Source organism: Deltaproteobacteria bacterium (assembly GCA_026129095.1).
Taxonomy (GTDB): Bacteria; JAGRBM01; JAGRBM01; order JAGRBM01; family JAHCIT01; genus JAHCIT01.
The window spans coordinates 576716-618770 of record JAHCIT010000001.1; the positions used below are offsets into that span (position 1 = coordinate 576716).

Annotated in this window: 41 protein-coding genes (1 of these 41 only partly in view); 11 read left to right on the forward strand and 30 right to left on the reverse strand. The window is 55.7% G+C overall.

Annotated elements, in window-relative coordinates; all coding sequences use genetic code 11:
- Positions 1–450: the 5' portion of a glutathione S-transferase family protein gene (locus tag KIT79_02535; GenBank protein ID MCW5828171.1), read on the reverse strand. 252 nt of this gene lie to the left of the window's left edge; only the first 450 of its 702 coding nucleotides appear in the window; its start codon is at positions 448–450; its stop codon lies off the left edge, out of view.
- A 56-nt stretch (positions 451–506) separates the two neighbouring features.
- A complete protein-coding gene (locus KIT79_02540; protein ID MCW5828172.1) occupies positions 507–758 on the reverse strand; it encodes a hypothetical protein in 252 nt (83 codons plus the stop codon).
- An 86-nt stretch (positions 759–844) separates the two neighbouring features.
- Here KIT79_02540 and KIT79_02545 point away from each other — a divergent pair, with 86 nt between their 5' ends.
- On the forward strand, positions 845–1045 hold the full coding sequence (locus tag KIT79_02545; protein ID MCW5828173.1) for a CPXCG motif-containing cysteine-rich protein: 201 nt from the start codon (positions 845–847) through the stop codon (positions 1043–1045).
- Between the two features lie 137 nt (positions 1046–1182).
- Positions 1183–1653: a TlpA family protein disulfide reductase gene (locus tag KIT79_02550; GenBank protein ID MCW5828174.1), complete on the forward strand. Its 471-nt coding sequence runs from the start codon at positions 1183–1185 to the stop codon at positions 1651–1653.
- On the opposite strand, the gene KIT79_02555 is transcribed toward KIT79_02550, so the two are convergent.
- Positions 1654–2139 carry a GNAT family N-acetyltransferase gene (locus KIT79_02555; protein ID MCW5828175.1) on the reverse strand — a complete coding sequence of 162 codons (486 nt, stop codon included), beginning with the start codon at positions 2137–2139 and terminating at the stop codon, positions 1654–1656. It lies immediately after the preceding gene.
- 139 nt (positions 2140–2278) lie between these two features.
- Here KIT79_02555 and KIT79_02560 point away from each other — a divergent pair, with 139 nt between their 5' ends.
- The 3 genes from KIT79_02560 to KIT79_02570 all read left to right on the forward strand — a co-directional run bounded on the left by KIT79_02560 (position 2279) and on the right by KIT79_02570 (position 4607).
- Positions 2279–2797 (forward strand): hypothetical protein, encoded by a 519-nt coding sequence (locus KIT79_02560; GenBank protein ID MCW5828176.1) that lies wholly within the window; start codon positions 2279–2281, stop codon positions 2795–2797.
- 89 nt (positions 2798–2886) lie between these two features.
- A complete protein-coding gene (locus KIT79_02565; protein ID MCW5828177.1) occupies positions 2887–3879 on the forward strand; it encodes a DUF2804 domain-containing protein in 993 nt (330 codons plus the stop codon).
- A gap of 56 nt (positions 3880–3935) precedes the next feature.
- The gene (locus tag KIT79_02570; protein MCW5828178.1) at positions 3936–4607 is read left to right on the forward strand and encodes a hypothetical protein; all 672 of its coding nucleotides are present in this window, start codon (positions 3936–3938) and stop codon (positions 4605–4607) included.
- A 5-nt stretch (positions 4608–4612) separates the two neighbouring features.
- Here KIT79_02570 and KIT79_02575 read toward each other — a convergent pair whose 3' ends face one another.
- The 18 genes from KIT79_02575 to KIT79_02660 all read right to left on the reverse strand — a co-directional run bounded on the left by KIT79_02575 (position 4613) and on the right by KIT79_02660 (position 24233).
- Positions 4613–5803, reverse strand: coding sequence for an ArsA family ATPase (locus KIT79_02575; protein ID MCW5828179.1), 1191 nt, complete (start codon positions 5801–5803; stop codon positions 4613–4615).
- Entirely contained in the window at positions 5800–6849 is a 1050-nt protein-coding gene (locus KIT79_02580) for an AAA family ATPase (GenBank protein ID MCW5828180.1), read from the reverse strand. Before KIT79_02580 ends, KIT79_02575 begins: the two co-directional genes overlap by 4 nt.
- Before the next feature lie 69 nt (positions 6850–6918).
- Positions 6919–7776: an RNA pseudouridine synthase gene (locus KIT79_02585; protein ID MCW5828181.1), complete on the reverse strand. Its 858-nt coding sequence runs from the start codon at positions 7774–7776 to the stop codon at positions 6919–6921.
- Positions 7777–7778: 2 nt separating this feature from the next.
- On the reverse strand, positions 7779–8393 hold the full coding sequence (locus KIT79_02590; GenBank protein MCW5828182.1) for a DUF799 family lipoprotein: 615 nt from the start codon (positions 8391–8393) through the stop codon (positions 7779–7781).
- Between the two features lie 9 nt (positions 8394–8402).
- Positions 8403–9422, reverse strand: a complete 1020-nt coding sequence (gene sppA, locus KIT79_02595; protein MCW5828183.1) for a signal peptide peptidase SppA — start codon at positions 9420–9422, stop codon at positions 8403–8405.
- Between the two features lie 20 nt (positions 9423–9442).
- A complete protein-coding gene (locus KIT79_02600; protein ID MCW5828184.1) occupies positions 9443–10231 on the reverse strand; it encodes a hypothetical protein in 789 nt (262 codons plus the stop codon).
- A gap of 284 nt (positions 10232–10515) precedes the next feature.
- Positions 10516–10989, reverse strand: coding sequence for a transcription elongation factor GreA (greA, locus tag KIT79_02605; GenBank protein ID MCW5828185.1), 474 nt, complete (start codon positions 10987–10989; stop codon positions 10516–10518).
- 161 nt (positions 10990–11150) lie between these two features.
- Entirely contained in the window at positions 11151–14360 is a 3210-nt protein-coding gene (carB, locus tag KIT79_02610) for a carbamoyl-phosphate synthase large subunit (GenBank protein MCW5828186.1), read from the reverse strand.
- Between the two features lie 37 nt (positions 14361–14397).
- Entirely contained in the window at positions 14398–15072 is a 675-nt protein-coding gene (locus KIT79_02615) for a hypothetical protein (protein ID MCW5828187.1), read from the reverse strand.
- Positions 15069–16190 (reverse strand): glutamine-hydrolyzing carbamoyl-phosphate synthase small subunit, encoded by a 1122-nt coding sequence (gene carA / locus KIT79_02620; GenBank protein ID MCW5828188.1) that lies wholly within the window; start codon positions 16188–16190, stop codon positions 15069–15071. The genes KIT79_02615 and carA overlap by 4 nt, the downstream gene beginning before the upstream one ends.
- Positions 16187–17476, reverse strand: coding sequence for a dihydroorotase (locus KIT79_02625; protein ID MCW5828189.1), 1290 nt, complete (start codon positions 17474–17476; stop codon positions 16187–16189). Before KIT79_02625 ends, carA begins: the two co-directional genes overlap by 4 nt.
- 2 nt (positions 17477–17478) lie before the next feature.
- Positions 17479–18432, reverse strand: a complete 954-nt coding sequence (locus KIT79_02630) for an aspartate carbamoyltransferase catalytic subunit (GenBank protein ID MCW5828190.1) — start codon at positions 18430–18432, stop codon at positions 17479–17481.
- Positions 18429–18992, reverse strand: coding sequence for a bifunctional pyr operon transcriptional regulator/uracil phosphoribosyltransferase PyrR (gene pyrR / locus KIT79_02635; protein MCW5828191.1), 564 nt, complete (start codon positions 18990–18992; stop codon positions 18429–18431). Before pyrR ends, KIT79_02630 begins: the two co-directional genes overlap by 4 nt.
- A gap of 207 nt (positions 18993–19199) precedes the next feature.
- Positions 19200–19520 (reverse strand): divalent-cation tolerance protein CutA, encoded by a 321-nt coding sequence (locus KIT79_02640; GenBank protein MCW5828192.1) that lies wholly within the window; start codon positions 19518–19520, stop codon positions 19200–19202.
- A gap of 27 nt (positions 19521–19547) precedes the next feature.
- Positions 19548–20996 carry a serine/threonine protein kinase gene (locus KIT79_02645; GenBank protein ID MCW5828193.1) on the reverse strand — a complete coding sequence of 483 codons (1449 nt, stop codon included), beginning with the start codon at positions 20994–20996 and terminating at the stop codon, positions 19548–19550.
- A gap of 35 nt (positions 20997–21031) precedes the next feature.
- Complete coding sequence (locus KIT79_02650) at positions 21032–21802, reverse strand: Stp1/IreP family PP2C-type Ser/Thr phosphatase (GenBank protein ID MCW5828194.1); 771 nt, start codon at positions 21800–21802, stop codon at positions 21032–21034.
- 39 nt (positions 21803–21841) lie between these two features.
- The gene (thyX, locus tag KIT79_02655) at positions 21842–22588 is read right to left on the reverse strand and encodes an FAD-dependent thymidylate synthase (protein ID MCW5828195.1); all 747 of its coding nucleotides are present in this window, start codon (positions 22586–22588) and stop codon (positions 21842–21844) included.
- Between the two features lie 151 nt (positions 22589–22739).
- On the reverse strand, positions 22740–24233 hold the full coding sequence (locus KIT79_02660; protein ID MCW5828196.1) for a response regulator: 1494 nt from the start codon (positions 24231–24233) through the stop codon (positions 22740–22742).
- A gap of 325 nt (positions 24234–24558) precedes the next feature.
- On the opposite strand from KIT79_02660, the gene KIT79_02665 reads away from it, so the two are divergent.
- Complete coding sequence (locus KIT79_02665; GenBank protein ID MCW5828197.1) at positions 24559–25515, forward strand: DUF2236 domain-containing protein; 957 nt, start codon at positions 24559–24561, stop codon at positions 25513–25515.
- A gap of 5 nt (positions 25516–25520) precedes the next feature.
- On the opposite strand, the gene KIT79_02670 is transcribed toward KIT79_02665, so the two are convergent.
- Positions 25521–27509 carry a hypothetical protein gene (locus tag KIT79_02670; GenBank protein ID MCW5828198.1) on the reverse strand — a complete coding sequence of 663 codons (1989 nt, stop codon included), beginning with the start codon at positions 27507–27509 and terminating at the stop codon, positions 25521–25523.
- A 100-nt stretch (positions 27510–27609) separates the two neighbouring features.
- Here KIT79_02670 and KIT79_02675 point away from each other — a divergent pair, with 100 nt between their 5' ends.
- A complete protein-coding gene (locus KIT79_02675; protein MCW5828199.1) occupies positions 27610–28683 on the forward strand; it encodes a membrane dipeptidase in 1074 nt (357 codons plus the stop codon).
- Positions 28684–28689: 6 nt separating this feature from the next.
- Here KIT79_02675 and KIT79_02680 read toward each other — a convergent pair whose 3' ends face one another.
- The 3 genes from KIT79_02680 to KIT79_02690 all read right to left on the reverse strand — a co-directional run bounded on the left by KIT79_02680 (position 28690) and on the right by KIT79_02690 (position 31671).
- Positions 28690–30264 (reverse strand): peptidylprolyl isomerase, encoded by a 1575-nt coding sequence (locus KIT79_02680; GenBank protein MCW5828200.1) that lies wholly within the window; start codon positions 30262–30264, stop codon positions 28690–28692.
- A 120-nt stretch (positions 30265–30384) separates the two neighbouring features.
- Complete coding sequence (rfbD, locus tag KIT79_02685; protein MCW5828201.1) at positions 30385–31257, reverse strand: dTDP-4-dehydrorhamnose reductase; 873 nt, start codon at positions 31255–31257, stop codon at positions 30385–30387.
- A 3-nt stretch (positions 31258–31260) separates the two neighbouring features.
- Positions 31261–31671, reverse strand: a complete 411-nt coding sequence (locus KIT79_02690) for a ribonuclease HI family protein (protein MCW5828202.1) — start codon at positions 31669–31671, stop codon at positions 31261–31263.
- A gap of 30 nt (positions 31672–31701) precedes the next feature.
- Here KIT79_02690 and KIT79_02695 point away from each other — a divergent pair, with 30 nt between their 5' ends.
- Genes KIT79_02695 through KIT79_02705 form a run of 3 tightly spaced genes read left to right on the forward strand, consistent with a single transcriptional unit; the run spans position 31702 to position 34279 of the window.
- Positions 31702–32541, forward strand: coding sequence for a hypothetical protein (locus tag KIT79_02695; GenBank protein MCW5828203.1), 840 nt, complete (start codon positions 31702–31704; stop codon positions 32539–32541).
- Between the two features lie 35 nt (positions 32542–32576).
- Positions 32577–33506, forward strand: a complete 930-nt coding sequence (locus KIT79_02700; protein MCW5828204.1) for an ABC transporter ATP-binding protein — start codon at positions 32577–32579, stop codon at positions 33504–33506.
- The gene (locus tag KIT79_02705) at positions 33503–34279 is read left to right on the forward strand and encodes an ABC transporter permease subunit (GenBank protein ID MCW5828205.1); all 777 of its coding nucleotides are present in this window, start codon (positions 33503–33505) and stop codon (positions 34277–34279) included. Before KIT79_02700 ends, KIT79_02705 begins: the two co-directional genes overlap by 4 nt.
- Here KIT79_02705 and KIT79_02710 read toward each other — a convergent pair whose 3' ends face one another.
- Positions 34280–35116 carry an OmpA family protein gene (locus KIT79_02710; GenBank protein MCW5828206.1) on the reverse strand — a complete coding sequence of 279 codons (837 nt, stop codon included), beginning with the start codon at positions 35114–35116 and terminating at the stop codon, positions 34280–34282.
- On the reverse strand, positions 35113–35760 hold the full coding sequence (locus KIT79_02715) for a nitroreductase family protein (protein MCW5828207.1): 648 nt from the start codon (positions 35758–35760) through the stop codon (positions 35113–35115). The genes KIT79_02710 and KIT79_02715 overlap by 4 nt, the downstream gene beginning before the upstream one ends.
- Before the next feature lie 86 nt (positions 35761–35846).
- Here KIT79_02715 and KIT79_02720 point away from each other — a divergent pair, with 86 nt between their 5' ends.
- Positions 35847–38000, forward strand: a complete 2154-nt coding sequence (locus KIT79_02720) for a DUF3488 domain-containing protein (protein ID MCW5828208.1) — start codon at positions 35847–35849, stop codon at positions 37998–38000.
- On the opposite strand, the gene KIT79_02725 is transcribed toward KIT79_02720, so the two are convergent.
- The 3 genes from KIT79_02725 to KIT79_02735 form a co-directional block, all read right to left on the reverse strand.
- Entirely contained in the window at positions 37995–39530 is a 1536-nt protein-coding gene (locus tag KIT79_02725) for a HAMP domain-containing protein (protein ID MCW5828209.1), read from the reverse strand. The two genes, KIT79_02720 and KIT79_02725, sit on opposite strands and share 6 nt — an antisense overlap.
- A 92-nt stretch (positions 39531–39622) precedes the next feature.
- Positions 39623–40249, reverse strand: coding sequence for a hypothetical protein (locus tag KIT79_02730; GenBank protein MCW5828210.1), 627 nt, complete (start codon positions 40247–40249; stop codon positions 39623–39625).
- Positions 40250–40936: 687 nt separating this feature from the next.
- Positions 40937–41998, reverse strand: coding sequence for a hypothetical protein (locus tag KIT79_02735; GenBank protein MCW5828211.1), 1062 nt, complete (start codon positions 41996–41998; stop codon positions 40937–40939).
- Positions 41999–42055: the final 57 nt, after the last annotated feature.

Here is a 42055-nt window from a genome sequence, read left to right on the forward strand (position 1 = left end):
GCGCATCTGGTAGACAAGAACCCGGCCGCCAGCAATTTGAAGGGCCCTGTTCTTGAGGCTCCTCGGATACCGCTCGGCATTTATTTGCATCAACTTCTGTGCATTGTCGCCCTGACACCATTTGAACGGCTGAAGTGTCGAGGAAAACGCCTCGTCAGCCCAGTCCTCCAGAAGGGCATTGAGCGCACCCTCACGCTGGCCTTTGGGATGAATGGGTTTATCCGGAAAACGCTCATCCAGCCATTCGCAAATCGTGGTCGAATCGGAAACCCACTGGTCTCCCACCACGATGACCGGCACTTTGGTCCGGCCTGTCCGCCGCTTGATTTCAGGCCGTGCCTCCATCGGCGCTTCCACGCGGACGTACGGCAGCCCCTTGTAGTCAAGCACCTTTCGGATTTTCTCGCAGTACGGGGATATCTGAAACTGGTGCAGAATGATGGGGTCCACCGGAAATTCCTCCTGAAGGCAGCAGGAGGGTAACACCTTGGCAAAGGCGGGCAAACCTACCGGTATTTCGACCCAATTCGCGCCCGGATGGCCATCTGCGCGCCAAGAATACCGGCCAGATAGCCATCCTCGAAGTTGAACTGTTCACTCCCCCGAAGTTCCTCGTAGTCATGAGGCTGGGCAAGATCATCCTCGGTAAGATGCGGAAGGAGCGAACGGCCCAGTTTCAGGAGTTTCTTGCGCTGGAGCTCGGCATCGGCTTCCAAAAGACGGTCAATTTCTTCCAGCAGGATGGTTGGATCAGTCATGCCAAGGTTGGTAGCTTTTCATCCCGCCGGAGACAAAAATCCACTACCAGGCAGCATGACGACACATGGGACTGTTCGAAGATGAAATGGAAGCGGCACTGGACCGGGCGTCAGCTTCCGGGAGCCCCAAGTGCCCCTGGTGCGGCGAAACAATCTGGCTTCAGGTGGATACCGGGGGCGGTGATAGCCAAACGGTCATCGAAGATTGCCCGGTCTGCTGCCGGCCAATCACAGTCCACTGGACGCGGACCGGCGGGCGCTGGCGCGGTGATACCATCCGGTCATAATATTCAACAAATCCGGAAATATTCCGGGGAGCAGGTAGATTATGAGGTCATATCCGCAATTCTGGCTTTCTTTATTTCTTCTGGCACTTCTGGCTGCATTTCCAGCACGTGCAATAGCGGAAGAAGCGACTCCCAAATTGGCCCCGGCACTCGAAGGGCCAACCGTGGGAGGTGCGCCGTTCAGCCTGAAAAAACTTCTCGCCGAAAAAAAGCCAAAAGAAACCTGGGTACTGTTCTGGGCAACCTGGTGCCCACCGTGTGTTTTTGAGCTGCCCGAACTGGATCGCCTGTGGAGCGAGCTCAAGGGGCAGGGCTTTGAGCTGGTTACGGTCAATGAAGAGAACATGAACCCTGATATGGCATGGGCAAAAGGGCTTCCAGACTATATCCGGATGCGAAATCTCAGCTTTGTTGTGGTTGACGACGCTGACGGCAAGATAGCCCAGAGCTGGCCGGTGGAAGGAAAGCTCCCCACCCTGTTTCGACTGGATGGCGAGGGCCGAATCGTTGCGCAGGAAATAGGTTTTTCCGAGAAAATATTCCGGGAACGCGAGGAGAGCCTTCGCAAGCGGCTGGGCTCCAGTGGCAAAAAGCCGAAGAAGAAGTGATCATTCAGATCCAAATTTTCGCAGCGCACCGCCTTCCAGCCGGTATATACGCCAATCGGGCATGATGTCGGCTCCAATAGACCGGTAAAGCGACTGTGCATTTTTATTCCAGTCGAGCACTGACCACTCAAAACGGGCACACCCGTGCTTGACCGCAATCCGGGCAACAATCTCCAGCAACCGTTTGCCTATCCCCATCCGGCGGCGGGAAGGGGTTACGTACAAATCCTCAAGCCACAGTCCACGCTTCATACGGAAAGTACTGAAAGTTTCAAAGAAAATGGCATAGCCCACGACGCCATGGCCGGTCTCTTCGGCCACAAGACACTGGGCCGCTGGCGGATCACTGAATAGGGCCTCGGCAAGGTCATACGTGGAGCCGGTAAACTGATGTTCCAGCTTTTCAAATGCCGCCAGCTCACCAATCAGGTCGCGTACCCGCTGCGTATCTGCCATTTCTGCGGGGCGATAGATAATTTCAGCCATTCCGGGTCCATAGCACGGAGTTTGGTGGCCTGCACCGGGGTTCTGTTTCTACCTTGCGATGAAATAAGGTGGCGGTAAAATGGGGTTATTAGAATGGCAAAGGGGGTAATGAGCCATGCGCCGAAGCGGAACCGCCTTGATGACAGCAATACTGGTTATATCAACAGCCGGACCGGTTGCGGCCAAACTGTATAAATACCGGGATAACGCCGGCAATCTCCATGTGGTCGATGCCTATGAAAAAGTCCCCCGGGAGTACCAGAACCAGGTTTCTCCAGATGGCGAAAAGACCAGGCGGAATGAATACCGTATCCAGCAAAGTGAGCCCTTGGCAACCGATAGCGGCCTTCAGTCCAGCCCTACTACCCAGGCGCCGCCATCATCCAGAGAACGATGCCAGCAGGATGCTGTCCAGCTCCGGCAGAAAATTGGTGCCCTTGAGAAACAGGCTGACCAGTGGACACGTGACGAGCTGATGCGCAACTGTCCGGCCGAATCACGTACCGATGACAATGACTGTATTGTCGTGGCACCCACTGGAGAAATGAAAGCCATGGTCAACAGCATGCTCGTTGAAACTGAAAAGAAGAACCCCTATCGAAAAACCGTCGAGACCGAACAGTTACGCCTTAAAAAACTGGAGGCATCCTGTCGGTAGGATTTTGCGATATGGTAACAATGACTGCCCCTGTGCAAAAACATTCGCGATCCAGTGCCCCGCAGCATGAGCGGGAGATTGTCCACCCCGTGGATCTCTGCCTCCCTGGAGGCCGCCTGAACCCCGCCGCGACGGGATGGTCCCGGCATCCTCTTCAGCGCTGCAACCTCCAAGGCCCCTGGGGACGGCAAAAGCGGTGGGACTTCTGGAGTGTTACCAGCCAGGAATGCGCCCTGTCTGTGACCTACGCAAGCCTTGACTATCTGGGCTTTGCGGCAGTGTCGTTTAACGATTTTGCCAGCAAGCGGGCCTATGAGCATGCGATGCTGGTCCCCTTCGCCATTGGTTTCCGGCAACCGGAGCAGGTTGGTGGAGCGGTGCTGGCGTTCAATGCACTGGGGTTGCGGGTCCGGATAGACGATCGTGGCAACACGGTGCTGATCGACGCTGGTATCCGCCGACCTGGTATTCCCCCTGTCGAAGCTCATGCAGTCATTACCCGTCCAAAGGGCCATGAAACCCTGAATGTCGTTGTCCCCTGGAGCGAGCGTCGATATCAGTTCACTTCCAAGCAGAATACCCTTCCCGCCACTGGCGAAGTGCGCGCCGGCAAGCAGCAATTCCGGTTTGGCCCGGAAAACCAGTCGTTCGGGTGCATGGACTATGGGCGCGGTGTCTGGCCGTATGCGACGACATGGAACTGGGCGACTGCCTCCGGCGAATGCGGCGGCCATACCGTTGGACTCCAGTTTGGTGGCCAATGGACCGATGGAACCGGTTCTACTGAAAATGGCATCTGCCTTGATGGCCGACTGCACAAAATCAGCGAGGATGTGTGTTTTGATTGTGACCGGCGGAATTTCCTCAAACCCTGGCGAATTCATTCACCCGGTTCGGATCGTGTCGATCTCATATTTGATCCCTTTATCGACCGTCCGCTTCGGGCGCCCCTGATTGTGGCCGGTGTGGATCTGCACCTGTGTTTCGGGAAATTTTCCGGACAAGTCAGGCTTACTGACGGGAAGACGCTCGAAGTCGCAGGACTCATCGGCACATCCGAGGAGATGCGCGCCCGGTGGTAGACCCCGCCACGCCCCCATCCTTATCTGGGAGCGATCCCACATCACGCCTCATCGAGATGAGACGTAATACCATCGATTTTTTTAGTGATCTGGTTTTCGGCTCACTCCGGCGAATCATTTTATGGACCGCTGCCTCCACGGCACTTGCCGGAGTGTTTGCAGTCTGGATCTGCCAGAACATCATTCTGCCGGGCGGATCGCACTGGACCCTGAAGGCGCTTCAATGCATCATTCTTTGCGTGTCTTACGTTATCGGTGGGCTCGCCGTGGGTATTTCTCATGGTATTACGTCCGCCTTGCTCCGGCAGCTTGTTAAAGTTCGCGATCTGATCACCCGACTTATTGAGCCAGTCATTAACTGGATCGCCGAGCAGTCTCCCTTGGCGTCGAAATCCCTCAGTACACAGGAGTTTATAACTACCTGGAGCCAGGCCGTCGCCTCTTTGTCTGCCATTCCACCCGACAGTTCCATTGGACGGAGACTTCTTTACCGGGCTTATGGCTGGGCGCTTCGACAGGCAAGTGATCAGTATTTGAACCGCTTCATCGCCGACGCCAGAAAGCGTGGGCAATCCCAAATAACGCTGGCTACGGTTCAATCGTTTGTCGTGGCCCAGCTAGCAGAAAACCTTGCCGCAGCACTGACCATGAAGCTGCTGCTGATCCGCACGTTGACCTGGGCATTGGCAGTTCTTGCCGCAGTCATCCCGCTGTGGGGAATGCGCTGACACCCCTATGGATGGGGCATGAACAGAAAATCGCTGATACGCCTTAGGCCAGCCAGATCATGGATATCGGACTCGAAATAGGGAACGTGCTCGATGAACTCTTCTCCCCTTACCATATAGGAAAGCCGTTCGAGATTCTTCTCGTCGATTTCACCCAAAAGCTGGTAATTGACGAAGTTCTCCAGCAGCGGCTGGGCAAGATCCCCATAACCAGAAGCGGCAAGATCTGCGGCAAAATGACGCACGACCTCTTCCATCTTCCTGCGACCATGGCAAAGGTCATCCAGCGGTCCTACCTGTCCATTCAGTGCTTTCAGGTAGTTCTGATGAACCTTGTTTACGACCACACCTTCGAACGGCATGCCAAATTCAACAAGCTTGGAGTGGAAATAGGCCGCCTCGTCGAGAGTGAGCTTGTTGGGTGAGGTCACAAGCACAAAACCGAGCTTCTGGTCCCGAAACAGCTTCTGCACACGATGAGCCCGGGACCTGAACCCGTCATAAAGCCCATTCAATGCGGTAAAAAACTCCGATCCCGCAGTCAGAAACTCCGAGGACAATGCCGTATTCAGGACCGGCATGAACCGGTCTGATGCCCAGCTGATCAGTGATGAAGAGAATGAGCCGGCTTGAACAGTGGGACGAATCAGAAGATTCAGAAGCTTGTTATCTGTCAGGAAGTTTACCATCCGGTCCGGCGCGGTAAGAAAATCAAGCGCATGCTTTGCTGGCGGAGTATCCAGCACCACGAGGTCATAATCCCCTGACTCGTACAGTTCATACAGCTTCTCGACTGCCATATATTCGGGCGATCCTATCAGGGAGCTGGCACCTTCCCGGTAAATCACTGAATTAAATACCCGCTCAGCTTCGCGTTCAGACGCGGTATACTTGCGGATAATTGCTTCCAGCGTCTTCCCCCCATCCAGCATCATTGCATGCAGTTCGCCCTTCACTTCAAAGCCGAGTGTTTCCAGCCGTTCTTTTGGAACGAGCTTAGGCTCATTGACCAGTTCCTTGAGACCTAGAGAATCGGCCAGCCGGTGCGCTGGGTCGATCGTGCAGACAACTGCCCGTTTTCCCGACAAGGCAGCGTGAAGCGCAATGACGGCAGATGTCGTCGTCTTCCCGACACCACCCGATCCGACGCAGATGATCACTTCCTTTCGGCGCACCAGTGCCTCCAGAGATCTCATGCCATGACTCCCTTGCGGATCACTTCAGAGATACCGATGATGGTGTTGATGTCGAAATTGCGTGAATAAATGAACGGGAGCTGTATGTACCGCATGTCTTCCCTGAGAAGCTTGTCAACGTAACTCTGGTTAAGACGCGCCCGTTCCCTTTGAAAGGCAGCCGCTTCGGTCGCAAAGCGGACAGCCTGTTCGCCGCCCAGGAAACCAGCAGCCGCCCGCTGAAATCCAGTGTCGGCAGAGGCTTCTCTCAGACGTTCGCCAAGCCCGTTTGCCAGCGGCGAACTGTTAATCATATTTATGAACACGTAACCGAGCGGTACGTCCAGCGACAGTTTGGCATTTCTGATAAGGTCGATCGTTTCGTTGACTGGCATTTCCTCGGCCAGTGTTACGACATTAAAGGATGTGTTGTCACCGCTTACGATTGTATCGTGAGTAAGGGCAGCATCCCTCGTGAAAGCCCCCACTTTCAGCATATCCCGGATCATTTTCGGAGCCTGCAGATAGAAAAGAGAATGACCGGTTGTAGGTCCGTCGAATATCACCAGATCCCAGGCAAGGCGGCCACGGCTGCGCTCATTAACGAACTGGGCAATCCGATGCATGATAAAGAACTCTTTGACACCTGGAAAGAATTCCATCGTGTTTCGTACGAATGGCAGCCGGAATGCAAGATTGTAGATCGATTCAAACCGAACTTTTGAAACTACATAATGCCTGAGCGGCGCATCTCCGCTTAGATTTGCAGCAAATATATTCGGGTAAACCTCGCGGGGATCGGCATCGACATGAGGAGTACCAAAAATTTCCGTGATCCGTGCCTTGGAACCGGAACGTGAATCACATTCAACCAGTAGCACTCGTTTGCCCTGCTTGACGGCGGCAAGAGCAAGTCCCGCGCAGACGGTCGACTTCCCGGTGCCGCCCTTTCCGGTAACGATCAGTAGTCTGCGGTTTAGAATATTGATGGCTACTGTTCCTTCCCGAGCCATGCGGCCCCCAAGAGGGGCTTTGAAATCATTGCCCCGCCGGAACCAGCGGGGCACACAACTTCTGCATATAGCACCGGCAGGTCGGAGGAGAAAACAAATGTCACAGTTCCATCACGCAAGGCGTCAGAGCGATTCCCACCAGTCGAGAAGCTCTGGTGGCACCGGATCCGTGATCTCCTGTGACCCATCCAGTTTCACCTTCCAGGCATGAAGCGCCAGCCGATCCGGCGCTCCCAGCCGATCACCGCCATAAAGCCGGTCACCCGCCACTGGCAGCCCTTCCCCGGACAGATGGGCCCGGATCTGATGCCGGGCGCCGGGGCCCACAAGTTTCACCTCCAGCAAGGCAAATCCATCTTTCCGAGATGTCGTGTGAAACCGGGTAATTCCGGTCCGCTGGGCCCGGCGGCCGAACTTTGAAACGGTTGGTGCATTCCTGGACGATGCACGAAGTTCGAAATCCACGATGCCTTCATCAGGCGGATTTCCGATGACACCTGCCCAGTAGGTTTTTTCAGCGCCAGACAGCCTGTCCCGAAGCATTTGCTGTATTTTCTCGGTCCGGCCGACAAGAACGATCCCTGACGTTTCCAGGTCAAGACGATTTACAAGGCCATGCTCTGCAAGCCTTTCCTGCGACGGCTCATGGATAGCCAGCCAATCCTCCAGAGATGGTCCTCCACGTCCTGTCAACCGGACCGAATGCACACCAGATGGCTTGCTTACGGCAAACCAGTCCGGAGCCTCTTCCAGAACCCGGATGTGCTCATTTGGAGTTCCGGCGGATGGTTTCGGGAGATCCCACTCGAAAGTTACAGGACCGCTAAGCATTGAGGAAGCCTGCACCCGCCGTCCGTTGGCCCGGATACGCCCCTGCTGAAACAGCTGCTTCATCAGCGCACGGGGAAGTTCTGGTGCCACCTGACGCAGAAGGTGATCCGCCCGGCCACTATCAGCTTTGGCGATTGCCTTCGTCACCATGATCAGGACGGATCATCCAGGTAGCCGCGCCTGGGCAGCGTCTGGCTTATATCCCTGAGAAGCTCGTGAATCAGAAGCTCGTAGTCGCCAGAATCCGTGGCAACCGTATCAAACAGCGACCGGCCTGGCAGATGACGCACCACTTCATGCCGCGCACGCCATATCACTGTCAGGCTGGCCGATTCGACAAGCTGAAAACCGGCACCCACTGACACCTGATCACGATCGACAATGCGGGTCCGGTCCCATTCAAACAGCTCGGTAAACAGCAGTGCATCCGCCCTCAGCTCCGAACCGAATGCTGCAGCCAGTTCCGAAGGTTCAATATTTGCGAGCTGGGCGCCATAAGTAATCCCGTACTTTTCCTTCAGCATCTCGTCTATACGATCACCAGAAAGCGTGTCATAGCCGGAATTCTTCAGCATTATTTCTACCCGATGCCGCAAGAGCTCCGGCCCTTCAGGATATAAGGTGCCATTGGCAACAGGGAGAATCGCAATTCTTGCTGGAGTGCGTGTCCCAAAGTCCTCTACAACAAATGACTGAACCGGAGCCGAAAAGAGAGAGCAGGCCGACCCGAGACAAACCAGCGTCACGCATACTGCCGCAATGCGCATGTAGCCCGCCTACCGGGAGAGCACCGGTCCGACCACCCGGCCGAGATTCTCGAACGCCTCTCCAGGCGCCATTGCCCCTTGCCACAAATAAAGTGCCGGAGGCCGAATCTGAAATGCGGACGGGCCTGTCACCGCACTGGCATAGAGGTTGTCATTGAATTTCTGGTAGTTACGGTAGGTGATGACCCGGAGCGGTCGTCCGCCCGTAACCTGCTCCAGTTCAGACACTACCTCGTCGATATGCCGGATACCGTCAATCAGTTTCAGGTCCAAGGCCTGCCGCGCGGTGTAAATACGCCCATCAGCGGCTTTAAGAATTTCATCTCGGCTCATGCCGGGTCGCGCACCCTGGATGCGATCAACAAACTGCTGATAGTAGTCATCAACAATCGACTGGGCGATGACGCGATCACCTTCCGTAGGTTCTCGGAATGGTGAAAGCATGTCTTTGTGCGGACCGCTTTTCACCGTCGTATCCTTGACGCCGAACCGGTTCATCAGGCCCGCAAAATTGATCATCGGAACGACAACGCCAATAGAACCCGTGGCAGTGGTCGGAATCGCGTACACCCTGTCGCCCGCCATCGCCGCGTAGTAGCCGCCACTAGCTGCCAGATCGAGCATCAGGACATACATGGGAATTTTACGCCGAACACGAAATGCCTTCAGCTCGTGGTAAATTATCTCGCTCGCTGAAACCGACCCACCCGGCGAATTGATCCGGACCAGAACGGCACGGATATTATCGTCGTCCTCGGCCTGATCCAAGGCTGCCTTGAGCTTCGTTACAGTGCTTTCGATCTCAATCAGGCCAAGAGCCACCCGGCTGTCATTGTCCAAAAGCACCCCGCTCAGGTCAACCAGCAGGATTTTCTGCCGAGCCGAACGGTTGCCACCCACGGTCGACTCGGAAAGCGGGCGCCGCTGCGGGAACATCGAAACGTCATTTCCAATTACGCAGCTTGCACCTATTAGGACCGTCAATATGAGAAATACCGATGAAAACTTCCGGCCAGATAGCAGCTTCATGGATCATTCTCCTCGCTTTGTTACCGGGGTCTGCCCTCAGGAGTTCCGAATTTTGGGCCTTCCACGTAGCTGGCTGGCGATTGTATTTCAGATATGTTTCCAATGTCCCTTACGTCGAGCTTCATCGACAGGGTTTCCACTGTGGTGCCTTCCGGGTTTGTGGCAAAGCGGGCATTCATCAGAAAATCAAAACCGAGCATCATGCCGGTAGTGTCATCAATCATGATCTGGGCACCCAGCTCAAGCGATGCCGGATTTAATGCGGCCATATGTGGCGGCAGCTCCCCGGGTTTCCGCTCGACCCTATAGCGGGTCACACGACGCTCCAAATACGTGTCCTTTGACTCACGAAACTGGCCCGCCAAACCAAGGCTCACGAGAACCTCCTCCAGTAGTTGCGTGTCCAGATACCGCTCTACTCGAATTCTATCATCGGGTGGGTATCGCCACCAGGGAGCGTCAGCAAGCTTCATGAAGAGCCCCTCCCCTGTCCTGATGAATTTCATGCTTGCACGGGATGGTGTTCCAGTATCCAGCGGCGTCTGGGTGATCACACTATCGAATTCGAAGTCGTCTGCGGCCGCTTTTCTGAGGCGGGACAGTATCTCGACGGCTACCCGGTCCTGGGGATGAATCCGTTCATTACTGATCCGGAAATCGAGCTGAAATGAAATAAGATTATCAAGATAGGCCAAGGCCCTTCGACCATCGAAAGGAAGAAGACCTGGCGGAATTGATTGCCCCGGCCTGCGCTGCTGCTCAATCTCCGGAATCTTGACGGCTGAATCGGCTCCGAGCAGACCCTTCAAAAGATCACTAGCAAAGGCCGGGCCCGGAGATTTAGGAGGCGTCTTCCCTTCTGATTCCAGTTGTTCAATGGCCTTCTCAAGATTCTGTATGGCCTGCCGGTCTTCGGGGCTGAATTCCGGCTGCCCAGATGAACCTGCCAGTTCAGTACCGGACGAACCATCCGGTATACCAGCAACTGGTTTTTCTGGGGCCGCTGGCGGCGATGATTTCCGCTCGCACGCAAATGGAGCCAGTCCCAGCAGCAGGACAGAAACAATACCGGGCAGCTGAGGGATGATCCGTTTCAGGCGAACTTCACCTCTAGTATTTCGTATTCGGTTACACCCTTGGCAGTTTTTATTTCCACCGTATCACCCCGGCTACGGCCAATCAGTGCCCGGGCTACTGGCGTACTCAGGGATATCCGCCCAACAGTATGATCAGACTCCACGTCACCGACGATCGTATAGGTCTTTTTTTCATCCGTATCGACATCAACGAGCTTCACGGTCGCTCCAAACATGACCTTGTTGCCGGACAGTTTTGAGATATCAATAACTTCCACACGCGCAAGCATGTCCTCGAGCTGGGCGATACGCCCCTCGATAAACCCCTGCCGCTCACGGGCTGCATGGTATTCTGCGTTTTCCGATAGATCTCCATGCTCGCGGGCCTCGGCTATCGCCCGGATAACAGTTGGCCGTTCTTCGGTCTTGAGGCGCAGCAACTCCTCGTTCAGTTTTTCGTATCCTGCCGATGTAATCGGTACCCGGTCCATGAAAACCCCCCGCTCCGCCGGTCTTGCCACAGGTATCCCCAAGAATACCCAGCGGCAGAAAACGCCGCCCGGAAGCATTAGTTCGCGTTGATAGCGTTGTTAGCGGTCCATGCTCATTTGGACGATGAAATTACTCCCGAAGCCTTCTTCCAGCACCTTAGTCAGTCCCGAACGTGCGGGTGATACTCCTGGAGCGACATAACCGATACTGGCTCACACTTAAGAGCCCGAATCGCGGTCACCATCGCTGATGCAGCCGCCATGGTCGTGGCGTAGGGGACATTATACACCAAAGCTGTCCGGCGGATAGAGTAGGAATCGGCGATCGATTGAGTACCTGAACTGGTGTTAATGACGAGTGCCACACGGCCTTTTTCGAGCCAGTCGACAATATGGGGACTCCCCTGAGCCACCTTGCTGACAGTTTCACATGAAACGCCATTTCCCTTGAGATATTCAGCAGTTCCATGTGTTGCGATGATGGAAAACCCGTTTTCCACAAGACCCTTCGCCACATCCAGCGCCTCGGCCTTGTCCTCATCCCGAACACTGATGAAAGCCAGTCCCGACGAAGGAATGTGTGTTCCAGCAGCGGCCTCGCCCTTCCAGAATGCACGGCCGAAATCCCGGTCGATTCCCATCACTTCGCCTGTCGATTTCATTTCCGGGCCAAGCATCGTATCAACACCGGGAAACTTGATGAACGGGAAAACGGACTCTTTAACGGCCACATGGCCAAACTCGGTGATTTCTTTCACCCCGAGATCACGAATCGTCCTGCCGGCCATTACCCGAGCGCCCATCTTCGCCCACGGAACACCGGTCGCCTTCGCGACAAAGGGCACCGTGCGGGATGCCCGGGGATTCACTTCGAGTATATAGATATCTTCTCCCTGTACGGCCCATTGGACATTCATAAGCCCCACAACGCCCAGTTCCAATGCCAAGATCCGTGTCAGCCGCTGTATCTCCTCCACGATTTTGGGGTTCAGCCGCATGGGAGGAATTGAACAGGCAGAATCGCCGGAATGCACACCTGCCTCTTCAATATGTTCCATTACACCGCAGATGACCGCTTCCGTGCGATCGGCCAAGCAGTCTACATCCACTTCGGTAGCGTCGTTCAGAAACCGGTCGATCAGTACCGGATGGTCCGGAGAAGCTATCACGGCCCGTTCCATGTAGCTGAGAAGCGCCGCCTGGTCGTGGCATATCTCCATCGCCCGGCCACCCAGTACGTAGGATGGCCGCACCACCACCGGATAGCCAATCCGGCGAGCCGCCTGGAGCGCTTCCTCGGCACTGCGGGCGATGCCGTTCGGGGGCTGACGTATCTTCAGCTTGTCGACAAGTTTGGCGAACCGCTCACGGTCCTCAGCCATATCTATTACATCGGGTGGCGTACCAATGATCGGAACTCCCGCGTTACCAAGGGCTACAGACAGCTTGAGTGGCGTCTGGCCCCCGAACTGGACTATCACGCCCCAGGGCCTTTCCACGTTGACTATTTCAAGCACGTCCTCAAGCGTCAGCGGCTCAAAATACAACCGGTCAGATGTGTCATAATCGGTTGAAACAGTCTCCGGGTTGCAGTTGATCATGATGGTCTCAAATCCGTCTTCACGTAACGCCATTGCCGCATGGACGCAGCAGTAGTCGAATTCAATTCCCTGCCCAATCCGGTTTGGCCCACCGCCCAGAATCATCACCTTCTTCTTTCCTGTCGGCTGGGATTCGCACTCCTGCTCGTAAGTCGAATAGAGATAGGGGGTCTTTGCCTCGAACTCCGCAGCGCAGGTATCTACCCGCTTGTAAACCGGCCGGATGCCGTCGGCATGGCGGGCTTCACGGATTTCGGCTTCGGTATAGCCCGTAAGCTTTCCAAGACGCCGGTCAGAAAACCCCATTTGCTTCAGCCGGCGGAGATCCCGGCCCCTAGGCAGGCTTCCCGACATAAGCTGTTTTTCAGTCTCGACAATCTCCCGGATGTTACGCAGAAACCACGGGTCAATCCTGGTGAGCTGATAAAGCTGATCATCACTGAGACCTTGCCGGATTGCCTCGGCCAAATACCACAGGCGATCGGCTCCCGGAATTCGAAGCTTTTCCTCCAGCAATGCACGATTCAGCGCACCGCTCGGAACCTCAAAACCGTAACGATCGATCTCCAGTGACCGGAGCGCCTTTTGCAGACTTTCCTTGAAGGTCCGGCCAATGGCCATCACCTCCCCCACCGATTTCATTTGGGTTGTAAGCGTGGCATCGGCAGCCGGGAATTTCTCGAACGTAAACCGTGGGACCTTGGTGACCACATAGTCGATCGTTGGCTCGAATGAGGCAGGTGTCACCTTCGTAATGTCATTGGGAATCTCGTCCAGCGAGTAACCCACAGCCAGCTTGGCCGCGATCTTTGCTATAGGGAACCCCGTCGCCTTTGAAGCAAGCGCCGAGGAGCGCGACACGCGGGGGTTCATCTCTACTACCACCAGGCGGCCCGTGCGGGGGTCAACAGCAAACTGGACATTTGATCCACCAGTGTCGACGCCTACCTCGCGAATAATGGCGAGCGCGGCATCACGCATGATCTGGTATTCCTTGTCGGTCAGCGTTTGTGCCGGAGCAATGGTAATCGAATCCCCAGTATGAACGCCCATCGGATCCAGATTTTCAATCGAACAGATGATGACGACGTTATCCTTCGTGTCACGCATTACCTCCAGTTCGTATTCCTTCCAGCCGAGTACACTTTCCTCGACCAGCGTTTCCGATACTGGCGACATGCGAAGGGCCGTTTCGAGCTTCTCCTGATACTCCTGTGCCGAATAGACGATACCGCCTCCCGATCCGCCCATTGTAAAGGCAGGCCGAAGGATCAGCGGGAACCCCAGCTCCGCAGCCGCTTTCATCCCCTCCTCGACGGTGCGCACCACATGACTTCGCGGCAAGTCCAAGCCGATCCGGATCATGGCATCCTTGAATAGCTGGCGATCTTCGGCAGTCTCGATCGCTTTCAGGTTTGCGCCAATAAGCTCGCATTTGTATTTTTCCAGAACTCCACGCTTCGCTACAGCGACAGCAGCATTCAGGGCTGTCTGGCCACCGACAGTGGGTAGCAGCGCGTCAGGACGTTCACGCGCAATAATCTGCTCTATTATTTCCGGAGTGATCGGCTCGATATAGGTCCGCTGGGCCATTTCCGGATCGGTCATGATCGTGGCCGGATTCGAATTGACGAGAACAACTTCATACCCTTCTTCGCGTAGCGCCTTACATGCCTGGGTGCCCGAGTAGTCGAACTCACAAGCCTGGCCGATCACGATGGGACCAGACCCGATCAGCATGATCTTCTTGATATCAGTACGCTTGGGCATATTTCTTCGGGCTCCTCAATATCGTCCAGTGAATGCTTCAGGCCACTAGCCTTGAAAGTCCTTCGCGGTAAATCACTTCCGGAGACAGCTTGCGGTACCGGGCCGCACGGACCCACATCCGCTCCAGTGCCAGCCGGAGTGGATCGAAACGGTCGCGGGCCAGTCCATCAGTACGCTTTTCCTTTTTGGCAGCCTTCAGCTCCCGTTTACGGATTTTTTTCACCGTATTTAGAACCAGCTCACGGGTTTCTGGCGTATGGATGAAAACTCCGCCGAGCATCACTACCTCACCATTCCAGGTGGCAACTATCGCCTGGAGTACGTCTCCCTTTTCCAGGCGTGGAACATTCAGTAGCGGTATCTTGAAGGAGGTTTCGTGCCAGATATCCTCCATCTCGACTGCTTCGTTTTTCAGTTTCTTCACTAGCCAGACCGACCGTCTGATATTGTCAATTCCCTTCCAGGGTGCATCCGGTGGAGCATTCTCGACTGCCCGGTCGTAGAGCGTACGGCCATCACCATCACGCTGGCAGAAGATCAAATCTTCAAGAAAAAGATTCAGCCACTGGTCGAATCCGGGCTCGTCATCGTGCATCTCACCAATGGTTTGGGAGAACGATTTTCGGGCATCAGCCACCCCCTGCGTTCCGAGCCTCTCGGTAAGCAGTGCGGCAAGTGCCTCATGGGCCTGCTGGAAAGCCTCGACTGTCACTGGCGTTCGATCAGTTTCCGGAACCGCCCGAACAGGTAGTTCGCATCATGCGGTCCGGGAGATGCCTCCGGATGATACTGGACACAAAAAACCGGCAGAGACACATGCTCAAGTCCCTCGACGGTCTGGTCATTCAGGTTGACGTGCGAGATCCGGAAGCCCTTGTCCAGAACAGACTCCTCCTTCACTGCAAAGCCATGATTCTGCGAGGTAATCTCTACCTTGCGGGTGTATAGATCCATTACCGGCTGATTCCCCCCCCGATGCCCGAACTTGAGTTTGTAGGTAGAGCCGCCCACCGAAAGAGCCAGCATCTGGTGGCCAAGGCAAATACCAAAAATTGGCACTTTTCCAAGAAGTGACGAAACCGTTTCATATGCATACGGCACAGCCTCAGGATCGCCGGGACCATTCGACAGGAAAATACCATCTGGCTTCAAAGCTAGTGCTTCGGCAGCCTGCGTCGCAGCGGGGACGACCGTTACCCGCATGCCGGAATCGACCATACCGCGCAGGATGTTGCGCTTGATACCGAAGTCATAGGCCACCACGTGAAAGTCTGTCCTGACATTCTTGAACCCCTCGCCACGGACCCAGGATCCCTCCTTCCATTCGTAGCGGCTTGTGCAGGTGACATCCTTTACCAGATCCCGGCCCACAAGTGGCGGTGCAGCCTTGGCCTTGGCAACCAGTGATTCCCGGCTGCTGTCGATGGTTGAAATCAGACCCATTTGGGCGCCGACAGTCCGGATATGCTTGACCAGCGCACGTGTGTCGATTCCGCTTATTCCCACTACCCCTGCCTGCTCCAGAAATGAGCCCAGCGTATTTCGTGCGCGGAAATTTGATGGCTGCTCGTAATATTCCTTCACAATGAATCCGCTGCACTGGACCCGGTCCGATTCCATGTCCTCGGGGTTGACGCCTACATTGCCGATCTGCGGGCAGGTCATGGCAATGATCTGTCCACGGTAAGACGGATCAGTCAGGATTTCCTGGTAACCCGACAGTGAGGTATTAAAAACGACCTCTCCGAAAGACTCCCCGGTAGCGCCAAACTGCTCGCCTTCGAAAAAAGTTCCATCGGCCAGCGCCAGATATGCAGCCCCCCGTTTCATGGCTGCCATACCTTGCGTCCTCCCCGGTAAAGTCCTTTCACTCGACCTCTCACCTCCCACCCGTCGAACGGGCAGTTACGGCTCTTCGACTGGAATGTCCCCGCGTCAATGCGATACCGCTCCTCTGGGTCGAGAATTACGACATCAGCAACAGCTCCCTTACGAAGGGTGCCGCAATCCAGACCCAGTGCGCGAGCCGGACCGACAGTAAACAGTTCGACCAGGCGGCTCAGCTTAAGCTCGTTCTCATGGACCAGCTTCATCATTACAGGAAAAGCGGTTTCGAGTCCGATCACGCCTGGTGGTGCAAGATCAAAATCCCGCGCCTTTTCATCCAGCGAGTGCGGTGCATGGTCGGTAGCAATGCAGTCGATCGTTCCATCACGGATTGCCTCACGCAACGCTGCCTGATCAAGCATTGTCCTGAGCGGCGGATTCATCTTGGCATTGGTGTTGTATCCGACAACGGCCCGTTCATCGAGCACGAGATTGTGCGGTGTCACTTCAGCTGTCACCCTTACGCCCCGCTCCTTGGCCTCCCGGATTATTTTCACAGCCTGGGCAGTGGTTACATGGGCCACATGCAGCCGTGCACCTGTCAGACCGGCCAGCATGGTGTCCCGGAAAGTTATGATATTTTCACCGACAGCCGGCCGGCCCCGGATTCCGAGTCGAGTGGAGAGTGCCCCCTCATTCATCGACCCTTCGCCGCACAGGCATTCGTCTTCGGCATGGGTAATGACCGGAATGTCGAACCCGCGTGCGTACTCCAGAGCCCGGCGGAACAGATCTGCATCCATCACGCAGCGGCCGTCGTCGGAAACAGCCACGGCACCTGCTGCCACCATTGAACCAATCTCGGCCAGCCGCTTGCCCTCAAGACCCACCGTTACCGCACCGATCGGTTTCACATCCACCAATCCGACCAGCCGTGCCCGATCCTGGATGTAACGGGTGATACTCACGCTGTCGTTGACTGGCCGCGTATTGGCCATGCAGCAGACTGTTCCAAAGCCGCCAGCAGCAGCAGCCCGCGATCCGCTTTCGATATCTTCCTTGTATTCCTGTCCAGGATCACGGAAGTGGACATGAACATCCACAAACGCCGGGGCGACAACAAATCCGGAAAGATCGTCGAGCTCATAGCCCGGCGGGCTTTTCCCCAGGCCCCCTTGAACAATATCCCTTACACGGCCGTCTTCGATCAGAATGTCTGCCGGGCCATCAATCCCCTGGCTTGGATCCACAAGCCGCGCATTTTTAAGGTGAAGTGGTGCCAGCGCCATATTCAGGCTCCCACCCGGATTGCATCCGGCCCCCGGTTCAGAAGGTACAAAACGGCCATTCGGGTCGCGACGCCATTTTCCACCTGCGGCAGAACAACCGAACTTTTGCCGTCCACCACATCGGAGCTGATTTCAAGCCCCCGGTTAACCGGTCCGGGATGCATCACAATGGTGTCTTTCCGGGCCATCGCCAGCCGCTTGCTGTTCAGACAGTAAAATCGTGCATACTCGCCTTCACTCGGGAAAAGCGAACGCCCAATCCGCTCCAGCTGGATACGGAGCATCATCACGACATCCGCTTTCGGAAGGGCCTCATCCAGCCGGTTGTAAACCTCGACTGGATATTCAGCATCGCTGCCGATACCAGCCGGGATCAGTGTGCCGGGTCCAGCCACCATGACCTTGGCCCCCAGCTTATTCAGGCCATAGATATTAGACCGGGCCACGCGGGAGTGGGCAATGTCTCCCACAATCAGGACATTCAATCCATCGAACCGGCCGAACCGTTCGCGGATTGTCATGATATCCAGAAGTGACTGGGTTGGGTGCTCATGCCAGCCGTCACCGGCATTTACGACGCTGGCATCCACCATACGGGCCAGCCGTTCGGCGGCCCCCGACTGCGGATGGCGGAGCACCACATAATCCACCTGCATCGCTTCGAGATTCCTGACCGTGTCGAGCAGGGTTTCTCCCTTGGTGAGTGAAGAAGCGTCGGCTGATACGGTAATGGTATCGGCCGAAAGCCGCTTGGCAGCCAGATCAAAACTGGTGCGGGTACGGGTTGAGGCCTCAAGAAACAGCGTTACGACAGTCTTTCCCTGAAGCGGAGGCACCCTTTTCCGGTCACGGCGGAGAATCTGCTTCATCGAATCAGCCGTATCGAGGATCATGATGATCTCCTCGGCCGAGAGTGAATCAATTGAAACGAGATCCTTGCGCTGGAAGCCCTTCACTCGCGGACCTCCCGGCTCACCAGATCAAGCTGGTCAATGCCCTCTTCTTCCTTGAGAGAAAGCTTAACAGTCTCATCCTTGCGGGTAGGCTGATTGCGGCCAACATAGTCAGGCCGAATGGGCAGTTCCCGGTGTCCCCGGTCGACCAGAACAGCCAATTCAATCCGCCGCGGACGGCCAAGATCGGTAATTGCTCCCAGTGCAGCTCGCACCGTGCGGCCGGTGAACAGTACGTCGTCTACCAGTACGATCCTGTACCCTGATACATCAAAATCGACCTGTGTTGCGTTCAGGACACGCCGGTCGCTGAGAGTATCCAGATCGTCACGGTACAGGGTGATATCCAGTTCACCTACCGGCACCGGTGTCTTGGCAGCGGTAATCTCCGTGGCGAGTTTCGCCAGACGGGCGGCCAGATGAACACCACGTGTACGGATTCCAATAAAGGCGAGTGGTGCTTCGTCCGCCTGCTCGACGATCTCGTGGGCGATGCGAGTAAGCGCCCGCCGGATACCAGCTTCATCCAGCAAAAGTGTCCGTGTTTCCCGTGCCTGTGTCACAAACGGAATCCTTCCATGATAGCAGGCAAAAAAAAGCCGGCTTGCGGGAGCAGCCGGGGCGGCAAGTGGCGGTCAATGTGCTTCAATTTCGTAGAACCTTCCCGGCCTCTCTGGACCGCGTTAAAGAGTTCAACCGCGAGAAGGTATAGAGACACGGGGGCCCCGAGGTCAACCAGCCGGGTAGAATTATCACAGAATGTTGCAGGATCAGGGTTTTCTGGTGGCTTCGGCTACCCAAGCGATATACTTCGGAGAAACCGACGAAGGCTCCAGTTCGACGATTTCCGGGAGTTCATAGGGATGAAGCGCTTCGAGTTGTGACTTCAGAGTATCCACCCGGTCAGCGAGCGTCTTTATCACAAGCAGCCATTCAGGTTCCTTTTCCACCCTGTCCTTCCAGCGGTAGACCGAGAAGGCGGCCGGCACGACGCTGACACAAGCAGCAAGTTTTTCCGCCACGAGTGTTTCCGCCAGTTTGCCAGCGGCCGCTTCACTGCCAACCGTAGTAAGAACAATGCGAAGGTCCATCTGCTTCCACTCCGGAAACTGCCATCATCAAGGCTGCCAGGCCGGACTACCGCCCGGCGCCCAGGTTTCCTGGCTCCCTTCGACCAGGATAGCATTATGACGGAAATAAATACCCCGGGCGGGGATTCGGAGCTCAATCACATGAGAACCCGGCTCCAGCTCGATGGTTTGTGATCCAGCAACTGTGCCGACAAACTTCCCCGACACATAGAGTTCTGCCAGTTCCGGAGCGACGACTTCGACAACGGCTGGTTTTCGGGGTACCGGCATTACCGGTGGCAGGATTTTCAGCTGCTCTCCTCCCATTACAGTCCCAACATCTCCTGAGCCGGGTTCCCGGCTTTCTGTTTCCCACGGCGCGTACCAGAGAAAATTTTCGTGAGACCAGGCGAGAATCGCGGAAACAACGATCGTCACCAGAACAAGCGCACTCCGGAAACTCCGGGATTTTTCCTCGCGCCGATCCGTCTCATACCTCGGTGAGGTCATTACTGGCGTCGCTTCACCCCACAATAACGGCAGTGACTCCAGGCCTTCTGTTACCGGCCGAACCGCTTCTTCAGCCGCCTGGATGTCATGGATTCGGTCTTTCCATAGCGCCGTTACATCAGCGCCAGACTGTGCGGCTGGCCATGCTCTCTCCAGCCCGTCAAGAAATGACCGCGGCACCGGAGGCCTCATATCCGGAGAAGCCGCCAGCAATGTTTCAAAGAAAACACGGCCGGGGAGTTCTGGCGGCAGGGGTGGAGGCCCCTTGCGATCACGAAGTGCGGATAGCTGCCTGGCAGTGTCAGGCTCGAACCCCGGGACATTACCGGTAACGAGTTCAACTGCTATCAGTCCTAACGCGTAAAGATCGCCTGTGGGTCCAAATGCTTCACCTCGGACCACTTCTGGTGGCAGGTAGGCAAGACGCCCCTTGAGGACGCCTGTCTCCGTGGCAAGCCGTGAATCTGAACTTTTGGCGATTCCAAAATCGACGACATGAACCCGGCCATTTTCATCAATGACAATGTTTTCCGGTGAAAGGTCACGGTGATAGAGCGGTGCAGCGCGACCGCTTTCATCTTCAAGCCCAGACAGGTAGTCCAGAACACCAGCTACTTCCCGGATTAGTCCGAATACTTCCGGCAGGGAAAACGGCCGTGCCTTCCCTCCCTCCACCTGGCGTATCAGTGCCCGCAGGGATACCCCCCGCACCCATTCCATTACGATCACCGGCGGTTCCAGGCTGTCCAGGAGTCCGTAAACGACAGGAATAGCGGGATGGCGGAGCCTCCCAGCGAGCCTGGCTTCTTCGATAAACAGGGCGCGATGGGTGGAATCCTTCGCCAGGGCTGGCAGAAGCCGTTTGAGCACAACCGGACGCGTCAGGGAACCGGACAACTGCTCGGCAAGGAACAGCTCCGACATACCGCCGACGCTCAGGCGCCGCACCAGCCGGTAACGGACCCGATCGCCAATTTCGACCATCATTTCTTGATTCCAGCCGGAGGCCACATCCGTCGGCCCTACAGGGTATCAATTCGGACAAGGCCTACGGTAATATTGTCAGGGCCGCCCAGTTCATTGGCGCGGTTGATAAGCGTTTCAGCAGCCTTTTCCAGATCGTTGGAACGTGCTCCCAGCACCTCTGCTATTTCCACGTCTGACACCGGTCCGGTAAGTCCGTCTGAACAGAGCAGATAGATATCCCCTGCCTTGATGACTTCAGACCGGATATCCGGCTCAATATCGGGCCGAATACCGCAAGCTCTGGAAATCACATTCCGATACGGGCTTCGAGCAGCTTCCTCGGGAGTCAGTATCCCCTGCCGGACCTGTTCATTCACCAGTGAATGGTCGTCGGTGAGCTGCACCAGACAGCCTTCACGATACCGATAGATGCGTGAATCTCCCATATGCCCCAAGTATGCCTTGCCGTCATTACCGATCAGCAGAACGACTACCGTGCTTCCCATACCCTGAAGCTCCGGGGCTTTCTGTGCCTGACTGAGGATGTTCAGGTTTGCAATCTTGATCGAGGCAAGCAGAATGTTGGCAGCGCGGCTCAGAGATCCAACATATTCAAACGGCCACGTCATATCCGGCCGCTCTTCGGCGGTCCGGACAAAACCAGTAATTGACTCGATGGCGAGCTGTGACGCCACTTCGCCGCCGTTATGCCCGCCCAGCCCGTCAGCCACTATAAAGACACGCCGATCTGGGACCATGGCGACGCTGTCTTCATTGTGGGAACGAAGGCGGCCCACATCAGTCATGCCAAAAGCCGTAAGATTCATCTGGTAGTTAAGCCCGCTTGTTGCTCAAGACGCGACCGTTCAGACCTTTCTGTGGGGGGTGTCGGTAGTTTCGGAGCCGTCGGCAAGTTTGGCTATTGTATAATCACCGAACAGGCTGGGTGCTTCCTTTTGAAGTATCCTGAGAACACCCACTGCAAGTTTTCGAATCTCAACGTCTGCATGGGCACTGCCGCGAAGTTCAATAAAATGACGCCATGCGCGCGCATTGGCAGTAACGATGATCTTGGTCTCGGTGGCGTTTGGCAAAACGCTACGCGCCGCCTGCCGTGAAAGTTTGCGCCGGTCTGTTGCCGCTTCGACGTGGGCATTCTTCTTCATCAGTGCTTCTACCAGATCCGTATAGGTTTTCTGGCAATGCTCGACGCAGGCGAGCCATTTGGCATGGAGTTCAGGATCGTCCGCTATATCATCGGGCTCGATAAATGCCGCATAGGATTCGTCCACATAGCGCTGGGACAGCTGCGAATAGGCAAAACCCGCCCGGTGGCGGATCAACTCGTGTGTAAGCGACCGGGATATTCCCTCAAAACAGAACGAAAATTGTGCATGCTCGAGTACACTTCCGTGACCCGATTCAATAATGTGGGCAATGTATTCCCGGTTGGTTTTACGCCCCTTGCCATAGCTCATGTAACAAACACGGCCCCCGAACTCGACGAGCCGCTCGGCAGGAACTTCGGTATCGGTCGACCACTGGATCCCCGGATGATCCTGGAAAACCTGGCGGGCAATAAGCGTAATCTTGGGCTCTCGGTAAATATCCATTTGTCTACCCCGGTAAAAGAGTCACGACGCTGGCCGTACCCGGCCCTACCGTTTATCCCTGTTACTGCTTCTCAAGGATGGTCGGCAAGCCTATCCACGCCGGGGTCCGGGCGGCAAGAGCGGCCGGTTGAAAGTGGACGGCAGGGGACCGCTACAGCATCTTGGCCATATAGGCGAGGATTTTCTGCTTGAGCTGAGGATTCGGACAGACACGGGCAGAGCGCTCAAACGCCTCATAGGCCTTGCGCTTGAAGCCGAGTTTCTCATAGGCCACCGCCAGTTTTTTCAGGACGAGGAAACTATCCTGCATCCGGTCAACGGCCTTCTCATATGCACCCAGGGATTTGTACTTCTGTCCGGCCGCCGTGTAGGCCTCAGCAAGATAATAGTGCGTATTACCGTCAGAGTCGTGATAATCGGCCGCTTCAATGAACAGCGGGATAGCCTTGGCATAATCTCCAGCCTCATAAAACTGGAGCGCTGACTTTACCAGTTCGCTGGCAATATGCTGGGCCTCAATTTCGGACTGGGAAACCGTATCCCTTGATCCTGTTTCCAGAAGTCGCTGAACAGTAATGCGGGCCTGGTGCAGATCCAGCGGCTTGGGCACGAAAGCAGACGCACTGGTAAGCTCCATGAGGTCATCCCGGGAACGCCAGTCAGAGAACTGGCCACTCATCAGGACAATCGGAACGCCTGAGAATGCCTGGGAACTTTTCAGCTTGCGGCACATGTCAATGCCAGCAACATCCTGAGTGGAAAGATCTATCATAAGCAATTGCGGCCTCTGGCTCTTGATCAGATCAACCACATGAAGTCCGTCACCGGTTTCAACCACACGGCAGCCATGTCGCCGCAGCACCAGCCGGAGCTGTCTCCGCACGTCTTCATCCGAATCAACAATCAGGACAAGATTTCCCGCCGTGTCCGTCGCTTGCGTCCCAGTCGGGGTGCGGGCTGCTATCTTCGGAGGCGGCACTGAACCTTCAGAGACAATCTCCGCTTCGGGCTCTTCGGACACAAGATCAGGCGGTGTTTCAACCGCACGGGGAGGCACAACTACTCGCAAGTGTCCGGAAGAGGCCGCTCGGGATGAACTGTCCATTGCTGGTGCCGGAGCGGCTTCCTCCGGGGCAGGTTCCAGCAGATTCGGATCCCCGTCGGAGACATCTATCTCTTCCGATTCCGGTTCCAATTCTGATTCGCCAGCTTCCATGGACTGATAGGCCTGCTCAATCCGGACGGCTAATGCTTTGGCGTCAGCCACCATGATGTTCAGACGCTTGCCTAGCCGGAACTCCGTATCCCGGGCGGCTTCTCCATCATTTGGATCTGCCATCGCAACGGTGAATGATTTACCATCCGTCGATAGCGGCAATACCATCTGCTTCAGTGCGATATTTTTGGGAAATTTCTGCAGCAGTGTCAGATCAATGCGGGTCCTGCGAATTGAAACAGGACGAACGCCGAGCTGCTTGGCAACTACCCGGTTCAAAGTTTCGGCATCACAGAACTCAAGGGCAATGACATTTTCCCCGAACTTCCCGCCCCAGCGCTGCTGCCTGGCAAGCGCGGATTTCACCTGGAGCTCATCCAGGATGCCCGCGCTGATCAGCAGTTCTCCCAGTTTTGGTTTTGGTGGCATAACGCTTCCCGACTGAAAAACTGAATGCCCACGCAAGCCAACCGCCGCGCAAGCCTAATCCTAATTTCCGGGAGCCGCTCCCCAGCAGCTTTCCCCAACAACCCCGGGTGAAAGTCTACTACAACTGGCACGCCCCTGAAAACGGCTCATCATACTTATTCGTATGGCTAACTTATGGAAAGGTCTGATGTATCAGGCCGAAACGCTCGTGAGTGGTATCACGTTTTGGGTTGGAAAACGGTCCATAGAATCTTTGACTGATGCGTCAGTCATTGTAGAATCACGTTGGGCTTTTACTCTGCATGCCAAGGACCTGCGAACATCTATGACCGTCAGTCGCGCCGACCTTGAACGCTATCTGGATCGTCTTGCGAGCAGGATCCAAAACCCCTCCTATGGACTGTTCGGCCCAGAATCGATGCTCTGGAAGCTGAACCGTGAGTCGATAATTTTCCTGGGAGGTGGCCGGGCTGCCCTTTTGCAAACTGCCCATCCGTTCGTTGCACACGGAGTCGATCAGCATTCCAAAACCAAAACTGATCCGCAGGGCCGCTTTCGGCGGACATTCGCCAACGTGTTTGCCATGGTGTTCGGCGATCTGTCCGACGCGACGAGATCAGCACGGCGTGTCCATGCGATCCATGACCGTATCACGGGGCTCATCACGGAGCGAATAGGCGCTTTCGATCTTAATTCACCCTATGAGGCCAACAAGGAAGAAGCTCTGCTCTGGGTGCATGCAACACTGTGGGATACCTCCATCCTGGTATATGAGCACATGTTTGGCCCCCTGCCGCTCCCAGTGAAAGACCGCTACTATGAGGAAACGAAGCTTTTCGCCTACCTGTTCGGCATTCCCGATTCTGTACTCCCGCCCAACTGGACCGAGTTCATGGAGTACAATCGAAAAATGTGGGAATCAGACGTACTCGCTGCGGGGCGCCCCGCAAGCGAAATTGCCCACTTCATCCTGCAGTCACCGCGCCCCGAACTGAAACCGGTATTTGCCTGGTACAAGATCATCACCGCCGCGCTATTGCCTGAGCGTATTCGTCACCAGTTCAATATCGGATATGGCCGGGCAGAAAAGGCGGTTTTTGATGCCTCACTCCGTGCCATCCGAACCGTCTATCCTAAAGTCCCAGAACGCCTGCGGTACTTGCCCGCCTACAACGAAGCCCAGCGGCGGATTAGGGGTAAAGAGGGGAAGGATCTATTCGGCAAGATCGTCGAGAAGTCCGTTCTGCTGGGACTGAAGCGCCGGGAATCACAAGCGGCCTGAATCAGTCAGGGAAGCTCTATCGGTACGGACAGTTCTATGATCACAGGTTCGGTGTTTGCACTCGTAAGTCGTATACCGACATTTCCTGCTACCAACCCGCTGCAAGCCAGTGTCACCGACCCGGCCGCGGACAGAATGTTCGCGGAAACGCCTCCGTTTACCGTGCAACCAGCACCGGGAGGCTGGGTCACCCGCTGAACCATTACCGGATAGCGCAGCTCTGGATCTGTCAACGAATCGATACCGACAGTAATGCCACCTGGGGCCAGAATTGACGAAGCCGATAGGTCTGCCACCATCAACGGCGGAAGACGGACAACCCTGAGCGCCGTCGAGGCCGTTTCCATGCTCACGGCTGCCGCCCGAACCACAATAATTCCGTCTTCGGAATCGTCTTCGGCGGTGCATTCAACTCCATCAAAATCCAGTTCGTTATCCAGATCTCCATCACCGGAGAACTGGCACTGAACGCCATCGGGAACCTGCTGAAATGTCAACACTGCAGGACCTGTAAAACCACTGCCCGCACCGGAGGCGACTTCCGTAGCGACAGAATTCCCGGTCAGGAATGAATTCATGACCGGGAAAAGCTCTAAAACATCCGTTACAAGTAAAAAATTGGCTTCATATATGGAGACCAGGACGCCCGTAAATACCGTCGGGCCCAATGCTGGCGTTACAGCTAGAATTACCTCTCCGGCAACAGCAGGGCCTTCCGCAATGCACTCAAGCAAGGCGGTGTCGTTCTCATCTGACAGTTCATTATCACTGAATTCACAGACAACACCCATGGGAAAAGATGTCATCTGTGCCACTGCCGGGAAAAAGGCGCTTGAATTTGATGACGTTGTGGCCAGAACTACCGGCTGAGCACTTCCATTCCGCTCCAGTTCCAGAATACTGGCATCGGGCTCCACCACCAGAACGGGCGCTTCCGGTTGAACGGTAATTTCTATCTGATCGGCAAACGGATCAGAAGATACGAGCGGGCAGGCAAAGAGCGCAATCTCCCGAATGTATTCGATAGTATCTTCTGGCTGTACAGTGGCCCCGCAGACGGCCACTGCTTCGACCATTACTATTCCCGGATCACTCCCGTCACTGGCGGAACAGGTAATCGTTGTCGTTCCTGAAACTTCGAACAACTCTTCTGAAAGCAGGCATTCAACTCCTGCGGGCATCTGTGTCACCCGGAGAACAGCGGGTCCGGCACCATCTTCAATCAGGTCATTTGACAGCGTTATCGCTATATCCCGGCTGCCTGTTTCCACTGTCTCAATGATTTTCACAGGAGTTCCGGAAACCGGCGTCAACTCCAGATCAGTAGCTCTCGCCAGAATTTCAACCGATACTTCACCTGCAGCAAGCGGCCCGCTGCTGCCAGATCCGGATATTGCTATTTCCGCTGGCCCAGTTGCGAAGTCAGTCTCCGGCAAGCATGCGACTACAAACCTGGACGGTGGAACCAGTGCATGTGAACAACCAAATTCACCGGGAATCCCCGCCGGAGCAAGGTTCAGCTGCGGATTCACCGTTCCCGGCGGCAGTTGCACTGAAAAGCGGGCCGGATTTCCGGACAGTGTACCGCGTCGCAGGGTTATTGTGTGCCGGATCTTCACCGCAAAACTGGCCACACCGGACTCCAGCAAGGAATCACTGAGTTTCCAGGTGAACACATCGGTCCCGGTAGCATCCTCGGCGGGCGTGTAGGTGAACGCACCAGTTGCGGCATTAGTAATTTCAACCGTGCCCAGGGAACCACCACTTACAATACTGAATATCCGGTCAGGACCATCAATGTCGGATCCGGGCAGAAGCCCCGAATAGGCAAAATTCCGCACCGTTTCCCCCTCACTGCTGATGGCAACAGGAGCCGTGTTGGGTGGTGGTAATGTATCGTTTCGGTGTGGCAGGCCAGAACCAGCCCCATCACAGGAAATCTGCCAGCACAAAATCAGCAGAAGTGCAGTTTTTCGAAGTGGTCCGGAGTCCATGTGGCCAACCTGCGTATACTATCACCTTCCGTAGCAGCAAATTCCACAACCCATATCACGTTTGCGCATGGTGGCTGACAAACTAGATTAATGCCGTCTGATGAAACTGGACTACGTCAATTACCGAACCAATCCGGAACAGTGGGCTCGTCATCTCGGGATTTCATCCGAAGCGGTACAGCTGTATCTTTCAGCAGAAGTCATCGACCTGCATACGACGAGTTTCATATGGACACGTGTATTTGGCTACAATCTTTCCAAGCGTCACCGGTCTTTTATTCCCGGTTCGCCGATCCTGAATCAGGTCGATTTTCCCCGCGTGAGAGAAGCCCAGATGGGCGGCGTCGTCTGGGACGTAACGACCAATCCGCTACGGACCGAAAGTCAACGGCCCGATATAGCTTTCGAAAATATTCGTGAGCTGGCCCGACTCCTCCGGCACCACCCCAACGAATTTGCCGTTATCCGTACCGAGAGTGACTACCGGAATGCGCGTGCGAAGGGTCTTACCGCCTCCTGGATATCAATTCAGGGCGGTCAGGCTATTGATCATGATCTTGGTGATCTAGATCGCATCCCAGAGGATCTTCTGCATCGAGTCACCCTTGTCCATTTTACCCGCTCCCGTATTGGTGTCTCCAGTGCTGCCCGACGGCATGAAACGGAGGGCTTGAGTAGTTTTGGCCGGGAATTTGTGCGTGCCCTCAATCATCGCCAAATTCTTGTCGATCTTTCCCATATCAACCGGTCAGGTTTCATGGACGCCGTGAAAATCCACGACCGCTCGCTTCCGTTCATTGTCTCGCACACCGGAGTTCGGGGGGTACGCAATTTGTGGCGGAATCTTGATGACGAACAGATCCGGCTCGTTGCCAAAAGCGGCGGCACCATTGGTATCATTTTTCAGCCGGGATTTCTCTCGGACTCATGGAATAATTGTCCGGTCAGCCGGGTCATCGATCACATGGAGCACGTTATCCGGGTTGCCGGAGAAGATTTTATCTCGCTTGGATCCGATTTTGACGGGGCCATCCTGCTCCCGCGCGAGCTTCACGATATCACGGGCATGCCTAGGCTGGTTCAGGCCATGCTGGACCGTCACTGGACAGACGTCCGTATTCGTAAAGTTCTTGGAGAAAATTACCTGCGCGTGGTCCGCACCATCCGGCCCTGAGCCGCCTCAGGGGGAAGAGGGCGATTGTTTCATCTGCTCCCGCGCCAGATCTTCCAGTGACATCCCCTCGCTGCCAGGTGGTTGCTGTCGCATCGTATCCACTCCGCAGGCTGCCATGGCTGCAGCATCATTGACGAAGACGGGAAATGACTCACGGGCCTTCTGCTCCACGAGCTGGAAACCTTCTTTCATGATTTCCTTTCGAATTGTGGCCTTCACTGACACCGGGTTGTCTGAATAAGCCGGATCCTCCAGAGCCTTGAAAATATGCAAGCCGGCGCCTGTTTCCACGATTTCACTCAACTGCCCTTTGTTGAGACCACTTACCGCACGGCCCACATCGGGAGTGATAACGGAATGAGGAAACTGACCCAAATCACCGCCCTTGGCACCGCTTGTGGCATCGTCCGACATGATTTTCGCCAGCTTCTCGAAGCTGTCGCCCTGCGCCAGTCGGTCCTTGATTGCCTGCATACGGTCGCGGGCCTTTTGTTTCTCTTCGTCGGTCATGGGATCTCGCAGACGCACCAGAATATGCGCCAGATGGTAGATCGCGTTCCGGTACTCCGGCAGGCCCTTGACCTGCTCGTACTTTTCATTGATTCGCTGGTCAAAACCACTCCCCAGCAGTTCAACCGCCAAGCGCTCAGCAGCCACATTGGGGCGCACGTTTTCCGCGATGCTGGTCACCTTCGGATCATCCATGAGGCCACGCCGCCGGGCTTCCCGGATGGCGGCATACCGCTCGACAATTCCATCCAGAAGTTTCTGCCGGCCTTCCATGGTCCGGATTTCCACCTGCCGTTTTTCCGGATACTTGGAGGCTTCTTCCTCGAACTTTTCAACCGTGATATCCATTTTCTCGTCACCAAAGTCTATGGTAGCGATGACGCTCGCGTCCCAGTCCGGTGCTGAAACGCTGGCCTGCTTGCGAAGTGATGCCAGCAGATCAAGCACTTTTTGCCGGCCCATGGCTGTCGGAATCAGGTGCTTTACCTCGTCATATTTCGCTTTTTCAGTAGCAGAAGAGAACCAGAACTTGTCCTCATCATAAAATTTCCGCGTTTCGGCCTCGGACGGTGAAACCTCCGTCACCGTTCGGAGCATTTCCGTCACAGCAACCATCTCGATCTGGCTCTGGAACCGGTTTCGGAACTCCTCGGTTTCATAAACACCCTGCGCCTTGGCATACTGGGCTATGGCATCCCGGATCAGCATCTGGCCCAGAAAATCCCGGCAGAACTGTGGATCCTGGGCAAGTTGCAACCGGAGCATTTCCGGAGGAGTTGCCATCGCACCGGCAGTCAGGGCTGGATAAACTTCATCCACAAACCGGTCCACGTCCGTCTTCTGGATGACTTTCTGCCCTACGCTGGCTACATCTTCTGGACCCAGCACTGGTGCCTTTCCCACACTAGGAGTGGAGCCGGATCGCGTGAATATGAAGACGGCCGCTCCAATCAGGACCACAAGAACAATCACAACGGCGATAATGCCAAAATCCCGGCGACCGCCCATGTCGAACGGATCGGGTGGCGGAACCGGATTCTGGGCTGCTGGTAATTCTGGCTTGTCTGTCATGGCTGGTTTCTCTTGCTTTCGTCCCGCCCTACCGCATCATAACCGCAACCGGTCAAATGGCGGATTCAGGGGGGACGGAGCGATACTGGACCGGGCTATCGCAAAAGAAAAGGCGTGTAACTAGGGCCTTTTCAGGCAGCTATCAAGATAATCCGAAAGTTGGTCCTTCCAATGCCGAGGAGGCTGAGCGGGGAAAAACCGGCTCCATTTGTCCAGTGACAAAACAGACCACGCAGGCCGCCGGGCCGGAGCAGCGAATTCGGCTGACGACACCGGCACAACCCTCTTTGCACGGATCAGTTCGCCCCGCTTTTGGGCTCCCTCCACAATTGCCTTGGCGAACTCATACCATGTGCAATTTCCCGATGCGGTCCAATGGAGCAGCCCCGTGACGTCTGGCCGGCCGGGGAGCAGCCAGAGTGCACGAGCGAGGTCATGGCTCCACGTCGGCGCCCCCCGCTGGTCATCCACCACGCGAAGCTCGTCCTGTATACGGGAACGGGCCAGGATTTTCTGTGGGAAATTGTTCTGTCCCGGTCCATAAACCCAGGACGTACGGACTACCACCGCGAGGGGATCGGCCTCACAAACCCGCCGCTCACCTTCAGCCTTGGATCGTCCGTATTCACTCCGGGGGTTTACTGGATCATCCGGCTCATATGGCTGTGTGCCGTCACCACCAAACACATAGTCAGTGGACAGATGCACAAGACGAATTCCTGCCGACCTGCACAGTCGCGCGATCTGTCCGGGTGCTTCCGCATTGGCCCTCCAAGCGGTTTCCCTGTTGGTTTCGCAGGCGTCCACAGCCGTATAGGCCGCACAATTAAACAGGAGATCCGGACGAAACTCACTAATGACCGTTTTAACGGCACTATCACTGGTAATATCGAGTTGACCATGCGCGTATGCCATTACAGTCGTATTTTTTGGGGCCGTAGCAACAAGATCGCGGCCTACCTGTCCCCCCGCTCCCGTGATAAGAGCTCTCACGAGTCACCGCACCCTGTTCCCGTCAATAGCTCTATTGGCAAGATCGTCAGCCTCACGGTTTTCTTCCCGGGGCACATGGCGAAATTCATAGGGGCTGAATCCTGTGAGCAACTCGGCTGCCCGGTCCCGTAAAGGGCGCAGCCGGGGTTCCTTTACCTTCCAGCGCCCGAGTGTTTGCTCAACTACCAGCTTGCTGTCGGCACGGCAGCGTACGCCCTTGGCACCCAGTTCCTGTGCCTTTTCCAGTGCAAGAATAATCGCCTCATATTCAGCCTCGTTATTGGTACGGCAGTCACCAAGATAGGCCGCCACCTCTGCTACGATCCGGCCCTTTTCATCCTTGAGCACGGCGCCAGCTCCGGCAGGACCGGGATTTCCACGGGCCGCACCATCGGTATAAATCGTTAAAATCATCCGGCACCCCTGCGCGCCAACCAAAGTCCCTTGAAGGAGGCGTCCCATCCTGTAGAATTGCCAGTAATGCTGAGCAAGTGGTCACGGGTGGTCCTAGCCGTATCGGCACTCGCCCTGTTCGCCGGAATTTCGGGAATAAACCGCCGCTGGGCGGAGATCTATGCCGGAGAGCCGCCAGTTTCCTATCTACTGCCCAAACCGGAACTGTTCCGGTATATTTCCCTCGGTTATGACAAGGCTGTAGCCAGCGCAATGTTTACCCATCTTGTAGGGGCAATATCATGGGGTGTACAGCCTGAAGCTTACACCCAATGGGTGTACAACACCGTCAGAATCATCAACCTTCTGGACCCCCAGTTCTATACGCCATATGTGGTTGGCGGCTATTTCCTCAGGGCACAAGAGGGCAACGGACCGGATCTCGCCTTACAGCTGTTTGCCAGTGCATCCACAGTAACAGACCTGTTCGAGCCATTCCTGATGACGGCCATGATCTACTATTTCGAGAAAAGGGATCTCGAAAATGCAGCCAAATGGTTTGAGCTCGGTAGCAAAAAGCCCAACGCTCCTGATTATGCAGGCCGAATCGCCGCCGGTATACGTTACAAATCTGATCCTCGGGCAGCGATGGAACTCATCCTGGATGCCTATTGCTCAACCCCGATGCCCTTCTGGAAGGAGCGTTATGCCTATGAGTTCCTGGCCTATTTCGAGAAATCCGACATGTCTCCACAGGAACGCACAGCCCTGATTCAGGAGTTTATAAACCGCCTCATGGCCCCCACATGCGCTCTTCCCGGTGACACGCCAAGCATGGACTGGCTGACTCCCGAGTTGCGACAGGAAATAAGGCGGGTAATGGGACAATGACTGAAATAATCTGTAATCAAGAACCGGTAATAACCGTGGAAGGACTTTCCAAGACTTTCCATACCGGTTTCTGGATGCGTCCCAAAAAAATCCTGAGTGATGTTTCCTTCGCCGTACGAACAGGAGAATGCGTCGGTTTCCTCGGCCCAAACGGAGCCGGAAAGACAACGACTCTCAAATGCATTCTTGGGCTCCTTGCTTATGAGCACGGAGAAATACGGATTTTCGGTCAGGATGCGCGTAAAGCTTCTGCCCGGTCGCGCATTGGATATATGCCGGATAATCCCTATTTCTATGACCACCTGAAAGGCGATGAGTTTCTGGATTTGGCAGGCCGGCTTCATTCGATTCCAGGCACCGATCGCAAGCGGCGCATCAGCGAGCTCATGGAACTGGTCGGGCTCCCGCATGCCCGCCGACTTGAACTTCGTAAGTACTCGAAGGGGATGCTGCAGCGAATCGGCATTGCCCAGGCGCTTATCAATGATCCTGATATCGCCATTTTTGACGAACCAATGGAAGGCCTTGATCCGATTGGCCGCAAGGAAGTGCGCGACCTCCTCCGGAACCTGAACCGCGAACGGGGGAAAACCATATTTTTCAGCACCCACATTCTTCCGGATATCGAGGTGATCTGTGACCGGGTAATCGTCATCGCAGGAGGAGCACTGCAGGGCTCGGGTTCGCTTGCCGAACTGCTTCCGCCTGGAATCCGGTCATGGGAAGTCGTGTTTCGCTCTACGGAGGAAGCTGCAGGCAAGCTTTCAGTCGGCGCACAACCAGATTTATCGCGGCCCGGGCTCTGGATCAGTCACAGTCGCTCCGAGGAAGACCTCAACCGTCTTCTATCTTCCTTGCAGTCTTCGTCAGAAGCCCAGATCATATCCGTCACGCCCGTGCGAGCACATATTGAGGACATTTTCTACGAGCGGTTTGGCAACCGGCCGCAGGGGGCGGCCTCATGATCGGACGAATCTGGGCTATAGGCCTCAATACTTTAAGGGAACTGGTGCGAGACCGGGTGCTCGCCGTGGCGCTATTCTTTGGCATTGCTATCACGATTTTCGCAGGTGTTGTTGCAGCCAAGACGCCGTTGAACTGGGGAGAAGTGGTGGTGAACGTCGCCCTTGGCGGTATGAACTTTTCACTTGTCTTCATTGCGATCATCATCAGCGTGACGCTGCTGTCCAAAGAAATCGAAAAGAAAACGGTCTTTACGATTCTGACGAAACCCTTGTCCCGAGCCGAATTCCTCCTGGGCAAATTCTTAGGCATGGCCCTTACGCTGCTGGCTGCCCTGCTGATCATGACGGTAGTAGTAAAGTGGCTTTGCTGGCGCTCTGCCTGGCCGCTTCAGCCAGTATTCTACCAGGCTGTGGCCAGCATTTATGGCGAGCTGATCGTCGTGGCTTCTGTGGCCCTGCTGTTTTCGTCGTTTTCGACTCCGTACGTGTCGGGGCTTTTGACTCTTGGCGTCTGGATTGCCGGAACCCTTGCCGGAATCGTCAATAAAATGGTGGTCGGGCCTGAAGATATGGATCTGTCCACCCTCCAGGCTATCAAGACGGTCTATCTGTTTCTGCCCGACTTTACCCGCCTCAACCTGAAGGACCGGGTTCCATACAATCTGCCCCCTCCGGACGACTATTTTCTGTACGCCCCGCTATTTGTCTGCATGTGGACAGCATCCTTGCTGACGGCAGCAATCCTTCTATTTGACCGCCGGGATCTGAAATAGTCAGGGCACGAACACGAGCTCGAAACCCGCCGATCGCGGTCCATGACCGGAATCCAGCATCTTTTCATCTACTATGATCCGGCTGGCATCCACTCCCCGTGAAACGAGATAGTTTTTGATACTCATTGCCCGCCGGTTCGCGTTGCGCTGAGCCAGCTCCGGGTTGTCAGTTTCATCGGAACTGGCCTTGACGATGACTTTCAGTATACGTGGCCGTTTCCCCATCAACAGTACGAGCCGGTCAAGCGGCGGGTAAGCCGATGGTGGCAGCGCGGTCTGCCCTTCGCCGAAGGAGATAATCTCCTTAAGTGGCTGAATCCGGAGGTCAGATGACCTGTAGCCTGCATCGGCAGCCAGTGCCTCATACATCAATGCCGCTGGCGGTACAACGGGGGCCGGGTCAGATGAAACCGGCGGCGGAGAAGTATCGGGAGATTTTGCGGCTTCGGGAGACTTCCCTGCCACCGGAACAGGAGCAGCCGGAACCAGCGGATTCAGGCGAAGTGTCAGCCGTGCACGCCGACGCTCTTTGATATTTATGTTGTCATAAAGACCTGTAATGAACCCATCAGCCATCACGCGTATCCGGTAGTCGCCAGGTGCCATTACGACAGAAAAATCTCCACTTTGAGGATCCACTGGAATCACGCGGGCGGTTTCCGAAGGTACCGAAAGTGATTCAATCTGAAGACGGGCCCCTGGAAGTGGCTCATCCGTCACCCCATGCAGAACCTTTCCGGTAAGCTCTCCAGTAGCCGGAGCCATTTCCTGGGCATGAACTCCGGCAGAAATAGAGGCGGCCACCAATAGGGTTGCCAATGCCATTTTTCGGATCATGAAGATTTCCTCCCGTGCCGGAAGCGATTGTGAACTACCATGTAGTCCCGTGCAGTTCCTGCACGGCGATCCAGCCGCTCGCGCAAGCGATGATAGTATTCATGAAAGTCACTTATGACAGAAATACCAAAAACTTCTTCGCCCGTCAGCCCCGGATAACCGACAGCAAGAGCCGCGACCACCCGCCACCCTTCCCGTGCGGAAAGAACGCGTTTTACCTCCCGCCCATCAAACCCCAGCACCGGGCACGAGCCCAATCCGTGTGTTTGCGCGGATGATGCAATTCGTTCCAGCGCCTGTATCAGGTCGAATCTCTCGCCGTCGATCGACCGGAGACGGTCCACCATAGCCTGACGTGACAGGGCCATGATGATGAGCGGTGCCGACCGGACCCAGAAGTTGATCCGGTTCAATCCCTTGCAAAGGGCATCTCCAAGCTCTGCTCGCAGACCAGGATCAGAAACAAACACCAGCCGTTCCCGTGCCGGATCTCCTACACGCGGACCAGCCATTGCTGCCCGCTCCATGTCCGAAACCGCCCGGTCAGGTACCGGATCGGGCTTAAACGTGCGCATGAGGCCCCGGCCGGACCACTGCGAAAGCAGAAGCCCCGCAAGGTCGTCGGTGGGCGGATGCTCTGGCATACCCCATTGTGTCCAGCGCATGGGGGGTACAGTCAACTTGTGATTGATGCACTGGAACTGGTTTCCGTTCACACTGGATGACAGCCATGCAGTATGCAGTCGCCCCAGCATCCGACCCGTTTGACCGGATTCGGCACTGGTCAATCACAATACTGGTGATAATTTCACAGATTCTGCTGGTATGGGCAGATCCCACAGCTCGGCCATTTCATCTGGCAGTACTGGGAGCGGCTGTTCTGGGGCTGGTTCTTCCCGAACGGCAGCGGCTTTCTATCCCGGTCGCTTTCTGGAATACCGCCGTCGTACTTATGCTGGCCGGTGCCGTGCTCTGGATCCGTCAGGATCCCGTCATGCTATTCGAGGTGCTGCTCTATTTCCTCGAACTGCTGCTGGTCGTAAAGCTTTTCTCGCGCCGCCAGTCCCGGGATTATTGGCAGATCGTTGTGGCTGCCTATTTCATTCTTATTGCTGGCGTCATGGCCATGGCATCCGTGTGGACAATGGTGCTGCTCGTCGTGGTGCTCGGCTTCATTGTCATGGCATTGGTGGCAGATACGGCTGCCGAACCTGCGGCTGTTTCCGGCAACTTTGATCAGCCGGTGCTTGCCGGAGAAGGAGATCCGGCTGGCGATCTCCGGACCGGAACGGTGCTCACTCTCACCGTTACCATTGTGGTTGCTGCAGCCACATTCGTTGCAATTCCACGCCTTTCAAGAGCCATGTTCGACATAGGCATGTTCCGAACCGGTGGAGGAACCCGGTCCGGATTTTCTGGACAGGTAGACCTGGCTCAGCGTGGCGAAATTGGACTTGATCCTTCAGTCGTCGGCCGTCTTCGTATCCAGCCAGTTGGCGACGGCCTGCCGGACGAAATGTTCTATGTAGTTGGAAGACGGCTTGACCATTTCGATGGGATATTGTGGTACGCCGATGACTCCAATGCGACTCCGGTTTACCCAAGCCGTGGTGGAATCCTCTGGCTCCGGCCTGAATGGCCGGACCAGCGCGCCCGCCGCTACGAAATCCTCCTGAAGCCGATTGGACAGCCGTTCCTTCCCCACTTGGAGCGGACGATCGCCATCCGCTTTGCTCATCCGGTGCAACTGGCCACTAGCTATCCGCAAAGCAACGTCATTTTGGCTCCAATTCCATCCCAACCCATCCGTTATGATGGATGGTTCACGGACCTCCCGATGACTGACACCAGTCGGGCCGACCCGGTAACCTACCTGACAGCTATTCCGGAGACGATTGACCCCCGAGTGAAGTTACTGGCCGCGTCGCTGGCTGCCGGAAATCCAGGCACCCGTGAAACCATCCGGCGCATTGATCAGCATCTCCGTGCTACCGGGTTTCATTACTCACTTGAACGGCCAGCCACTGGTTCGGAAGATATCGTCGCTTCATTCCTGTTCGATTCGAAGCAGGGCCATTGTGAGTATTTCGCCTCCGCTGCTGCCCTGCTGGCCAGACTGAATGGCATTCCGGCACGCGTAGTAACCGGCTTCCTCGTGCGCGAAAGAGCGAGCGAAGACGAATGGCTTATTCGCATGCAGAATGCTCATGCCTGGGTGGAATATTTGGATCCTGTTTCGGGCTGGAATCGGCTGGACCCATCACCACGGGATCCGGGTATTGAACTGGCGGCACAAACACGATGGTGGCTTTCACTCCAAACACTCATCGGGCGTATCGAGTTCTGGTGGCACGACAAGGTGATAGACTTTGAGCAGGCTGACCAGTTCAGGATGCTGAAAGCCCTTCTGGACCAGCTAAACAGGATAGGCCATCGGGAAAACAAAACCGCAAGGACAGAGAATCAGGCCGAGACGGGAAGCTCCACAAGCATCCGGGATAATCTTGGCTGGGCTGTCGCGGCCATCATGGCCTTTGTCCTTATTGGTGCAGGATATTCTTCAGCAATCCGCCGGAAAAGGGCCCGTCAGAAGCACCCTGCAACCGGATACTATCTCCAGCTTGCCGCAGTTCTTGGAATCAATGACCCCGAGGACGGTGGAATTCCCGCCGGGAAGGCAGTGTCTGATGCCGTTGACCGCCGGAAACTTACTCCAGCCCAGCGGGAGCGGATCCGCCTCTGGGTAGAAATGTACCACCAGGGCCGGTTTGGCCATATCGAAGGAAAACCTGGCGTCAAGCAGCTTGGTCTTCTGACCAGCGAATTAATAGCATCCCTGAGCATGCCGGAATCACCGGCGAACCCCGAGCACAAAGAGTCATGACGAAGATGGTCCGGCGGTTCCTGTCGGCACATGTTCCGGCAACGCACCAATCCCGGCCTTGATTCCTGTCACCTTATAGACCGATACGGCCTGCTGCTTTCCCTTGAGCTGAAGATCGCCTGCGTGCTCGGCATCAACAAGATGCTTCACCTTCTCATACGTAGAACCGCTTATGGCAATCTCCCCACGGCGCGCCTGACCTTCCAGTCGAGCAGCTGTGTTCACGCCATCGCCGATCGCCGTATAATCATAGCGCTCCTCGGTTCCTATATTCCCCACAACCACTTCGGCAGTATTGATACCAATTCCTACTTCCACCGGCTTCCAGCCCCATTCGATACGCAGCACATTTTCTGCATTTACTGCATCACGGATCCGGAGTGCGGCTCGAACAGCCCGCTCGGCGTGGTCGTCAAAATAGATCGGGGCGCCAAACAGCGCCATCACGCAGTCACCGATAAACTTGTCCAGCGTGCCCAGTTCATCACCAATAATGGCAGCCATCAGTTTGAAATACTTGTTCAGGATATTAACCACATCGCGGGGATTCATCTCTTCGGACATTGTGGTGAACCCGCGAATATCAACGAACATGACCGTCACGGCCTGGCTTTTCCCCCCCAGTTGAAGCTGTGTCGGGTTGGAAAGCACCTGGTCCAGCAGGCCCTTGGATACATACCGGCCGAGGGCATTTGTCTCCTGTTCCTTACGGAGCAGTTTCGCCGCCATCCGGTTGAATGCATGCGTGATTGCGCCAATTTCATCCGAGGTCGTTACCGGCGTCACGTAGTCGAGCTTGCCCCGGCCGACAATTTCGATTCCGCTCTTGAGAGTGGATAGCGGATTAACCAGCAACCGGGCGACCAGCATCGTGAGCATGACACCGAGAATGAAGATCGGCAGCGCAACCAGCGATACCCGGCGCGCACTTTCGACGAATGCCAGCCGTATCTGATGCTCAAGGTTTACCAGAACCACAAGTCCGCCAATGGTGCGGTTCTTGAAGCTGACAGGAACCCATATCTGGCGCGTGCTTAGAATTTTCGTCAGGGCTGGCTGGTCTGTAACTTGAAATGGCTGACGGGTAACCGGATCAAAGTAGCGCTCGCCCGCATAGTTAATTTCAAGGGCTGACAGCACTCTTGCCTCATGATCAATAAAGAATGCCCCCACTACCTCCGGACGGCTTCGGAACACATCGAGCGCATCGCCCATGATAAGATCGTCCTGGATAAGGATAGATTCCTTTGCATACTTGGCCACCGTCTCCGACAGTGCGAGAAACGATTTTTCCTGTGCATTTTCGATCGATGCCTTTTCCTGAAAAAGCAGGACACCCGCAACCGATCCCACAGCAAGCACCAGAATGCCGACAACCAGCGTCTCAAGCTTGAGCAGCAGGGTAGCCCGTTGCCGGAACTCAGTCTCGGCCTGAACGCCTGGAGATACATTACCGGATGGCCGCACCGGACGGGCAACCGGCTTTGCCGGTGAATTTGCTTTTACTGTGGCAGGCTTGGCCGTGCTCATGCCGGACTTATTTCCACAATCTGGCCCATTGTTCCACCAAGAGGCATGGATTGATTAAACCCGATCCTGAGCAGTGGTTCAATGCCTTCATGTCATACTACCTTCGTATCCGGAACCGAGAACCACCGGCCGAGATCCCGCGCCTGGGCCAATTCAGCAATCGAACCATATGGTCCCACAACCGCAGCGTTCAGCCGAAAAAGATTCCTGTCCAACCGTGGTTTTTCGATACGGGCATTTTCTACCGGAAGCCAGGGCTGATAAGGATCGAGAATACAGACTGCAGCCTGGGCTTCCCTGAAACCGGGAGAAAGCTCCTCCAGCATCTGCAATGCGATCTGTCCAAGCCGACTGTCCGAAGCAGCCTGCGATTCCTCGGCTACTCTTCGAAAACTCACGATGATTCGTTCCCTGTCGGCCCCATGAGGTTCACGGCCAATCCAGACAATCCGGGGACCACTTTCGGCGTCTGGCAGCCCGCTCCGGCACCAGATAGCACGAGGGCCAACAGCCGGATCCAGTGCTTCCCGTGACGTGACAATTTCAATGGCGGTGAGCCCCAGAAACCGCTTTGACAGGGATCTGGCCAATGGAAATCCTGCGGGCTCTTTCTCCCCCAGAACCAGTGTATCCGTCCCGGTGGTTTTTCCGCTGCCGGCCCATTCGACCGTAAATCCCCTTTCGCGTGGTGAAATCCGGTGAATGGTACCATCGGCCATCTCGACGCCAGCCTGACGGACTGCATCCTGCAGGCCCTTACGGACCGCGGTCGCAGCAGGACCAGCAACCCAGGTCTCACCAGCTTCTCCATGAAGAAGAGACGCTGTGCTTGAGGGTTCATAACCTCCCGACATCGCTGCTCCAGTCAGTTCCAGCAGACGCCTGAGGCGTGGATATTCATCAAGCGCCCCAGTTAGTGAGGCTGGGGCTTCGACTTTTACTGTCCGGCCAAGCCGTGAACGAAACCAGCCTTGCGGTGCAAAACGGCCGGGCCTTAAGAGTGACGCGGTAAATGACCGCGCAGCTGTGTCCAGATACACGCCAGATCCAAACACCCGCTGCCATTCACCTTTCCCGCGCCGGCGGTCCGTCCACCAGTGAAACCGGAAATCTGGTGAGATCACCTGCACATTACTCTGCGGAGCAATACGTTCTACCTGCTGGCGAACCGGATCCGGCAGAAGCCCATCAAAGGCAGCCGCGAGGGCCGCGGTATTCAATGCGCCAAACCCCGGCAACAGATGCCCGTCTTTTCCGTTATTGCTGCCCTTGGTCACCAGAACCCGGCGTCCAGACCGGGCTGCATGCCAGGCCAGAACGAACCCGCCGGGACCGGAGGAATCAATTATAATGTCATAATGGGATTTCACTGCGAGTCAGCTGTACCACAAGAAATGAAGGGGCGCTTAGGTCCGCATCCGGAAAATCCGGAGTTCCAGCTCGCGCACGGCCTTCTCTGTCTCTCTGTCCATTGGGCCCAGCTTCCGGCATTCCTCAAGGATTTCCATGGCCCGGACGGCATCACCTGTCTCAAGGTATGCTTGAGCAAGCGTGTGCAGAATGGACGCCGATTGCCGATCGGACAGTTCCGCTGCCTTTTCGGCAAGCGCGAGCGCCCGGCCGTAGTCACGAAGTGACTTGTCTGCGAACGTCAGGAGATACCATGCCTGATTATTGATCAATGTCGCGTTACCGGGAAACAGTCCAGCCCCCTGCTCTAACGGTGCGATAGAAGCCTCCTCCTCACCACCGAGGCGGAGCGCCTCTGCCCAGTAGATATAGTAGCTGTCGAAATAGGGATTGAGGGCGGAGCAGGTCTGAAACAGCCTGGCTGTCCCGCGCCTGATACCTCCAAATCCCATCCGCACAATCAGTTTGCAGGCCTTCAGGGCATCCACTTCCGCATCGGTGAGAAGCCGGGCGCTGTCACCCATCCGGAAAGTGCCGGCAATCCGAACGGCAGCGGAACGGTATGTCCCCAGCTCATCCAGCCCGAACTTCTCGTAGGCCGTCAGCAGAAAAGTTTTTCCCTTCTGCGCCACCAGGATAAGGCTTAAATCGCCTTCCTGACCCTCCCTGGGAATGCTTTCCATGCCATAGAGCCGGGCTTGTGGTTCGGCATAGTAGATCTCTCCCAGCCCATATGGCCGCACAAGACCGGATGCAAACTGCGGGGCAAGAACCCGCGTCTCAAAGTCGTGAAGAAATTCTTCAAATGACAAAGATGTATGGCGCCGGATAAAGCTGATCTTGCGCTGCCGGTCGACAGCAAAGACGGTCGTATTCTCTTCGGGGGTGGAGATTCGTTCCATCTCGCCAAGCGGCGACAGTTCAAACTGTAGAAAGCTGTCCCGGTAAACAGGGGCGTTTTTCAGATCATCCGGCAGCTGGATAGATGCGGCTTTTCCGCCGCAAGACAGCATCAGCAGGAAAAGCAGAAACCCGGCAACACAAGCTCCATGGCGCATGTTTCATTGTGACGGACCGGCGTCGAGGGTGCCAACGGTCAGCACAGCTTTTGCCAG

Coding starts and splice junctions, on each gene's coding strand:
- KIT79_02540 (MCW5828172.1), bottom strand. CDS start 758: ATGACTGATCCAACCATCCTGCTGGAAGAAATTGACCGTCTTTTGGAA.
- KIT79_02545 (MCW5828173.1), top strand. CDS start 845: ATGGAAGCGGCACTGGACCGGGCGTCAGCTTCCGGGAGCCCCAAGTGC.
- KIT79_02555 (MCW5828175.1), bottom strand. CDS start 2,139: ATGGCTGAAATTATCTATCGCCCCGCAGAAATGGCAGATACGCAGCGG.
- KIT79_02560 (MCW5828176.1), top strand. CDS start 2,279: ATGACAGCAATACTGGTTATATCAACAGCCGGACCGGTTGCGGCCAAA.
- KIT79_02570 (MCW5828178.1), top strand. CDS start 3,936: ATGAGACGTAATACCATCGATTTTTTTAGTGATCTGGTTTTCGGCTCA.
- KIT79_02575 (MCW5828179.1), bottom strand. CDS start 5,803: ATGAGATCTCTGGAGGCACTGGTGCGCCGAAAGGAAGTGATCATCTGC.
- KIT79_02585 (MCW5828181.1), bottom strand. CDS start 7,776: ATGGTGACGAAGGCAATCGCCAAAGCTGATAGTGGCCGGGCGGATCAC.
- KIT79_02590 (MCW5828182.1), bottom strand. CDS start 8,393: ATGCGCATTGCGGCAGTATGCGTGACGCTGGTTTGTCTCGGGTCGGCC.
- sppA (MCW5828183.1), bottom strand. CDS start 9,422: ATGAAGCTGCTATCTGGCCGGAAGTTTTCATCGGTATTTCTCATATTG.
- greA (MCW5828185.1), bottom strand. CDS start 10,989: ATGGACCGGGTACCGATTACATCGGCAGGATACGAAAAACTGAACGAG.
- carB (MCW5828186.1), bottom strand. CDS start 14,360: ATGCCCAAGCGTACTGATATCAAGAAGATCATGCTGATCGGGTCTGGT.
- carA (MCW5828188.1), bottom strand. CDS start 16,190: ATGAAACGGGGGGCTGCATATCTGGCGCTGGCCGATGGAACTTTTTTC.
- KIT79_02625 (MCW5828189.1), bottom strand. CDS start 17,476: ATGGCGCTGGCACCACTTCACCTTAAAAATGCGCGGCTTGTGGATCCA.
- KIT79_02640 (MCW5828192.1), bottom strand. CDS start 19,520: ATGGACCTTCGCATTGTTCTTACTACGGTTGGCAGTGAAGCGGCCGCT.
- KIT79_02645 (MCW5828193.1), bottom strand. CDS start 20,996: ATGATGGTCGAAATTGGCGATCGGGTCCGTTACCGGCTGGTGCGGCGC.
- KIT79_02650 (MCW5828194.1), bottom strand. CDS start 21,802: ATGAATCTTACGGCTTTTGGCATGACTGATGTGGGCCGCCTTCGTTCC.
- thyX (MCW5828195.1), bottom strand. CDS start 22,588: ATGGATATTTACCGAGAGCCCAAGATTACGCTTATTGCCCGCCAGGTT.
- KIT79_02660 (MCW5828196.1), bottom strand. CDS start 24,233: ATGCCACCAAAACCAAAACTGGGAGAACTGCTGATCAGCGCGGGCATC.
- KIT79_02665 (MCW5828197.1), top strand. CDS start 24,559: ATGACCGTCAGTCGCGCCGACCTTGAACGCTATCTGGATCGTCTTGCG.
- KIT79_02670 (MCW5828198.1), bottom strand. CDS start 27,509: ATGGACTCCGGACCACTTCGAAAAACTGCACTTCTGCTGATTTTGTGC.
- KIT79_02675 (MCW5828199.1), top strand. CDS start 27,610: ATGAAACTGGACTACGTCAATTACCGAACCAATCCGGAACAGTGGGCT.
- KIT79_02680 (MCW5828200.1), bottom strand. CDS start 30,264: ATGACAGACAAGCCAGAATTACCAGCAGCCCAGAATCCGGTTCCGCCA.
- KIT79_02690 (MCW5828202.1), bottom strand. CDS start 31,671: ATGATTTTAACGATTTATACCGATGGTGCGGCCCGTGGAAATCCCGGT.
- KIT79_02705 (MCW5828205.1), top strand. CDS start 33,503: ATGATCGGACGAATCTGGGCTATAGGCCTCAATACTTTAAGGGAACTG.
- KIT79_02710 (MCW5828206.1), bottom strand. CDS start 35,116: ATGATCCGAAAAATGGCATTGGCAACCCTATTGGTGGCCGCCTCTATT.
- KIT79_02715 (MCW5828207.1), bottom strand. CDS start 35,760: ATGCCAGAGCATCCGCCCACCGACGACCTTGCGGGGCTTCTGCTTTCG.
- KIT79_02720 (MCW5828208.1), top strand. CDS start 35,847: ATGCAGTATGCAGTCGCCCCAGCATCCGACCCGTTTGACCGGATTCGG.
- KIT79_02725 (MCW5828209.1), bottom strand. CDS start 39,530: ATGAGCACGGCCAAGCCTGCCACAGTAAAAGCAAATTCACCGGCAAAG.
- KIT79_02730 (MCW5828210.1), bottom strand. CDS start 40,249: ATGGCCGATGGTACCATTCACCGGATTTCACCACGCGAAAGGGGATTT.
- KIT79_02735 (MCW5828211.1), bottom strand. CDS start 41,998: ATGCGCCATGGAGCTTGTGTTGCCGGGTTTCTGCTTTTCCTGCTGATG.